Raw genomic sequence first — 53,922 nt, forward strand, 5'->3', positions numbered from 1 at the left:
CCCTGCGCAAGGTCGAGGACATTGTCGATCTGCCGACCGAGTACGCCGACCGAATCCATGATCGCATCGACATAGGATCGAGCCGACGGCGGCAGTTCGCCGGCATAGCCGGCCTGCAACATCTCGCCAAAGCCGCCGATCGAGGTCAGCGGGGTGCGGAGTTCATAGCTCATCCGTGACAGGAAGGCGGTCTTGACCTTGTCGGCAGCCTCCAGCGCTTCGTTGCGTTCGCGCAGCGCGCCTTCCATTTTCCGGCTCGCCGTGATGTCGAGCATGATCAGCAGCGCGTTGCCGTCGGGCAGCGGAATCGATGCGAAATCGAAATGACGCCCGTCGGCAAAGCGCACTTCGCCGACGCGCTGCGTACGCTCCAGCGTCGCGGCGCGGATCACCTCCTGCACGATGCTGATCTGGTTCGGCTTGGCAAGCCGGTCGGCGAGCCCGCCCATCAGCACATCGACGCGCGGATGCGCCGCGAGCGTGTGCTCCTCGACGTTCCACAAACGACGGAAGCGCTGATTCCAAAGGTGCAGGCGCCCATCGGGCGCGAACACCGCGACCGCTTCGAACAGATTGTCGAAGGTCGCCGTGCGCACGCGCAGCAGCGTGTCGCGCGCACCTGCCAGTTGCACCTGTTCGGTGCGGTCTTCGGCGATCAACAGCAACCCGCCGTCGGGCGTCGGCTGGGCGACGACGTGCAGGTGGGTGCCGTCGCGGAGCAGCCAGTCCTCTTCGCTTGCCTCCGCACGGGCGAACCAGTCGACATGCGCCTGCCGCCATTCGGGATAGTCGCGCACCTCCGGCGTACGCCCGCCTTCGCGCCACAGGTCGAGGAGACGGGCAAACGTCCGGGCTTCGGTCACATCTTCGGCCGACAGCGCGAAGAGCCGCCGGAATGGTTGGTTTGCGAAGACAAGCGCCTGATCGGGGCCGAATTGCGCCACCGCCGCCGACAGGCGGTCGAGCAGTTCGCGCTGCGTACTGACGAAGCGGCGATGCGCACCGCGTTCGCTTTCCAGTTCCTGGATGTCGATCGCGTAGCCCGCAATCCCGATCGCCCGGCCGCCCTCGGGCGCCAGCGGCACATCGACGACGCGCATGATCCGTCGTTCGCCCTCGATCGTTACCGGCATCGTGCGCTGCTGCGCGGTTCCCGCGGTGCGGGCCGCTTCGGCAGCGTCGCTCGCGCTGACCCCGGCAATCGGCTCGCACAGCTCGACACCGGCGTCGATCACGGCCGATGCGCTCTTCGCCTCGACCGCCCGCACATAGGCGCCGTTGACAAGCGCCAGTCGCATGTCGGGCTCGCGAAACCACATCGGAAAGGGCGCCGCCTCGATCAGTCCCGACAACGCTTCGAACGCCGCCATCGCCTCGTCGCGCTCACGCCGCGCCTGCGCCAGCGATTGCTGCCCGTCGGTCGCATCGCTGAGCCACAGCAGGACGCTGCCCGGCCCGCCGACCGCCTGCGACGCGGCGGCGCCGTGCAGGACGATCGTCCGGCTGCTGCCCTGCGGCCTGAGGTTCAGCACGAAGGCCTTGGCGCCGCGCTGCGCCCCCAGGATCGCCTGCCGCAACTGTTCGTGCCCGGCGGCATCCAGTCCGGCATCGAGTCCGCGCAGCTCGTCAAAATTGCGCGGCCCTTGCGGCAACCCCAGCCAGCGCCCAAGCCGCTCGCTGGCCTCGATCCGCCAGTCGGCGCGCACAATGACGGGAAGCTGGGGCGACGCCTCGACCAGACTGGCAAGACGTTCGGTCTGCCCGGCGACAAACGCCGAGCGCCGCTGCATCGCAAGACCGCGTCCCGTCGCCCACAGCGCAGCCAGCAGCCACAGCGCGACGAACAGCCCGATGGCAAAGAGAAGGGTCGGGGAAAGCGCGGCGCTCATCCCGTCCTGTGTCCCCGCATGTCCGGCTGTCCCGCGCGCATGATCGCCTGCCCTAAAGACGATGGAGCCATGTTTCAATCGATGTCACGGCGGAACGGCGCGTCCCATCCTCCGATGGGCGCGCCGTCCACAGTTTTCATATGCCTCCGCGACGCGAAAGCGGCGGGTGCCGCCTTCGCCGTCAGGCGAAGATGTCAGTACCGGTAATGATCGGGCTTGAACGGGCCTGCAACCGGCACGCCGATATAGTCCGCCTGCTTCTGTGTGAGTTGGCTGAGTTTCACGCCCAGCTTATCAAGGTGCAGCGCCGCGACCTTTTCGTCGAGGTGCTTGGGCAGGACATAGACGTCGTTCTTGTACTGCTCGCTGCGGGTCCACAGTTCGATCTGAGCCAGCGTCTGGTTGGTGAAGCTCGCCGACATGACGAAGCTCGGGTGGCCGGTCGCGTTGCCGAGGTTCACGAGACGGCCCTTCGACAGGATGATGATCTGCTTGCCGTCCGGGAATTCAACGAGGTCGACCTGCGGCTTCACTTCGGTCCATTTGTAGTTCGCGAGCGCCGCGATCTGGATCTCGCTGTCGAAGTGGCCGATGTTGCAGACGATCGCCATATTCTTCATCGCCGCCATATGTTCGGCGGTGATCACGTCGGCGTTGCCCGTCGCGGTGACGAAGATGTCCGAACGCTGGACCGCCTCATCCATCGTCACGACCTCAAAGCCCTCCATTGCCGCCTGCAGCGCGCAGATCGGGTCGATTTCGGTGACGAGCACGCGCGCGCCGCCGTTGCGCAAGCTCTGCGCCGACCCCTTGCCGACGTCGCCGAAGCCGGCAACGGTCGCGACCTTGCCCGCCAGCATCACGTCGGTGCCGCGGCGGATCGCGTCGACCAGCGATTCCTTGCAGCCATAAAGATTGTCGAACTTCGACTTGGTGACGCTGTCGTTGACGTTGATCGCGGGGAAGGGCAGCTCGCCCTTCTTCGCGATATGGTACAGGCGGTGGACGCCGGTCGTCGTTTCTTCCGACACACCCTTGATCGCCTTGACCGTCTTGGTCAGGTAGCCCGGGTTGGCGGCAACGAACGCCTTCAGCGCGCGCTGCATCTCGACCTCTTCCTCATTCTCGGGCGCCGGCATCGTCTGCCCGGCTTCGAGCTTGGCGCCCCACAGCGCGAACATGGTGGCGTCGCCGCCATCGTCGAGGATCAGGTTGCAGGTCGTGCCATCCTCGACACCCCAGTCGAAGATGCGGCCGACATAATCCCAATAATCGGCAAGGCTTTCGCCCTTGATCGCGAACACCGGCACCCCCGACGCGGCGATCGCGGCGGCGGCGTGGTCCTGCGTCGAAAAGATGTTGCAGGTCGCCCAGCGCACTTCGGCGCCCAGCGCAGTCAGCGTCTCGATCAGCACGGCGGTCTGGATCGTCATGTGCAGCGAGCCCGTGATGCGCGCGCCCTTCAGCGGCTGCGCCGCGCCATATTCGGCGCGAAGGGCCATCAGGCCGGGCATTTCGGTTTCGGCGATGTTGATTTCCTTGCGACCGAAGTCGGCAAGACCGATGTCGGCAATCACATAATCACGGGTGTCGGCGGCAAGAGTGGCCACGGCTATTTTCTCCAGTTGGCGAGATCGACCGCAGGCGAGCGGTCCCGAAAGCTATGAGCAATTATGTTGCGCGCCCTAGCCGAAAGCGCGACGTCGATCAAATATAAAGTTTTCTTTATATCATCGTGATCAGGCGGGCGATCGACGGTGCTTCGGGCACGACTCATGCCGCCGAAAACCGCCGGCATCGCAAAATAAATTTTCCGCGCACGCAATTGTGACAGCGCGCGGCGGCGCATTGTGACAACGACTCCGCAACGCCAAGATTATGAAAATCATGACTTATAATGCGACTTGGCGACAAGTCTAATCCAGATTTGTGACACCAGTGTTACAAATCCCTCGAAATATTGACTTTTCTTGGGGTGCACGAGAAAATCGGGCCAAGTTTTCGGGGAGATAATGGCCATGAAAAAAATCCTGCCACTGTTCGTCGCTCTGGCTTTCGCGACGCCGGCGACGGCGCAATCCATCGTCGTCAACGGGGCCGAAGAGAGTGATTCGACGCCGCTGTCGGTCGCTTTCGAAGAGCTGAAAGCCGGACAGAACCGGTTGGCCGTCGACAAGCTGGTCCACAGCCGCATCGAACGCGACGATCCGTCGCGATTGATCAACCTCGGAACCGCTTATGCGCGCCTTGGGCAAAAGGCCGATGCACAGACCGCATACCGCGCCGCGATCACCAGCCCGATCCGCTACGACGTCGAACTCGCGAACGGCTCTTACATGGATTCGCGCTGGGCGGCGCGTACCGCGCTCGCCAATCTCGATCAGGGCAAGCCGCTGCTCGCGCTCGCGCGCTGACCGGTCAGGCCTCACCGCCTTCGGTCGTGAGCAGGCGGGAGTCCACGCCCGCTTCGGCAAACGCCGCTCGCCAGCGACTGGTGGGCGGCGTTTCGAACACTATGGCGTCACTCCCCGGCGTCACATGCCAGCCGTGGCGCACCATCTCGTCCTCCAGTTGCCCCGGCGACCAGCCCGCATAGCCAAGCGCCACCATCCACCGCGACGGCCCGCGCCCTTCGCCGATCGCCCGCAATATGTCGTGCGAGCTGGACACCATCCAGCGGTCGGCCACCTGCACCGCTTCCGCCCCGCTCCAGTCGCGGCTGTGAATGACGAAACCGCGCGAGGTTTCGACCGGCCCGCCGAGAAAAACCGGCTGGGCCAGCGGATCGTCGTGACCGATGTCGAGTTGGTCGAGCACCGCACCGACGGTCATGCCGTCGATCGGGTCGGCAATGCCGATCCCCATCGCCCCCTCTTCGTCATGGCTGATCATCGCAATCACGGCATGCTCGAACCGGGGATCGCCGATGCCCGGCAGCGCGAGCAGCAGCTGGCCGGTGAACCAGGTCGGCACGGTATCCCTATTCGCATTCATATCGGCACGCTTTCATGCCGACACAATGCCGCGCCCGGCCCGAAGGGTCCAGCGCCATTCGGCGCGCGGTCCGACGATCCCCGCCTTGACACCGGCCCTTCGCGGGCCAATGTCGCGTCCGACGAAATCCCCTCAACGAAAGGATGCCTTCCATGACGATCCAGACCGGCGACAAGCTGCCCGACGCAACCTTTGTGAAAGTGACCGAAAACGGTCCGGAGCAGGTGACGACCGCCGACTATTTCAAGGGCCGCAAGGTCGCGCTCTTCTCGGTTCCCGGCGCCTTCACCCCGACCTGTTCGGCCAAGCATCTGCCGGGCTTCGTCGACAAGGCGGCAGAGCTCAAGGCCAAGGGCGTCGACGAAATCGTCTGCACCGCCGTCAATGACGCCTTCGTGATGGGCGCCTGGGGCAAGAGCGCGAGCGCCGGCGAAACCGTCACGATGCTTGCTGACGGCAATGGCGCCTTTGCCGACGCGGTCGGCCTGACGATGGACGGCACCGCGTTCGGCATGGGCAAGCGCGGCCAGCGTTTCTCGATGATCGTCAACGACGGCGTCGTCGAACAGCTCAACGTCGAAGCTCCCGGCGAATTCAAGGTGTCGAGCGCCGATCACATGCTCGAACAGCTCTAAGCTGTTCGATCCTCCCTGTGCCGAAGGCATGGGGAGGTGGCAGCCCGCAGGGCTGACGGAGGGGCAAATGGCGCGACGTCGCTGCCCCTCCACCATCCTGCAGATGGTCCCCCTCCCCACCGCTTCGCAGCAGGGAGGATCTTCCGCCCCTCTTCCCTTTTGTCACATTTTCGTGCAACAGCGCCCTGATGACATCAGACGCATCGAACAATCAGAACATCGCCGATCCCACCGCCCTTGTCGAAGGGATCATCACCGAACTGCAGGACCGGTTCCGCACCTCGGTTGGAAATCTCAAATCCGCCATCGCCGCCTATGTGCATGACGGCACCCTGCCCCCGGCGGATGCGGCCGCGACGGGCCTTTTCGATTATCCCGCGATCCGCCTCACCACCACGGGCGAGCAGCGCGAAGGGCAGAAGGGGCACAACCTCGCCTTCGGCCGATTCGAACATGCGGGCATCTTCCAGACGACGGTGACGCGCCCCGACCTGTTCGCCGACTATCTGCGCGACCAGCTTACCCTGCTCGCCCGCCACTATGACATCACTCTCGAAGTCACGCGCACCGGCCAGCAAATTCCATTCCCCTACGTCCTCGACGCCAGCGACGGATCGGACATGGGCGGCGTCACTCCGCTCGAACTCGCACGGCATTTTCCGACCACCGAACTCGCCGACATCGGCGACGAGCTCGCCGACGGCCTGTTCGGCTCCGATCCCGCCGCGCCGCAGCCGCTGGCGCTGTTCGACGCGCTGCGCACCGACTTCAGCCTCGCGCGCCTTCGCCACTACACCGGCACCGCGCCCGAACATTTCCAGCGCTACATCCTGTTCACCAACTACCATCGCTACGTCGATGAATTCGTCGCCTGGGCGGGCGCGCAGGTCGGTCAGGGCCGCTACACCGCGCTCGCCGGCGCCGCGGGCCTCTACGTCGACCAGCCCGGCGTCAACGCCAGCGCCCTCGTCGCCGACAGCGCATGGCGGCGGCACCAGATGCCCGCCTATCATTTGATCGCGCCCGACGGCGGCGGCATCACCCTCGTCAACATCGGCGTCGGCCCGTCGAACGCGAAGACGATCTGCGATCATCTCGCGGTGCTGCGTCCCGAAGCCTGGCTGATGATCGGCCACTGCGGCGGCCTTCGTCCCAGCCAGCGGATCGGCGACTATGTCCTCGCCCACGCATACCTCCGCGACGATCACATCCTCGACGCGGTCCTTCCGGTCGAAATCCCGATCCCGCCCATCGCCGAAGTGCAGGTCGCGCTCGCGAGCGCCGCCGAAGCGGTGTCGGGCGCCACCGGCGCCGACCTCAAGAAGCGCATGCGCACCGGCACCGTCGTCACCACCGACGATCGCAACTGGGAGCTGCGCTATACCGACAGCGCGCTGCGCTTCTCGCAGTCGCGCGCGATCGGCATCGACATGGAGTCCGCCACCATCGCCGCGCAGGGCTACCGTTTCCGCGTCCCCTACGGCACCCTGCTCTGCGTCAGCGACAAGCCGCTCCACGGCGAACTCAAGCTGCCCGGGCAGGCGAACCGCTTCTACGAGGAAGCGATCGCCGCGCACCTCCAGATCGGTATTCGCGCGTGCGAGACGATGCGCGACGAGGGCGCCAAGCTCCACAGCCGCAAGCTGCGCGCCTTCAACGAACCGCCCTTCCGTTGAGCGGGACGCCGGACCGTTCGCGTTCCATCGCCGGCCGCGTCGCCATCGTCACCGGCGCCGCGAGCGGCATGGGCCGCGCGACCGCGCTGCTTCTCGCGAGCGAAGGCGCGAAGGTCGCGGTCACCGACCTTGATCTCGCCGCCTGCGAAGCCGTCGCCGCCGAAGCGGGCCCGAATGCCAAAGCCTTCGCACTCGACGTCGCGGACGGCGAGGCGATCAAGACCACCGTCGCCGCCATTGCCGATCATTTCGGCGGCCTCGACATCCTCATCAACAATGCCGGCGTCTCCAGCTTCGCCCCGCTCGACGCCGGGGACGAATATGAGGCGATCTGGCACCGCGCGCTCGCGGTGATGCTGACCGCGCACCAGCGTATGGTCCGCGCCGCGCTGCCATGGCTCCGCAAGAGCGACGCCGCACGCATCGTCAACATCGCCTCGACCGAGGGCCTCGGCGCGACCCCCGGCGATACGCCGTATGTGGCCGCCAAGACCGGCGTCACCGGGCTGACGCGGGGCCTCGCGGTCGACCTCGGCAAGGAAGGCATCACGGTCAACTGCATCTGCCCCGGCCCGATCCGCACCGGCATGACCGACAAGGTGCCCGAGGACGACAAGGCGGTCTTCGCGCGGCGCCGCACCGCGCTCCGCCGCTATGGCGAACCCGAAGAGGTCGCGCATGTGACGCTCAGCCTCGTGCTGCCGGCGGCGAGTTATATCACCGGCGCGGTGATACCGGTCGACGGCGGGCTGATGGCTCGGAATGCCTGAGGGACAGCTTAGGGGTGGGAGGTGGACATTCGACAATGCGCTAGACTCCCCTCCCGCAGGCGGGAGGGGCAGCGAGACTTGCGAACTTGTTCGGTAGTCGCAGCGGGGTGGGCGCCTGAGACGGTGCTGCCCCACCCCCAACCCCTCCCGTCTGCGGGAGGGGAGAAGAACGTCGGCAATCGGTCGCTTCCCGACCTTCGTCATCCCGGACTTGATCCGGGATCCGCCTTCCCTCTTCCGAGCACCAACGGTTCGAACCCGAAATCCTCGGCCAGATCGCGCCACGTCGGATTCATCGCGCCCACCAGCTCATATTTCCACGCCCGCAGCCATCGCTTGATACGCTTCTCGCGCAGGATCGCCGCATCCATCGTATCATGCCGCTCGAACCAGACGAGGCGCTTGATCGCATAATCCTTGGTAAAGCCGTCGAACGTCCCTTCGCGGTGCTGATAGATGCGCTGGACGAGGTTCGACGTGACCCCTGTGTAGAGCGTCCCGTGCGACGAGCGCGCGAGGATATAGACGCAGGGCTGGCGTTCCATGCGGCCATGGAAAGACAGGGCGGGCCCCGGGTCAAGCCCGGGGTGACGATGATTGGTTCAAAATGGTTGCACGGCAGCTACCTCTCCAACCCCATCAGCCCCGCACAATCCTCCCACAGCTTCGCGCACGCGGCATCGTCGCGCGCCAGCGCCGAGGGTTCGATCCGCACCAGCGCCGGATTGCGCACCGACCAGTAATCGCCATGCGCCCCGGCATAGGCGGGGTCCGACGCCAGCGCCGCGAGATATTCGCCCGACAGCGCGATCGTGCTCTTGCGGTCGCGCTTCATCGTCAGCGGCAGGATCAGGCTGACCAGCGACGAGACGATCTTCCCGCTCGACCGCGCCAGCCCGGTCCATGGCACATAGCCGGGGTCGAAGCTCATCGCGGCCAGATCGGGACGCCGGTGCGCCAGCTCGCGCGCGGTCATGATATTGGCGAGCTTCGACGAACTATAGGCGCGAAACGCCTGTGCCTGATCCTTCTTCGGCAACGTCGGGTCGCGATCGGGGTACGCCAGCCATTCGGCCTTGGCGTGTGCGGGCGGCGTGACCATCGTCTTTTCCTCGGGATCGTGCGTCCCGCTGCCCGTCAGGATCACCCGCGCACCGGGCGCGAGGTACGGCAACAGGCGAAGGAGCAGCCGGAAATGCGCAAGCTGGTTGACCGCAAAGGTTCGCTCGAACCCTTCGGCGCCCGTCTCCAGCTTCGATGTCTGAAGCCCCGCATTCAGCACCAGCGCATCAATCGCCGGTCCTTTCGCCACCGCCCCGGCGAAGCGATCGACCGATGCAAAATCGTCGAGGTCGAGCGCCAGCGCCTCGGCCCCCCACCCCGCATCGACCGCCTCGGGCCGCCGCGCCCCAATCGTCAGCCTGTGCCCGGCGGCCGCCAGCCGCCCCGCCGCATCAGCTCCGAAACCCGACGTCGCGCCCGTCATCACGATATGCATGGCTTGCCACCTCACTATTTGGTTAGTTGACCAACCAAATAGTGAGGTGCGATGGCTCGTGCAAGAGTTTCGCGCACCAAAAAGGGTTTCAGTCGCTTTCGTCCAGCCCCGCACGCATCCCCGCCGCCCATTCGCCAAGCGCCGCACGCATCGGAAAATCGGGCTGCGTCAGCCACGACAGCATCATCCCCTCGAACGCCGCCTTGGTCATCCGCGCGCGCAGCCGGTCGCGGTCCTCGACCTCGTCCCGCCCGGCGCCCGCGGCGAAGACCGTCGCCAGCCGCCGGCGGATCGCCTCGTTCGCCACCTCCAGCCGCGCCGCCAACCGCGCATCGTTCATCGCCCGCACGCCCAGCGACAGGCGGACGCGGAACAGGTCGCGATTGGCGTCCAGCGTGTCGGCGGCGAAGTGGACATAGGCGTCGAACAACTCCGAGCGCGGGGTTGCCGCGATCAGCGCGTCGATCTCTGCCATATAGCGCGCGGTGACGCTGTCGACCGCAGCCTCGAGCAGCGCATCCTTGCTCGCGAAATGATAATGAAGCAGCCCGGGATTGACTCCCGCCTCGGCGGCGATCGACTTGACGTTGGTGTCGGCCAGCCCGTCACGCGCGACCGCACGGAACGCCGCGTCGATCAGCTTGTCGCGCGTTCCCTGTCCGCCACTGGTCTTCTTGATCGCCATCGCAGCGCGATAGGGCATCAGCCCCGTCGTCGGCAAGGCGCGCTTATTTATACATGTCGGCGCGCAGGTTGATGCCATGTTCGATCCAGACCTTGAGCGCACAGAGCATCTGCGACCACCCCTGGCAGTTGCCATAGCTGGCGCCCAGCGCGCCCTGATTTTCGCGCCAGCCTTCCTCGGCGATCTCGACCAGGGTGCGGCCGTCGTCGAGACCCTTGAAGCTCATCGTGACGCGGGTGCGGTAGTCGGCGTCCCTCAGTTCACCGCCCTCCACATTCGGCGCCTCGCCTTCATTGGCCTGCCATTCAAGGACGATCTTTTCGTCGGCCACGACCTCGATCACGTAAACCGGAAAGGCGCCCGGAAAGTCGTGGAAGTCCCACGCCACCGTCGAACCGGCCTCGAGCCGGCCCTGCGCACCGCCGGTGGTGAAATAGCGCGACAGCTTCGCGGGGTCGGCGACTGCCTCGAACACTTCGTGCACCGGCTTCGCGATCCGCGCCGCGACCCTGAACTTCAGTTCCATGCCCATTCTCCGCTTGAGTCGCAGTCTTTTATGTTATATTTATATAACATGTCAATTCACGACCCGTTCGACGCGACCTTCAAGGCGCTCGCCTCACCGATCCGGCGGCAGATATTGGACGATCTGAAAGATCAGCCACTTACCACCGGAACGCTGTGCGGCCATTTCGCCGACATCGACCGCTGTACGGTGATGCAACATCTGAAAGTGCTGGAGGATGCCGGGCTGGTCATCGCCGAACGCCGCGGCCGCGAACGCTGGAACCATCTCAACGCGCTGCCGATTCAGGATATCCACGACCGCTGGATCGGCCCCCACGCCGCGGCGGCGGCAGCACGGCTCACCCGATTCAGGCAAGCGGTCGAAACAGCATAGCGACGGCGCGTTACGACCGGTAGCGGTCAGGCCCGATCGCCGCTAACTAGGGTCGCATGACCATATTGCACATCGCTATGGCAACTGCAGCGGCGTTGACGGCTGGCGCCCCGGACCAGCACCCCCTCTTCTATTGCAGGACGCCTCAGAAAATCGAACAGGCCAACGTGCCGGATGTCTACGGCGCTTATGGATCGCGTTCGGTTAGCATCATTAAGCAGGCTTTAGCAGGAGATAGGGAAAGCCTATCCCAGACGGTAGACAGCGACGCCAAGTTCATCATATTTGCGGGCGACGTTGGAATCGGTCCGCGTTCCAAAGGAATCGATGCTGTTGTAGAATTCGCGCGGCAGCTTGAGCCCCGGAGCTACCAGTTCTCTACAGCGTCGGCCGGCCCCCTTTCGATGAGCCCGTGCGGCAGTGTCGAGATAGATTTGACCTTCGCCCGCGACGCACATAGCGATGCCGTTATCGCAACCTTTCAATATCAGGACGGCGTGCTGATAGGGGTGACAGGCAGCCACATTAAGCTTGTGACTGGCGAGTTTCCTTAACGTTTCGGCGAACGATCGCTTCCCACCCCAAAACAGACGGCACCTTAAGATAGGTCGTTCCTACAATATCCCGCCACGTCGGCGTCCATCCCGGCTCTTTCGCTCGGTGGATAAGGAAGGTCGCGGCCCGGCATGCGGATAGCGCCACGACCGCGCGCGCCCACACATTGCGCGGTCCAAAAAATATCGCCGGCCAAATCGGGGGCGCACAGGGGTGAACTTTCCTGAACTTTTGAAACCAGGCAACGGCGGCTTTCCACGTCCAGGCCGACATTCGCTCCGGCCCTCGAACAAGAAGGGCCGGGAATTACTCCCCGGCCCCGCTGTTCATGGCCTCTTTTCCTACCAGCCCGACGGATGCCCCTTGTTCTGCTCGTCGAGCCACTTCTTCAGAGGCGCGAAATAGTCGGCCATCGCCTTACCCGACATCTCGCGGCTGCCGGTGAAGGCCTGCAGCGCGTCGGGCCAGGGCTTCGACGCCCCCATTTTCAGCATCGCGTCCAGCTTCGCACCGACGTCCTTGTTGCCATAGAAGGAGCAGCGGTGAAGCGGCCCCTTCCAGCCCGCCTGCTTGCAGGCCGCCTGATAGAATTGGAACTGCAACACGCGGGCGAGGAAATAGCGGGTATAGGGCGTGTTGCCCGGAATGTGGAACTTCGCGCCCGCATCGAACGCATTTGCCGGCCGTTCGCCGGGCGGAACGATGCCCTGATACTGGGTGCGCAATTGCGTCCAGGCCTTGTTATAGTCGGCGGGCTTGATCGACCCGTCGAACACGCCCCAACGCCAGCGGTCGACGAGCAGGCCAAAGGGCAGGAACGCCACCTTGTCCATCGCCTGACGCAGCAGCAGCCCGATGTCCTTGTCGGCGCTCGGGACCTTCGCCTTGTCGAGCAGGCCGATATCGACCAGATATTGCGGGGTGATCGACAGCGCGACGAAATCCCCGATCGCCTCGTGGAAACCGTCGTTCGCGCCGTTCAGATACAGGAACGGCTGCTGGTTATAGGCGCGCTGATAATAGTTGTGGCCCAGTTCGTGGTGAATCGTGACGAAGTCGTCGGCGTTCACCTTGATGCACATCTTGATGCGGATATCGTCCTTGTTGTCGATGTCCCATGCCGAGGCATGACAGACGACTTCGCGGTCGGCGGGTTTCAGGAACTGACTGCGCTTCCAGAAGGTGTCGGGCAGCGCGGCAAAGCCCAGCGAGGAATAGAAATTCTCGCCTGCCTTGACCATGTCCAGTGGGCCCTTGCCCTTTTCCTTCAGCAGGTCGCCGATGTCATAGCCAAGATCGCCGGTGCCGGGCGGGGCGACGAGCGGGTAGATGTTGCCCCATTCCTGCGCCCACATATTGCCGAGGAGGTCGGCGCGGATCGGGCCGGTCTTGGGCTGCACCGCGTCGCCATATTTCTCGTTCAGCTTCCAGCGCACATAGGTATGGAGCGCCACGTAAAGCGGCTTCATGTCCTGCCAGATCTTTTCCGTCACCTTCGCGAATTCCTCGGGCGGCATGTCATAGCCCGACCGCCACATCGCGCCGGTATCGGCAAAGCCCAATTCTTTCGCACCCTCGTTCGCGATTCCGACCATCTTTACATAGTCGTCCTTCATTGGCGCGCCGACCTTGTCGTGCCAGCTTGTCCACATTTCGGCGAATTGCGCGGGCGTATGGTCCAGATTGCCCATCTCCGCCTCGATGTCGGAGCCGGAGATTTCCTTGCCGTCGAGGGTGCCGCGGCCCTTGCCATATTGCGACTGCAGGTCGGTCGCGATCTGGTTGAGTTCGGTCGCCGCGCCGGGCTTCGTCGGCGCCGGCAGGACGATGCCGGTGCGCAGGATGTCGAGCTTGCGCTTCGTGTCGGCGCTCAGCCCCGCGACATTCGCGTATTTCGCGGCTTCGAGGGCATATTTGACCGACTTTTCGGTACCGATTGCGTTGATCCGCGCCGCCATCGCGTCGGTATCCTCGGTGATATAGGTCGCGTTGACCCAGTTCACCTGGCTACCCTCGACCGTATAGTCGAACAGGTCCTTTTCGACCCCGGCGATGAAGGCATCGGCATCGGCGGCAGTCGGCGCGGTCTGGGCAAGGACGGGGGAAGCCACCGCTAGCGACAGCGCAAGCGACAGCGTTGAAATCATGGCTTTCATGGGGTCGATCCTCTTGGACGTGGGTGCGCTCTCGGGGGCGCGATGGCCGGCAATCTGAACGCCGCCGCCGGCCCGGTCAAGCGGTGAGGAAGGCCGCGATCGCTTCACCCATTTCCGGCTGCGTCACGCTCGACATGTGCGTGCCGGGAATCGTCACCAGTTCGGCGTCGACAAGTACCCCGGCAAGGTCGGCGGCCGACCCGTTGTCCTGATCCTGCTCGCCGCACACGAGCAGGGTCGGCATCGTCAGTGCGGCGAGCATGTCGGGCGTCGTGTCGGTAAAACTGTCCAGAAGCAGGCTCGCCGCCACGCGGTCGATCTTCATGGTCTTCATGAACTGGATCGACAGCCAGGTGTCGTCACCGCGTTTCGCGGTTTCATAATCGGCGATCACGCGCTGGAAGAATCGCCCGCGCTTCGCCCAGCCGGCGAGGCCGGCCAGTCCCATGCCGCCAAGGATCAACCGGCGCGGCCGCATCCCGGCGACCACCGCGCGTGCGCTGGTGCGCGCGCCCAGCGAAAAGCCGCCAAGGTCGAAATCGGCGATCCCCAGATGCGCGATCAGGTCCTCGAGATCGCGGACGAGGATATCGGGCGGGTAATGGTACGGCTCGTGCGGCGCCTCGCTCGACCCGTGGACGCGCAGGTCGGGCATGACGACCCGAAACCCCGCCGCCGCGATCCGCTCGGCCGTCCCGAACTTGATCCAGTTGACCTCGGCGTTCGAAAACAGGCCGTGGAGCAGGACGAGCGGGCGGCCGTCTCCCATCTCGCGCCAGGCCAGCCGCACACCGTCGCGCGCGTCGAAAAATTGCGGTTCGATCATCATGCCCGGCGCTATGCGCTCTCAACCGGCAAGTCTGCAAGAACCCATCAACGCGGCTGAAGGCCCTTCTGCTCCATCCGCCACCTCGCCATGTCGATGCGGTCCTGTCCGAAGAAAGGCTCGCCGTCGAAAACCAGCGTCGGGACGCCCCAATGCCCCGCGATTTCGAGCGCAACCTGATTCGCCGCGATCTCGTTATCGAGGGCTTCGGCATCGGCCGCCGCTTCGGCATCGAGTTCGGCGAGGCTGAGTCCCGCCCGCCGCGCCGCGCCGGCAAGATGGTCGCCAAGATGCCAGTCCTGCGCCCCACCCCAGATGAGTTGCGCAACCTCGTGACAAAAACCGAGACTCCGGCCGCGCCGCGACGCCGCCTGCCCCATCCGCGTGAGGCGGTGGATATAGGGTTGTTCGGCCGCGATCTCGCGCGTCATGATATTCTGTACGATCGGGTCGGGTCGCGGCGGTCCGAAGGGAATGCCGTGAAATTGCGCCACCCGGATCATGTCGCGCATCGTGTAGCTCAACCAGTTGGGATGATTGCGCTCAAAAAAATCGGGTTGGCGGATGGCGAGCGGATAGACCGGACGCAAGTTGATCGCGAGATCGTGGCTGGCCGCAAGCGCCCGATAGCGGCCGATGGCGAGATAGCTGTAGGGCGAGCGAAAGGACCAGAAGAGGTCGGCGGTCAGGGTCATGGCCCCTATCCTGCAAAAAAAGACGCCTCACGCAAGCGCCCGTAAAAAATTTTGCACCAAATCAGATATTTCACGGATCGCGCAAAGCAGATTGAATTTAATAGCATCTGCTATTATATCTGCTGCCATGAGTGAGACGATCGGCTTCCTCCTGAACGACAGTGCGCGTCTTTTTCGGCGCGCCTTCAACGCGCGCACGCGCGACAGTGGCATTACGGCGCTGCAATGGCGACTGATCACCTATCTGAAACGCCACGAGGGTATCCGTCAGGGGCCGCTTGCCGAGCTGATCGAAGTCGAACCGATCACGCTTTCGCGCATGGTCGACCGGCTGGCGGAGGGAGGGCTGGTCGAACGCCGCGCCGACCCGACCGACCGCCGCGCCTGGCGGCTCTATCTGACTCCGCGCGCAGCCGTCCTCCTGAACGGCATCCGCGATATCGCGCAGGGACTGACCGATGACGCGACCGAAGGGCTTAGCGCCGCCGAACGCGATCAGCTTGCCGCGCTTGTGGAGCGTGTGCGCGCGAACCTGTCCCGCCGCGAATGCCAAAAAGAGACTCAATGATGGACCAGCTCTCCCCCTCCCCCGTCAAGGCCGAGGATGCCGCACCGGCGCGCGCGCCGAAGGCCGACCCGGTTCCGCCGGCCGCGAAGCCGATGGTGGAAACCGAAACAACGGCCAGCCCGGGCTGGCGTACCCGACTCCTGATGTTTGGCCTTCCAGCCATCCTGATCGCGGCAGGCGGTTGGTACTGGCTGACGAGCGGCGGATCGGTGTCGACCGACAATGCCTATGTCCAGATGGACAAGGTTTCGATCGCTGCCGAAGTCGGCGGACGCATCACCGACGTTGCCGTCAAGGACGGTCAGATGGTCGCGGCGGGACAATTGCTGTTCCGCATCGACGGCGAACCCTATGCCCTGAGCGTGGCGCAGGCCAATGCCGCGATCGACGCGGCGAAAGTCGATGTCGGAAATCTGTCCGCGAGCTTCGCCGCGACGGGCGTCGATATCAAATCGGCCGAGGAAGGGCTGGCTTTCGCCCAATCCAACTTCGCCCGGCAAGCCGCGTTGATGGACAAGGGATTCACGACCAAGGCCGCCTATGACGCATCGAAACATTCGGTCGAACTCGCGCGGGCGCAACTTGCCGCAGCAAAGGCCGACGCCACCGAAGCGCGCGCCAAGCTCGCCACCGGCGGAACCGGCATCAATCCCCAGGTCGAGGCCGCAAAAGTCCAACGCGCCCAGGCCGAGGTCAACCTTGGCCGTACCGAAGTACGGGCCCCGAGCGCGGGCCGCATTGCCCAATCGGACCGGCTGCTGATTGGCCAGATGATGGTCGCGGGCCTGCCGGCCGTCACCATCGTCGATACCGGCCACCCATGGGTGGAGGCGAACTTCAAGGAAACCGATCTGGCCAACATGCGCGTCGGCCAGCGAGCCGAAATCAGCTTCGACGCCTATCCGGGGCTGAAGGTACGGGGCCATGTGCTGACGATCGGTGCCGGGACCGGCAGCGAATTCTCCGTGCTGCCCGCGCAGAACGCCACGGGCAACTGGGTCAAGGTGACACAGCGCGTGCCGGTCCGCATCGCTTTCGACGAAACACCGTCGCGCGACATGATCGCCGGCCTGTCGGCCGACGTCCGGGTCTTCACCGCGGCCCGATAGGCGATGGCGAGCCGCGCCCTTCCCCGCCGCTCGCCCGCAGCGGCGCGGCCGATCGACAATGCGATCCCGCTGCACGAGCAGATCCGGTATCGCGGCCTGCTGACCGTCGCGGTGATGGGCGCGTCGATCATGCAGATACTCGACACGACGATCGCCAACGTCGCCATCCCGCATATGCAGTCGGCGCTCGGCGCAACGAGCGAGACCGTGAACTGGGTCCTCACCAGCTATATCATCGCCTCCGCCGTCGCGATGCCGATCACCGGCTGGCTCGCCGACCGCATCGGGCGGCGGCGGCTGTTCCTGACTGCCGTCACGGGGTTCATCATCGCTTCGATGGCGTGCGGTGCCGCACAGAATCTGGAAGAGATGGTGGTGTTCCGTTTTCTCCAGGGGATCAGCGCCGCCTTCATCGGGCCGCTGTCCCAGTCGGTCATGCTCGACATCAACCCGCCGGAAAAACAGGGGCGCGCGATGTCGATCTGGGGGATGGGAATCATGATCGGGCCGATTCTGGGCCCGATCCTTGGCGGGTGGCTGACCGAATCGGTCAATTGGCGCTGGGTATTTTACGTCAATCTGCCTGTCGGGCTCGCCACGCTGGCGCTTATGTGGGCTCTGCTTCCCGCGACGGGAACCCGCGAGCGCAAGTTCGACCTGTTCGGATTCTCGATGCTCGCCCTCGGGTTGGCTGCGCTGCAGTTGATGCTCGACCGCGGCGCCCAGCAGGACTGGTTCGACAGCGTCGAAATCTGGATCGAAATGGGGGTCGCGGCGGCCTGTCTGTGGATGTTCGTGATTCATCTGCTCACCGCCCGCAACCCGCTGTTCAACCGCCCGATGCTTGCCGACCGCAACCTTGCCACAGCGATGGGTTTCATGATTGTCATCGGCGTGGTGATGTTCGCTTCGATGGCGCTGCTGCCGCCAATGCTCCAGCGGCTGTTCGGCTGGCCGGTGATCGACACCGGCTGGGTGCTCGCGGTTCGCGGGGTCGGCATTTTGGCGAGCATGTGGGTCGCGGGACAGCTTCTCGGCAAGATAGACGCACGCTGGATGGTCGGGACCGGCCTGATCATCGCCGCGCTGTCGCTGTGGCAGATGAGCCACTGGTCGCTGGAAATGGGAATGCGGCCCGTCATCGTCAGCGGGCTGGTGCAGGGCCTCGGCATGGGGCTGATCTTCATCCCGCTCAACACCATGGCCTTCGCCACCATCCCGCCCCTATACCGAACCGACGGATCGAGCCTCCTCAATCTTTTCCGCAGCGTCGGTGCGTCGGTGGGCATTTCGATCGTGACAACGCTGCTCGGTGCGAACACGCAGACAAGCCACGAGGATCTGGTTTCGCATATCACCAGTAGCTCGACGAGCCTGCTCGACCCCTCGACCGCAGACCGGTTCGGCATCATCGGTGACACCGCGATGGCCATGGTCAACGCCGAGATCAACCGACAAGCGGCGATGGTCGCCTATATCGACGATTTCTGGCTGATGATGTGGGTGACGCTGGCGGCGGTCCCGCTCGTCCTGCTGCTGCGTCCCGCGCAACCCGGTGCGCCGAAGGCGTCGGCTGCCGACATGGGTCACTGACGCATCAGCGTTGCCGATGCGCCACCGCAAGACGCATGAATTCCGCAGCGTCGGGCGTCTCTTCAAATACCGGCAAATGGTCGGGCAGGACGATCCACCGCCGTTTGCGCTTCACCCACATGTGGGTGAACGGCTCCGCCAGCATCGGATCGTCGAGCGACCCGCCACGCACGATCGCCATGCCCGGCCGCTCGCTGTTGATGCTGTGAACGCGGCTGAAACAGTCGGGGCAGAAATGCGCGGTCGTCAATCCGCCCGAAGGGCGGGGTAGCGACGAGGTCACGCTGCGCCCTTCGACGCGCAGCACGTCGATCATCACCACGACCTGATCGGCAAAGGCGCTGCCCGTCGATTTCTGGCAATCGAGACAATGGCAGCAATAGTTGAGCAGCGGCCCGTCCTGCTCGAAGCGATAGCGGAGTTGCCCGCAGCGGCAACCGCCGGTGATCTCGCTGGCCATCGTCAACGAAAGAAGCAGTTCGTGCCCGCGAACAAGGCGTCGATCTTCGCGGCCTCACCGGGTTCGGCGAACATGCCGCCAACAACCTTGTCGCCGCTGCCGATACCGAACTCCTCGCCCAGCGTGCTGTCCTCGACATCGACGATCGACACCGACTCCTTGGCCTTCGCCCGGGTCGTTCCGATACCGATCCCGCTGGGGGTCGAATATTCCAACGCACCATTCTCGTTGCCGAGAAACCAGCCGACGAACTTTCCGCCCTGAAAGTTGAGCGTCATCGCGTCGAATCGGGTGAACGCCATCGGCCCCGCCCCGCATTCCTCGTTGGTGCTGCGATCGTCGAGTTGTCCCGCTACGCGCGCCAGCACATCCTCCGCCTGCGCGCGCGGAATGCCGAACGCCAGCAGGCTGGACTTGCCGCTGGCCTTGTCGATGAAGCGAAGCCCCTCGCCGTCGAGGCTGATCGCCGTGGTCGCGGCGTCGGGACCGTCGGCCTTCGCCTCGGGCATCGGCGGCGCATCGACGGTATCTTCGCCCGCCGCCGCCTTGTCCGCGGCCGGCTTGCACGCCGCGAGCATGGCCATCAACGCGAGGACTGCCAGTTTCCGCATCGTCTATCTCCTGCCTCTGCCTGCGAACGGTACGATCAATATCGCACCCACGGTCGCAAGCGCCATATCCTTTTGGGCGTCCCAGATGTCACCCTGCTGACCATTGTACCGATCGGCGGTCTCGCCCGCCGCAACGATTGTAAGCAGCCATTCGAAAATCTCGTAGAGGCACGAGATGGCCAGAACCCAGCCGAGCGCCGACAGTGCCGCACCGCGCGCGCCCAGCCCGCCCCAGCGGCGCGCGAATTCCGCAACTGGCACCACCGACAACGCGCCGAAGGCGAAATGGACCAGCCGATCATAATGATTGCGGCCCCATCCGAAGGTTTCGGACAGCGTCGATCCGGTCATCGCGCGCACCCAGTCGTCATAGGGGACGTTGCTGTACGCATAACGGCCGCCGAGCGTGTGCAGCGCCACGAAGACGACGATGCACGCCAGCGCAGGCGTCGACAGCGGCCAGCGGCGCAGCAAGGCGGGCGAGGCGACGAGCAGCAGCATGGTCGGAAGGTGCTGAAGCAGCGCGACGTCGGGATAGGGCTGGTCGATCTGCGCCACCAACAGCGACGCGAGCAACAGGCCGATCAGGAGTCGTTGCGTCTCGGGACGCGCCGGCGCGTCGGTCACCGTCCGAAATCCTTCCCGACGAAAATGGCCGAAAACTGCGCAACTTCACTCGGAAACGCACAAATCGCACGGACGGACGGAACTCGCATCATACCGGTCAGGCTAAGGCAGCAACAGAGTGCAGGACAGCGATTTTCGATGCGTCACCAGCGCAGCGACATGCAGCTCAGACCGGCGTCGATGCGCGCGATATGATCGGTCGCCATCGCGCGAAAGGGCACGCCCCGCGCCGCAAGCAGCGCCTGCGTCGCCAGCCAGCGCTCGCCGATCAGCACCGTGTCGCGCACGCGCAGGATATTCGCAGCCCCCTCCTCGCCCGGCGGGGTCAACACGACCTCAAGTCCGGCGAACTCCGGGCAGTCGCGCATCGCCGGAACGGCCAGAACGGTGCCCGCGTCGATCAGACTGCATCCCGTCTTGAAATGCAGCACGCCCGCGGGCGTCTCCGCGATCTCGGCGCGATAGCCCAGCTGTTCGAGCAAACCCGAAAGCTCGGTCGCGCCCGCGCGGTCGGTGCGGTCGGACAGGCCGATGATCACGCGGTCCGCAAGGCGCAGCACGTCGCCCCCCTCGACATGGCCGACGGTCATGTCGAGCAGAACCGGATGGCGCGCAGCGAGCGCCTCGCGAACATGCGCAACTTCGCCGGCGCGGCTCGCCGCACCGGGACGCAGCAGGATCGCGCCTTCGGGAAAGGTCAGCGCAACATCCTCGGTGAAGAGCGCGTCGGGATAATCGTCGAGCGCGGAAAGAACCTCGACCGACAGCCCCAGCTCGCGCAGCATGGCGACATAGGCCCGATGCTCGGCGGCGAGCGTTTCGAAATCGGGGTCGGGTCCGCCGCCGGCACGGATGCCGTTGACGGCCGAGGGTGCAGGGGCGCGGCAGAGCGCGTGCGAAAAGGCGAAGGGGCTATCCATCCCCCCTCTTATCCGTTCGCATCGAGCGAAGTCGAGATGCTCTTGGGGAGCGCACCCGCGATGGGGGCCTCGACTTCATCCCCGAAGGGCTCGACACGAACGGGATTGCGAGGCCGATCAGCCCTTTTTCAGGTGCCGGCGGCCGAGCAGTTCGGCGATCTGCACCGCATTCAGCGCCGCGCCTTTGCGGAGATTGTCGCTGACGCACCAGAGGTTCAGGCCGTTGTCGACGGTCGGATCGTCGCGGACGCGGCTGACGAAGGTCGCGAAATCGCCAACCGCTTCGACCGGGGTGATGTATCCGCCGTCTTCCCGCTTGTCGTGAAGCACGACGCCCGGCGCCTCGCGCAGGATGCGCTGCGCGTCTTCGGCAGACAGTTCGTCTTCCAGCTCGATATTGATCGCCTCGCTATGCCCGACGAAGACGGGAACGCGCACGCAGGTTGCGGTGACCTTGATCTTGGGATCGAGGATCTTCTTGGTCTCGACGACCATCTTCCACTCTTCCTTCGTCGAACCGTCGTCGAGGAACTTGTCGATATGCGGGATGACGTTGAAGGCGATCTGCTTGGTGAATTTCTGCACGTCCTTCTCGTCGCCGACAAAGATCTGGCGCGTCTGGTTCCACAGCTCGTCCATGCCCGCCTTGCCCGCGCCCGACACCGACTGATAGGTCGAGACGACGACGCGCTTGATCGTCGCGGCGTCGTGAAGCGGCTTCAGCGCAACGACCATCTGTGCGGTCGAGCAGTTCGGGTTCGCGATGATGTTCTTCGCCGTGTAACCGTCGATTGCATCGGGGTTCACCTCGGGCACGATCAACGGCACATCGGGGTCCATGCGATAGAGCGACGAATTGTCGATCACGACGCAGCCCGCCGCGGCGGCCTTCGGCGCGTGGATCGCGGTCGCGTCGCTGCCGATCGCGAAAATCGCCATATCCCAGCCGGACCAGTCGAAATTCTCGATATTCTGGCATTTGACGGTTTTGCCGCTGTCGCCAATCTCGATCTCGTCGCCCTGGCTGCGCGACGAAGCGACCGCCGCCAGTTCGTCATAGGGAAATTCGCGCTCGGCGAGGATGGCGAGCACTTCGCGCCCGACATTGCCCGTCGCGCCGGCGACAACGATACGATAACCCATTCACTCACTCCTCGAACGTAAGAACTCGGTTGGAAACGTAGGTCAGTCAGATTTTCCAGCGGAAATGGCCGGTCAGCGGATGGTCGAACAGCGCATCCTCCTCACGGGTACCACCGCCGATATTGTGGATCACCAGCGGCGTGCCCACGGTATTCCTGCGATCGGACACGATCCCCGTGTGCGGCAGCCGTCCGTTCACCATCTGGGTGAAGATGTCGCCCGCCCGCCAATCGGCCGGTTTGTCGGTCACGGGCACCGAGGCGCCCTGCCGCCGCCAGAAGGTCGCCAGATTGGGCACGCGCCGATGGTCGATGTTCCGGTCGGGACGCGCCAGACCCCAATTCTTCGGATAGACTCCGAAATTGGCCCGCATGTCGGCGTTTACAAGCCCCTGCAAGTCAAGCGCCAGCGCGTCGCGAAACGCGCGGATCACCACATCGGTGCACACGCCCTTCGCCCGGTCGACGTCGCCGTTCGGGAAGGCGAGAACCGTATAGGCAGGGTCATAACGCAGCGTGACACCGACCTGCCCGCGCGCCGCGGCGACAAGGCGCTGCGCATTGGTCGCCGCCATTGCCCCGCCCGACACGCCGAACGCCCCAACGGCGATCGCCGCGCCGATGAAGGCGCGCCGTGTCGGCTGCATGGAAAGGGACGGCTGCATCAATTTCGCTATGCCCAAATGAAAAACGACCGGCTCTGCCTGTTGGCGGAACCGGTCGTTTTTGAAAGCTGTTTCGGCTTTGTGGAGGAGAAGCTCTCCTTAGCCTTCGCCGGCTTCCGACCGGTATTCGCGGCGTTCCGCAATACGCGCCGATTTACCGGTTCGGCCACGAAGATAGTAAAGCTTCGCACGACGAACGGCGCCCTTGCGGACGACGGTAATGCTGTCGATGTTGGGCGAATAGAGCGGGAACACGCGCTCGACACCTTCGCCGAACGACATTTTGCGCACGGTGAAGTTGGAGCCCATGCCCTTGTTCGAGCGTGCGATGCACACGCCTTCGAAATTCTGGACGCGGGTGCGTTCGCCTTCGACCACCTTCACGCCGACTTTCAGCGTGTCGCCGGGACGGAAGGTCGGAATGGTCTTCGCCGCTTTGGCGATTTCTTCGGCTTCGATCGTCTGGATGAGGTTCATGTCCTCTAGTCCTTCTCTTTTCGCCGCGCGCCAGAGGCAGGTCGGGCCCGAGCGCCCTCATGACGCTCCCAAAGGTCCGGCCTGCGTAACCGTGTATGATCTTCCGCCTGTTGTTTCCGCCAGGCCGCGATCTTCGCATGATCCCCCGATCGCAGCACTTCGGGGATCGTGCGCCCTTCCCACATAGCAGGCCGGGTATAGTGCGGATATTCGAGCAAACCGTTTTCGAACGATTCGTCGTCACCGCTGGATGGCGCGCCCATTACGCCGGGAAGCAGCCGAATGCAAGCGTCGAGCAGCAACAGCGCCCCCATCTCCCCGCCGGACAATATGATGTCGCCCATCGACACTTGTTCGATGGCGCGCGCATCGAAGATGCGTTCGTCGAATCCCTCGAACCGGCCGCAGAGAATGATCGCGCCCGGACCGGCGGCAAGCTGGCGGACGCGCGCCTGCGTGACGGGCGCCCCGCGCGGCGTCATCGCCAGCACCGGCAGCCCCGGATGGGCCGCCACCGCATGGTCGATCGCGGCCGCCAGAACATCGGGCTTCAGCACCATTCCGGCCCCGCCACCAGCCGGCGTGTCGTCGACGGTGCGATGCCTGTCGGTCGCGAAATCGCGGATCTGCACCGGATCGCACGCCCAGACCCCAGCCTCGAGCGCGCGCCCCGCCATGCTGTGCCCCAGCGGACCGGGGAACATGTCGGGGTAAAGCGTCAGGGGAACGGCGGTGAACGTCATGGCAGCGGCTCCCATAGCCGCTCGGGCATCATCTGGCGATCCATCCGCAGTTCCTCATGCAGCCATTCGCGGAACCGCTCGATCTTGCGCACCCCGACGCGGCCCTCGCGGTGGACGAGATAGTTGCCGGTGCCCGTCTCATAGATCGGCTCGAACGGCCGCACCAGTCGCCCGGCCTCCAGTTCCCCCCGCCAGTAGAGCGGGGTCATCAGCGCGACGCCAAAGCCGCCCTGCACAGCGACCGCTTCCTGTAGCTGGCTGTCGAGTTCGATACCCTGCCGTCGCGGCGGGGGCGTGCCGATACCTGCCTGGGCCAGCCAGCCCGCCCACCAGGGATCGTTGGGGGCGAGGCGTTCGACGCGCAGCAGGTCCGCGGGCGCGGCTATCGCATGCGCATCGCGAAAGGCCGGCGAACAGATCGGCGTGACATGGCTTCGGAACAGGAAGTCCGTGCGCAGCCCCGGCCAGTTGCCGTCGCCCGTACGCAGCGCGACATCGACATTGGTCGCGTCGAAATCGACGAGATCGTTCGACATCAGCAGGCGCACGGCGAGGTCGGGGTGGCGCAGCTGGAACCGCCCGATCCGCGCGCTGAGCCAGGTTCCGCCGAGCGTCATCGCCGCGCTGATCGTCAATATGTCGGCGTCGTCGCTCCGCAGCGCGCCAAAGGCATCGCTCATTGCGGCAAAAGCACCGCTTATTGCCGGAAGCAGCCGCCGACCGGTTTCCGACAATCGCACGCGCCCTTTCTCGCGGACGAACAAGGCGCGGCCAAGCCGCTCCTCCAGTTGGCGAATTTGGTAACTGACTGCGGCCTGAGTCATACCAAGCTCTTCAGCAGCGCGCGAGAAATTCTGCAGCCGCGCTGCGGCTTCGAAGACCCGGACGGCGGCAAGCGGCGGCAGTTTCGACATGTTCGATATATAAGCCTGCCTTATGATATATGCCAGAGCCTTTGTTGGCTTTCCGGCGCGCGGAGGCGCATTTGAAGGGCACACGCCAGAAAGGAGAAAAGCGATGTTGGACGAACATTTCATGCGAGGCTGGACCCACAGCCATGAACGGCTGAGCGCGGATCTCGATCGCGGGATCGTGGGATTGAAGGGCATGTTTCGCCGCTTCGTCGAACTCGTCACCCCGCCCCACGCACCCGGCGAAGACATCGTTTTCGGCGACATGATCCGCGGACGCCGCCGCGCCGGACAGCCTGTCCGCGCGCGCATCCGGAAAGGCCGCTGAGCGGCACAGGTCTGCCGCTCCGGTCCCTTGACGGGGCGGCAGGCCGACAGGACGGGGTTCGCTCTACAGCGACCCTGGACTGCTCTCGGGATGACGGACGACCGGGGCGTCGTCGTTAGTCAACGAAGGCCGCGTCGATGGTCACGCCCTCGTTGCTCCACGCCGGAACCGCGCGGGCATTCATCGGCACCATGAAACGCTTGCCATCGGGGCGGCGGATTTCGAGGATGTCGCCCGCGCCGAAATTCTCGACCGCGACGACGTCGCCCACCCCACTGCCGTCGGTCGATACGCACGGCAGACCGATCAGATCGTGGTGATAATATTCGCCGTCGGCCAACGCCGGCAGCGCCGAGCGCGGGACCGTCAGGACCGTGCCGCGCAGCGCCTCGGCCGCGCTGCGGTCGGTCACTTCGACAAAGGTCGCGACCGCGCCCTGATTGGCAGGCCGCACCGATTTCAGCGTCAGCCTGCTTGTCCCCGCATCGAAAACGGAAAAGGCGCGGAGAGCCTCCGCGCCTTCACCAAACAGCTTCAAGCGGACCTCGCCCCGTACCCCGTGCGCGCCGGCGATGGCGGCAAGGGTGACGGGGCGGTCGGCGCGGGCCAAGGCTTAGCCTTCGGCCTTTTCTTCGCCGGCGGCCTCTTCTGCCGGGGCTTCTTCGGCAACCGGGCCGCCTTCGGCGACTTCTTCGGCGATCGCGGTCGCGTCTTCGGCGGTCGCATCGGCCGGGACTTCGTCGGCGACGGCTTCGGCAACCGCCTCAGCGGTTTCTTCGCTCTTCACCGAACCGGTCGCGTCCGATTCAGCCGCTTCGGGGGCGGCGGCCTCTTCGGCGGCCACTTCCGGAGCGGCGTCTTCGACGGCTTCAGGCTCGGGCGCCGGAGCGGCTGCAGCTGCGGCGGCGGCCTCTTCGGCGTCAGCCAGCTTCTGCGCCTTTTCCTCGGCGCGTTCCTTGGCCTTTTCGCCCGGGAGGCCCTTGCTCGGGTTGTTACGGGCAGCGCGCTCCTTGACGCCGGCAGCGTCGAGGAAGCGGGCGACGCGATCCGACGGCTGCGCGCCGACGCTCAGCCAATGCTTCGCACGGTCGGCATCGAGCTTCACGCGCTCCGGATTATCCTTGGCGAGCAGCGGGTTGTAGCTGCCGATACGCTCGATGAAGCGGCCATCGCGCGGGCTGCGCGAGTCAGCGACGACGATCTTGTAGTAAGGGCGCTTTTTCGAACCGCCGCGCGAAAGGCGAATGGAGGTAGCCATGATATTTTCCTTCAGAGTTTAATGTTCAGAGTTTCGTCGAGTTATTTCTTTTTATTCATAAGATTGGCGAGTTCGGGCGGGATCGCTCCGCCGCCGAGACCGGGCAATCCGCCAAGGCCGCCGCCACCCATGCCGCCGCCGCCCAAACCGCCCATTCCGCCACCGCCCTTGCCGAACAGCGCGCCGAGCCCCTTGAGCCCGCCCATCTTGCGGATTTTCTTCATCGCGGTGGACATTTCCTGGTGCATCTTCAGCACCTTGTTCACCTGCTGCACCGTCGTGCCCGATCCGTTGGCGATACGGATCTTGCGCTTTGCGGTCAGGATTTCAGGCTTCGCGCGTTCCTTGGGGGTCATCGATCCCATGATCGCGTCGAAATGGATCAGCATCTTGTCGTCGGCGCCGCTCTGCGCCATCGCCGTCTGCGCCTTCTTGAGGCCGGGGATCATCCCCGCCAGCGCACCAAGACCGCCCATGCGGCGCATCTGGTTCAATTGCGTGCGCAGGTCGTTGAGGTCGAAGATGCCCTTGGCCATCTTCGCGGCCATCGCCTCGGCCTCTTCGGCCTGGATCGTTTCGGCCGCGCGCTCGACCAGGCTGACGACGTCGCCCATGCCAAGGATACGCCCCGCGATGCGCGAGGGCTGGAAAAGCTCCAGCCCGTCGAGCTTTTCGCCCGTGCCCGCGAACTTGATCGGCTTGCCGGTGACGGCGCGCATCGACAGCGCGGCGCCGCCGCGCGCGTCGCCGTCCATGCGGGTCAGCACGACGCCGGTCAGCGGCACCTGATCGGTAAAGCGCTGCGCGACCTGCACCGCGTCCTGACCGGTCAGGCTGTCGACGACGAGCAGGGTTTCGGCCGGGTTGGCGGCACGCGACACCGCCTGCATCTCGTCCATCAGTTGCTGGTCGACGTGGAGCCGGCCCGCGGTGTCGAGCATCAGGACATCATAGCCCTGCAGCTTGGCGGCCTGCATCGCGCGGCTCGCGATCTCGACCGGCTGCTGCCCCGCAACGATCGGCAACGTCGCAACGTCGATCTGGCTGCCGAGTACCGCGAGCTGTTCCTGCGCGGCGGGGCGATTGACGTCGAGCGACGCCATCAGCACCTTCTTGCGCTCTTTCTCCTTGAGCCGCTTGGCAATTTTCGCGGTCGTGGTGGTCTTACCCGAACCCTGCAGGCCGACCATCATGATGACGGCGGGCGGCGTGACCGCGAGCTCGAGCTCGGCGGTTTCGGAGCCGAGCATTTCGGTCAGCGCGTCGCTGACGATCTTGACCACCTGCTGGCCCGGGGTGACCGAGCGCAGGACATTCTGGCCGATCGCCAGTTCGGTGACCTGATCGACGAAGCTGCGCACGACGGGCAGCGCGACGTCGGCCTCCAGCAGGGCGATTCGCACTTCGCGCATCGCCGCGCGCACGTCGGCCTCGGTCAGCGCTCCGCGACCGCGCAGCTTTCCGAAAACATCGCCAAGCCGATTGCTCAGACTGTCGAACATGCGCCTAAAAAGTCCCTTCTGACGGCCCGCAACGCAAAACACGCCGGTGAGCGAAACCTCGCCAACCAGCGGTATCCGTGGACAGGTTTTCCGTCGCGGATGTCGTGTGCGTCCGTCCGCAAGATGCGGCCGGACGCGGGCCCTTTACGCAAAACCGTACCGAAACGCAAGCGGCAGCGGCGGCACCCTCCGGATCCGCGCGGCGGGCGAAATCCCATCCACCGATCCGGTCGGCATCACCGTCACGGCGCGCGGGACAGGTCCGAAATGGCCAGAAAACGGGGAGAACTTAACGCAAATTTCACGGCTTACCGGCCATAAGCGCCGCGATGGTGGGGAATGATTATATGATAGCCGAGCCGAAGCCTCGCAACCGAAGCGAGGATGCCAAACGGGATATACTGGCAGGGGGTATCGTCGTTGCGGCGATCGTCCTGTTCGTCGGGACCGGCGGGACGGTGATGCAGGCGGTGGTGCAAACGCTGATCGGCATCGGCGGCGGCCCCGACAAGGCCTTGTCGGCGGCGCTGATCCTGAACATCGCGCTGATCCTGTTCGGCTGGCGCCGCTATGAGGATCTGAACCGCGAGATTCGCGAACGGACCGACGCCGAACATCGCGCCCGCTATCTGGCGGACACCGATCCGCTGACCGGCTTCCTCAATCGTCGCGCGCTGATTGCACGCGGGCAGCAGGCGATCGCCGAGGCGACGGCCGCGAAACGCCACGTGGCGCTGTTCCTGCTCGACCTCGATCATTTCAAGACCGTCAACGACATTCATGGGCACGCCGCGGGCGACCGCGTCCTGCAGGTCGCAGCCGAACGCATCAGCGCCGTCCTGCCTCCCAATGCCACCAAGGCGCGGCTTGGCGGCGACGAGTTCGTCGCGATGCTGCAGTTCGAACCCGGCGTGCGCGGCAACATCGACGCGCTCGCGGCCGAGCTTGTCACCGCCCTCGAGGCAACGGTCGCGCACGACGCGCAGCAAATCCGCATCGGCGCATCGCTCGGCATCGCGCTGGCGACCGAGGCGAGCATGACGATGGAAACCATGGTCCGCCAGGCCGATATCGCCATGTATCACTGCAAGGACGAAGGTCGGAATCGCCATGTCTGGTTCGAACAGGGCATGGAAATGGCCGTGCAGGTCCGCAACCAGATCGAAACCGGCATCCGCGACGGTATGCCGCGGGGCGAATTCGTCGCCCACTTCGAACCGCAGGTCGACATCGCCAGCGGCCGCCTGATGGGCTTCGAAATGCTGATGCGATGGGAATCGCCCGAATATGGCCTGATCCCGCCCGAACGCTTCATCCCCGTCGCCGAGGAAAGCGGACTGATCGGCGAATTGTCGCTTCAGGTCATTCGCCAGGCGATGGAAGCAGCCAAGAGCTGGGACCCGGCGATCATGCTTGCGGTCAACATCTCGCCGCAACAGCTCAAGGATCCCTGGTTCAGCCAGAAGCTGACCAAGCTGCTCGTCGAAACCGGATTCCCGGCAAATCAGCTCGAGGTCGAAATCACCGAAAGCTCGCTGTTCGAAAATCTGCCGCTCGTCCGCTCGATCGTGACCAGCCTCAAGAATCAGGGCGTCTCGCTGAGCCTCGACGATTTCGGCACCGGCTACAGCTCGCTCTCGCACCTCCGCGCCTTGCCGTTCGACCGGATCAAGATCGACCGCAGCTTCATCGCCGCGATGCGCGGCAGCGCCGACGCGCAGGCGATCGTCGTCGCGATCGTGCGGCTGGGCGAAAGCCTTTCGATGCCGATCACGGCCGAAGGGGTCGAAGACGAAGCAACCGCGATCGAACTCACCCGGCTTGGCTGTTCGAAGGGGCAGGGCTGGTATTACGGCCGCGCCTTGTCGGCCGACGATACCGCGCGCCTGCTCGCCGAACGCGGCCTGCTCCGCGCGCCGCTTTCCCCGCAAGGCAGTTCGCCCTCGTCCGAGGGCGAAGATCTGCGCAAGACGGCGTAACCCGGCTTTCGTCGTCCAGCGCCGGCGATCCCCGGCCACATCGCTAGACTTCACCGGCTGGCGCCCCTACATGCGCGAGCTATGGCGGACCGTTTCACCAAGATGCATGGGCTCGGCAACGACTTCGTCGTGATCGACGCGCGGGTGCGCGCCGTCGAGATGACGCCGGCGCGCGCGCACGCGATCGCCGATCGACGCCACGGCATCGGCTGCGACCAGCTCATCCTCCTGGAGCCTTCGGCGAAGGCCGATGTAAGGATGCGCATCTTCAACGCCGACGGCAGCGAGGTCGAGGCGTGTGGCAATGCGACGCGCTGCGTCGCGACCCTGCTCGGCGAACCTGCGGTGATCGAGACGCTGGGCGGCATGCTGCGCGTGACGCCCGCCGACGGCGGCGCGGAAGTGGTCCTCGGCGAACCTGTCTTCGACTGGGAGCATATTCCGCTCGCGATGCCGATGGACACCCGCGACATGCCCGTCGCGTGGGACGAGCTGGAACATGGCGCCGCGGTCAACGTCGGCAATCCGCACATCGTCTTCTTCGTGCCCGAAGCCGACGCGGTCGCACTCGACGAGATCGGCCCGCGGATCGAAACCGACCCGCTGTTTCCCGAGCGCGTCAACGTCAATGTCGCCAGCCTCGATGGCGAGAATCAGTTGCAATTGCGGGTCTGGGAACGCGGCGTCGGGCTGACCCAGGCTTGCGGCACCGGCGCGTGCGCGACCGCGGTCGCGGCGATCCGCGCCGGCAAGGTGGCATCGCCCGTGACAGTCTCGCTGCCGGGTGGCGACCTGATCATCCGCTGGGCGCCGGGCGAACCAATCGTGATGAGCGGCGCTGCGACCCGCGTCTATGACGGCGAAACCGATTGGGCGCAGTTCGGATGAGTGCTGCCCTCGCCGACCGGCAAGAGGTCGTCAACTTCGGATGCCGGCTCAACATTGCCGAAGGGGAAGCGATCCGCACCGCCGCGATGCAGGCGCCCCGACGCGACCGGATTGTCTTCAATAGCTGCGCAGTGACCGACGAAGCCGTGCGACAGGCGAAGCAGGCGGTGCGCCGTGCGCTGCGCGAACGGCCCGGCGCCGATGTCGTCGTCACCGGCTGCGCCGCGGAACTCGAAGGCGACACCTTTGCCGCGATGGGCGCGCGGGTGGTTGCGAATGACGCGAAGGGGTTGGCCCAAAGCTATGGCGCCGCCGCCGCGCCTGCCGCAGCTTCCTACACTCCGGCGCTGTCCGGAGCCGATCACGCGCGCGCGTTCCTCGGGGTCCAGACCGGCTGTTCGCATAGCTGCACCTTCTGCGCGACGGTGATCGCGCGCGGCACGGCGCGTTCGGCGACGGTCGATGCCGTCGTGGGGGCCGCGCAAATCGCGCTCGATCGCGGCCAGCGCGAGATCGTCCTGACCGGGGTCGACCTGGCGAGTTATGGCGACGACAGCGGAACCAGCCTCGCGGCGCTGGTCGACGCGCTGCTTCGCCTGCCGATCGAGCGGCTCCGCCTCTCTTCGCTCGACCCGAACCGCATCGACGATGCGCTGTTCGCGCTGCTGACTGGCGAGGCGCGCATCATGCCGCATGTTCACCTGTCGTTGCAGGCCGGCGACGATATGGTGCTGACCCGGATGAAGCGCCGCCATCGCCGCGCCGATGCCGTGCGGCTGACCGAACGGCTCAAGGCCGCCCGCCCCGAAATCACCATCGGCGCCGACCTGATCGCGGGATTTCCGACCGAGGATGACAGGATGTTCGCCAACAGCATGGCCCTGATCGACGATTGCGACATCGTCTTCGGCCATATCTTTCCTTACAGCCCGCGCGCCGGCACGCCCGCTGCGCGGATGCCGCAGGTCGGCCGCGCCATTGCGCGCGGTCGCGCCGCGCGGCTCCGCGAGGCCAATGCGAACCGCCGCGCCGCATGGCTCGATGCACAGATCGGGCGCGCGGCATCGATGCTCGTCGAACGCGATGGACTGACCGGCCATGCCGAAAATTTTGCCGCGCTGACCCTGATGGCGCCGGCCGAGCCCGGTAGCATCGTGCCCGTCCGACTGGCCGTGCGCAACGGCGACAGGATGATGGCCGCATGAGCGGGCTTAGCTGGAGCGAACGGCTACTCGGCGGCCTGAAGCGCACGTCGGAGCGGCTGGGTGAAAACCTGTCGGGCCTCACCGGCAAGTCGCGCCTCGACGATGACGATCTCGACCGGATCGAGGATGCGCTGATCACCGCCGACCTTGGCCCCACGATGGCGAGCCGCATCCGCGACCGCCTGTCGGAGCGCCGCGACGTCGCGGCGAACGGCATCGACGGGCTGCGCACGATCGTGGCGGAGGAGATCGCCGCCGTGCTCCGCCCCGTTGCCGAGCCGCTGGAAATCGACGCCTTCCCGCGCCCGCAAGTCATATTGGTGATCGGCGTCAACGGATCGGGCAAGACGACAACCATCGCCAAGCTTGCGCACCTGTTCCAGGAACAGGATTATGGCGTGATGCTCGTCGCCGGCGACACGTTCCGCGCCGCGGCGATCGGTCAGCTCAAGGTCTGGGCCGAACGGCTCAGCGTGCCCATCATGGCGGGTCCGGAAGGTGGCGACAGCGCCGGCATCGTGTTCGACGCCGTCAAGCAGGCGACCGCGACCGGCATCGACGTGCTGATCGTCGACACCGCCGGGCGCCTCCAGAACAAGCGCGAGCTGATGGATGAACTGGCGAAGATAAAGCGGGTTCTCGGCCGGCTGAACCCAGCTGCGCCGCACGACGTAGTCCTGGTGCTCGATGCAACGACGGGGCAGAATGCGCTGGCCCAGATCGACGTTTTCCGCGAAGTGGCAGGCGTGACCGGGCTCGTGATGACCAAGCTCGACGGCACCGCCCGGGGCGGGGTCCTGGTTGCCGCGGCCGAACGCCACGGCCTTCCCATCCACGCGATCGGCATCGGTGAGACGATCGACGATCTTCGACCCTTCGACGCCGACGAAATTGCAGGCATCATTGCCGGAAACATCCGATGACCGATCAAAGCGACCAACTTCCGGGCGGCCCCGAGCCGATCCCGGCCGCACCGCCCGCCAAGCATGGCTGGCTCAATTTCGCGATCGATTTCGGGCCGCTGCTCGTCTTCTTCCTGACCTATAAATTCGCCTCGGGCGGCGAAGGCGCCTTCGCCGCGACCACCGCGGCCATCAAGGGCACGCTCGCCTTCATGGCCGCAATCATTGTTGCGATGGCCGTATCGAAGTGGAAGCTCGGCAAGATTTCGCCGATGCTGTGGATGTCCGGCGTGCTGGTCATCGGGTTCGGCGCTCTGACGATCTGGTTCCACGACGAACGCTTCATCGTGATGAAGCCGACGATCATCTATGCGGCCTTTGCCGCGCTGCTGCTTGGCGGCTGGTGGTTCAAGCGGCCGATGCTCAAATATCTGCTCCAGTCGGCGCTCGACGGCGTGACCGAAAGGGGCTGGTTGTTGCTATCGCGCAACTGGGGCCTGTTCTTCGCCGCGCTCGGTATCGCCAATCATGTGATGTACGAGCTGATCCAGGCAAAGCAGATGAGCTTTGACCTGTGGCTGACGATCAAGGTTTGGGGCGTGACCGCGCTTTCGTTCCTGTTTACGCTGAGCCAGCTTCCGGTCATGCTCAAGAACGGCCTCGCGATCCCGGAAGAAGCGTCGGAGCCGGCCGGCATCGGCAAAAGTTGAGTCCGCTCCCCGTCGCTGGCATATCGCTGTCATCGGCGCCGCATCGAACGGCGCCGGCAACAAGCGAGGGGGACTGCACATGGACAAGTTTTTCGGAAATCTGCACGCCGTTTTGATCGCCGGGCTGCTGCTGGCGATCGCGCTGATGTTCGGCCTCAACGGCCAGTATTTCTCTGACGGGATCACGGCGGGCAACGCGATCCTGCGCTGGCTGCACACCTTCTTCGGCATCCTGTGGATCGGGCTGCTTTACTACTTCAACTTCGTTCAGATGCCGACCATGCCCAAGATTCCGGCAGAACTGAAACCTGGCGTATCGAAGCATATCGCGCCTGCGGCGCTCTTCTGGTTTCGCTGGGCGGCGCTGGTTACCGTGCTGCTGGGCCTCGGCATCGCGTTCCACAACAAATATGCTGTCCCGGCGCTGACCTTCTCCGACCCCAATTTCAAGCTGATCGGCGCCGGCATGTGGCTAGGCCTGATCATGGCATTCAACGTGTGGTTCCTGATCTGGCCGAACCAGAAAAAGGCACTCGGCATCGTCGAAGCGGATGACGCGACCAAGGCGAAGGCAGCCAAGACGGCCATGATCTTTTCGCGAACCAATACCTTGCTGTCGATCCCGATGCTCTATGCGATGGTGAACGCCAACAACGGCTGAGTCCCCGATCCTCCCTGTCGCGCGGCGATGGGGAGGAACCGGTCAGCCCTGTTCCATCGCAGCCTTGTGGGTGCGGCCGTTCATGACATAATGCGCGACGCCCATCTGCATCCCTGAAGCCTGCGCCTCGTCGATTTCGCGCACCCGGCGCGCGGGCGAGCCGGCCCATAGTTCGCGGGCGGGGATTTCCTTGTTCTCCGTCAGCAGGGCTCCCGCAGCAAGCATCGCGTCGCTGCCGATCCGGCACCCGTTCATCACCGTCGCCTTCAAGCCGACGAACGCCCGGTCGGCTAGCGTGCAGCCATGAACCATCGCGAGATGGCCGATCAGCACATCCTCACCGATGATCGTCGGAAAGCCTTCGGGCCGATGCGGCATGGGCCCATCGCAATGCAAGACACTGCCGTCCTGGATATTCGATCGCGCGCCGACGACGATGCGGCTGACGTCAGCGCGCAGCACGCAATTATACCAGATGCTGACGTCGGGACCGATCACGACATCGCCGATGATCCGGCAACCAGGTGCGATGAAGGCGCTGGGGTCGATTTGGGGCGTCTTGCCGTTGACGCTGATGATGCTGACGTCGGTATAGGTCATTCGCTCTTCCCGATCAGATGGCCCCAGAGCAGGACGGGCAAGGTCGATGCATAATCGTCGGTCCAGCGCGTGAAACCGGGGCGTGCCGCGAGCGGAACCCATACCCCGTCCTCGCTGGCCTTGTCACGCGGCTTCAGACCGCCGGTCAGTTGGGTGAGGCGATCCGGCGTTGCGGTCATCGCGACCCAGCTCGATGCCGTCAGATTGCCGAAATCACGATTCATCGGATCGCTGTCGGTGATCGACGGGTCGAGCCGGATGGCCGCGCTCCATCCCCGCGCCTGTGCCTCCGCCGCAAGCACGGGCTGAAGATCGAAGAAACGGTTGGAGATGTGAATCAGAAGTATCCCACCAGGCTTCAGCGCCCGCGCATAGATGCCGATCGCTTCCTTGGTCAGCAGGTGGAGCGGGATGGCGTCGGACGAGAAGGCGTCGATCACCAGAATGTCGAACTGCGCTGGCGGCAGCTTGGCGACCTGCAACCGTGCATCGCCGATAACGATCGGAACATGCGGCGCGCATTTGCTGATGAAGGTGAATTTCGACGGGTCGCGCGCGATCGCGGCCATCGCCGGATCGATCTCGAATATCGTCCATGCCTGTCCCGGCTTGCGGTAACAGGACAGTGTCCCGGCACCGAGCCCGACTATCCCGACGGCTGCGCTCGGTCCGGCGAGCTGGTTCGCCTTGTCGAGCGTCAAACCGACCCCCGATTTGTGGCCATAATAGGTCGTGGGGTCCAGTTCCCGACGCTTGTCCGTGTGTTGTAACCCATGCAGCGTCGTACCGTGCGCGAGACGGCGCTGCTGGCGATAGACATCATCGGTGACCGTATAGACGCCGAAATAGCTGCGAACGCGCGACCCGTCGGTGCTGCTCTTCAGCGTTTCGACGCCCCCGACGCCTAGCATCAACATGGCCAGTGACAGCACATAGGCCCAGCGCCAGCCAATCACGAGCAGGCCGACCGCCAGCGTCAGCCCGGCCCAAAGCCCGTTCATCCCGTTGAAGGTGCCGTCCCAGTTGCTGGCCAGATTCCAGCTCGTGAAGGCCGCCAGCAACAACAGCAGGATGACGATCCGGCGGGGATTGGCAATCTTCAGCCATTGGTCCCACGGCAGAAGCGCCGGCAGCGGCAACAGCATCGCCGCGGCGAGAATGAGGATCGGATGCTCGTAGACCCAGTCGAACAACAGCGGAGCGATCAGCGCCGCGAACAGGCCGCCCAGCACACCGCCCGCCGACATGATGAGATAGAAAAGCGTAAGATGCCGCGGCGACGGGCGCAAATGATGCAGATAATCGTGGAGCGTGGTCGCGACGATGAACAGCATGACCAGGCTCATAAACGCGATCAGCATCGTCCCGCCACTGGTGCTCAGCAGCGCTTGCCCGCCCGCGATCAGCAGCACCGCCGGTGCAAGGACGCGAAAAGTTCCCTTGATCGATTCGGCGTTGGAAAAGGCAATCGAAAAGCTGAGGAGATACAAACCCAGCGGCAACACCCAGAGCAGAGGCATCGCGACGATATCGGTCGTGAGGTGCGTCGTCGTCGACAGCATCAGCCCCGACGGGACGGCCGCGATCAACAACCAGTGCAGTTGGCGACGCAGGGTCGGGCGCGGCTCGTCGGCGCTGTCCGCCGCCTCGTCATGCGCTCCCTTTCCAGTCCAGCGCGCAGCCGCGCTTGCCGCGACAAGCAGCGCAAGAAGGCCATAACCTGCGGTCCACCCCCAGCTTTGTGTCGCGAGCGGCATATTCGGCTCGACGAGCGCCGGATAGCTGATCAGTCCGGCGAAGCTGCCGAGGTTCGAGGCCGCATAGAGATAATAGGGGTCACCGGCGCGTGTATCCGCGGCGAACCAGCGCTGCATCAGGGGCGCCTGCGCCGACACGACAAAGAACACCGGGCCGATCGAGGCGATCAGCAGCAGCGGTACCCACAGTGCCTCCTGTCCCGGCGCGGGCGGCGCGATCTGCGCGATGCCGAGCGGCAACCACAGCGCGGCGAGAACGAAAAGCGCGATATGGATCATCGCCTGCCGGCGAACCGCAAACCGACCCAGCCAATGCGCATAGGCATAACCGCCAAGGAGCAGCGCCTGATAGACGAGCATTGCGCTGTTCCAGACCGCAGGCGCCCCCCCCAGCTTGGGAAGAACCATGCGCGCAACCATCGGCTGCACCTGAAAAAGAAGGAAGCTGCCAACCAATATGGTCAGCACGAAAAGCCAGCGCCGCGGTCCCTGCGTCATTTATCCCCCAAAATCATCCGCCCAGAAGCCGCGCCGCGTGGAGCGCATGATAGGTCAGCACGCCTGACGCACCGGCCCGGCGAAAGGCGAGCAACGTTTCGAGCACCAGCGCATCGCGATCGCCCGCCCCAGCGGCGGCGGCCGCTTCGATCATCGCATATTCGCCCGACACCTGGTAAACATAGACGGGGACCGCGAAATGATCCTTAACGGCGCGCACGACGTCGAGATAGGGCAGCCCCGGCTTCACCATCACGCTGTCGGCGCCTTCGCCCAGATCCATCTCGACCTCACGCAGCGCCTCTTCGACGTTGGCGGAATCCATTTGGTAGGTCTTCTTGTCGCCTTTCAGCAGGCCACGCGATCCGACGGCATCGCGAAACGGGCCGTAAAAGGCCGACGCATATTTGGCGGCGTAGCTCATGATCTGGACATGGCTGAAACCTTCAGCCTCCAGCGCCTCGCGGATCGCGCCGATGCGTCCGTCCATCATGTCGCTGGGCGCGATGATGTCGGCCCCCGCACGCGCCTGATTCAGCGCCTGGCCGACCAGCACCTCGACCGTTTCGTCGTTGAGAACATAGCCCGTATCGTCGATCAGGCCGTCCTGCCCGTGGCTGGTATAGGGATCGAGCGCAACGTCGGTGAGAACCCCGATCGCGTCACCGAGCGCATCCTTGATCGCCGCAACCGCCTTGCACATCAGATTGTCGGGGTTGAGTGCCTCCGCACCGTCGGGACTGCGCCGGTCGGGCTCGGTATAGGGAAAGAGCGCAAGGCACGGAATGCCCGCCGCGACCGCCTCTTTCGCGCGGTCGACGATCCGATCGACCGACCAGCGCGAAACGCCCGGCAGGCTGACCACCGGTTCTTCGGTTTCCATGCCAGGACAGACGAACAGCGGCCAGATCAGGTTGGATGGCGTGAGGTGGGTTTCGCGGACCATCGCCCGGCTCCAGCCGGTGCGGCGCGTACGGCGCAGGCGCCGGTCGGGATAGGCGGCATATGTCATGCGGCGTGCATAGCGGCGCGGCGCGAGAGGGCAACTGGATATTCGGGAGAAATCGTCGCGCCCACGGGCGGAAAAGCCGATTCCGCTATTGCCCGCCGCCCGCGCGCTTGGTCGCGACATCGGCAAGCGAACCGAGCTTTGGCCCCTGGGCGGGCTTCGCCGGGGCCGCGCTCATCGCCCCGCCCGGAGCGACCGAGGTAAGCTGGCGGATCCGGGCCCGGAAGTCGGCAAGGGCCTTGCCTTCAAGCTGCGCACGACTGATGAACGTTACCGACAACGGATTCACCGCAACGCCGTTGCGATAGACTTCATAATGAAGATGCGGACCGGTCGAGAGGCCGGTCGAGCCAATATAGCCGATCACCTGCCCTCGCGACACATGCTGGCCCGGCCGCACCGCAATGCGGCTCATATGGCCATAGCCAGTGCCAAGTCCGGCGCCGTGGCTGAGCTTCACATAGTTGCCGAACCCTCCAGTGCGGCCGGCGATCGTTACAAGCCCGTCGCTGACCGCATAGATCGGCGCACCGTACCCACCGCCGAAATCGACGCCGCTGTGCATCCGCTTATATCCCAGGATCGGGTGGCGGCGCATGCCGAAGGTCGAGGTAATGCGGCCGTTGGTCGGACGCCCGACCCCGCCGCTCTGCTGACCGACGCCGGAGGCTTCGAACCACTGGGTGCGTCCATCGACGGTCCATTCGATCATCGACAGCCTGGGTTTGCCGCCCCGGACAAGGCCAGCATAGAGCAGCTTGCCGGTCTCGCTCTCTCCGGTTTCGGCGCGGCGATGTTCGACGATGATGTCATATTCGTCGCTGGCGCGAATATCGCTGCCGACCGAAATCTGGCGACCGATGATGCGCAGATAGGCCTGGATAGACTCGGGCGACGCCCCCGCGGCGCGTGCCGAACGGTAGAGGCTGTCCCCGACCCGGCCGCGGATACGCAAGGGTGTGCTGTCGACCGCGATCGGGATGCGGCGCATCACCAGCCTGCCATCGATCCGCTCCATCTCGATCCGGAGGTCGAACCGCGCGCGCATCGCCAGCGCCTCGACCGGGCGCGGCATCGTGCGCGCCGCGCGGCGCCCGAGGATCAGGTCGATGCGCGTACCCGGCGCGATATCGGCGAGGGGCACTGCGGAGGAGACCTGGCTGGCCAACGCCTGCGCATCGCCGCTGCCGACGCCCGAGCGTTCGAGCAGGCGCGCGAAACTGTCGCCCGCACCCAGCGTCGCGGTCAGTTCGATCTGCGGGCGTTCGGGTGTCTGGGCCAGCGGGCGGACAGCATCGGTCGCGGCCATGTGGCGGCCGGTGTCGCCGCCATAGGCGAGCGGCACGATCATCTGCGCGCGCGCTTCGTTGAAATCGGCGGCGCCGAGCGCAGGAGCGCCTCCAACCTCAAGCGGCCGAACGCCAGGAAAAGTGGAAATCGCAGCCCCGCAGAGCAGGGTCAATGTCGCAAGGCCGCGCCACCATTCGCGCGATCCGATCGCGTCGCCAAGGTCGGGAACGAGGTCGATCAGCGCAAGGCGGTCACGCCAAGACAGCCGGGGTTCCGCATCCGCGCGCGCCGTCTGCAGGGGCAACGCCTGCGCCATCGAAAGTGCAGCCGCGTTGCCGGACATTCCCGCAATGGGTTCGTGGCGCTGGAACAAAAAGTGCAACCCCCGTTCGACGGGCCTCCCTGGACCCGGCCGTCGAATGATTTTTTCGACCGGATGTCTGTAAAGAAAGGTCGTTAAAGTCAATTTAATGCCCGCCCCCCGCCGCTGGCTTGCGGCGGGCCGTGGCGGCGTTGCGCCATGATGTGTGCCCGGGTTGAAAATGCTACCTTTCCCACACCGTTCGACGATCGCCTGTTGCACGCGGAACGCGCCCATGCCAGCAGGGAGGACAAGACAATGACGTCATCCTCTTCCCAACCGGTCAAGGCCGTCCTTGGCCCCACCAACACCGGCAAAACCCATTTGGCGGTCGAGCGCCTGACCGCCCATTCCAGCGGGATGATCGGTTTTCCGCTGCGCCTGCTCGCGCGCGAGGTCTATGACCGCGTCGTGGCGATTAAGGGTACCGCCGAGGTTGCGCTGATCACCGGCGAAGAGCGGATCATGCCGCCGGACGCCCGCTATCTGCTGGGCACGATGGAGGCGCTGCCGATCGCCCGCGACGTGGCGTTCGTCGGGATCGACGAAGCCCAGCTCGGCGCCGATCCCGAGCGCGGGCACGTCTTTACCGATCGCATATTGCGCGCAAGGGGCCGCGAGGAAACGATGATACTCGGCTCGGCGACCATCAGGGGGCTGGTACGAAGCCTGGTGCCCGAAGCCGACATCGTGACCCGCCCGCGCTTCTCGACCTTGAGCTATGCGGGCGCCTCGAAGCTGTCGCGGTTGCCCAAACGCTCGGCGATCGTGGCCTTTTCGGCCGAGGAAGTCTATGCGATCGCCGAAATGCTCCGCCGTTTCGCGGGCGGAGCCGCGGTCGTGATGGGCGCGCTCAGCCCAAAGACACGCAACGCGCAGGTCGCGATGTTCGAAGCGGGCGAGGTCGATTATCTCGTCGCGACCGACGCCATCGGCATGGGGCTCAATCTCGACGTCCAGCATGTCGCCTTTGCGAGCCTGCAGAAGTTCGACGGGCGCCGCCTCCGCCGCCTGACCGTTTCGGAAATGGCGCAAATCGCAGGGCGCGCCGGACGGCACCAGCAGGACGGCAGCTTCGGCACCATCGGCACGCCGCAAGGCGGCTTCACGCCCGAAGAAATCCTGGCAATCGAGGGACATCATTTTCCACCGTTGGCCAGCCTCTTCTGGCGCAACCCGACCCCGCGTTACGACAGCCTGGAACGGTTGCTGGCCGACCTGGCGGAGCCGCCGACGCAGCAGGGCCTGCGCGCTGCGCCCGAAGCGGTCGACCTTTCCGTCCTCAAGCATCTGGCGGGCGACATGGAGGTGCGGATGCGCGCCGCCGAGCCGCAAGCCGTCGAGCGCCTTTGGGATGTCTGCGGCCTCCCCGATTTCGAGCAGCTCGGCGCCGAACATCACAGCCGCACCGTCCTCAAGCTCTGGCAATGGCGGACGACCGGCGACGGGATGATCGATCCCGACTGGTTTGCCAGACGCCTCGCCCGGCTCGACGACACAGACGGTGACATCGACCAGCTCGCGAGCCGGATCGCGGCGGTGCGCACGCTTTGCTTCATCGCGCAGCGGGGCGACTGGATCGCGGGCGGCGCGGGCTGGACCGAGCAGACGCAAGCGCTTGAATCGCGGTTGTCGGACGCCCTGCACGCCGCGCTGGCCCAGCGCTTTGTCGATCGCCGTCTCGCGCTGCTGCTCCGCGATGCCGGACAGCGGCACGCCGCCCTCCCCGTCGCGGTCGGACCCGACGGCACCGTCGCGGTCGATGGCGAACCGATCGGGACGCTGAAAGGCTTTTCGTTCAAGGTCGATGCCCGCGCACGGGCAAGCGACCACCGCATGTTGCTGGCAGCGGCGGAAAAGCATCTGCGCGGCGAACTGTCCCGCCGGGCCGCCGCGCTGGCCGCCGGCGAAGACAATGGCCTTGTGCTGGTCAGCGAGCCGGGCGGCGCTGCGCGCCTTGCCTGGCATGGCGACATCGTCGCGACGCTGGCGCGCGGGCCGACGCTGGTCCAGCCGTCGGTGCAGATCGACCCGTCGCTGCGCCGCCTCGAACCACAACAGGTGCAGGCCATTTCGGAACGTCTCCAGGCATTTGTCGGCCATCAGCTTGCCCGCCACGCCGGCCCGCTCGCCGCGATGGGCGAGGCAGCCGGCGACCTGTTCACCCCGCCGCGCGTCCGCGCCCTGCTCGCCGCGCTGGTCGATGGCGGCGGCACGGCAACCCGCGCTTCGATCGAGCAACAGCTCGCCGCGATCACCGCCGACGAGCGACCGCAGCTTCGCAAGCTCGGCCTCACCATCGGGTCGCTCGATATCTTCCATCCCGCCTTGCTGAAACCCGAAGCGGTGCGGTGGCGCGCCGCGCTGATGGCGGCACAGCAGGGAACGGCAATTCCGGCGCTGCCGCCGCAAGGCGCGGTCATCCAGAAGACCGGCAGTCACGCCGCGCTGACCATCGCGGGCTTTCGGCGCTGCGCGAATGGATGGCTGCGCATCGACATGGCCGAAAAACTGGCGCGTCAGGCACATGCCGCGCGCCTGCAGGCCGCGGCCCCGCCGACCGCGCCACTGACCGGCAAGGACCCGCATCACCACGATGACGGCGGTGAAGAAGCGCACGGCGCGCCCTTGCCCGGCTTCGCGATCGACCCGGCGCTGGCGACGTCGCTCGGCCTCGACGAGGAAACGCGCCGTGCGCTGCTCGGCAGCTTCGGTTTCCGCAGCGTCGGCGATCCCGCACAAGGGCGCTGGCGCTGGTCGGGGCTCAAGGCGATCGACAAGCGTCCGCGCCGCAAGCATGGCAAGAAGGCGGCTGGTGCGCCGCCGCCGGGCGGCGAACGCCCCCGCCCGACCGCCAAGCAGGGTCAGGCCCGGCGCGGCAAACCGGGCAAGGGTGCGAAGCCCGCTGACGCCGGCGCCCGTCCGCCGCGCGCCGATCGTCCGGCGCGCCGCAGCCCTTCGCCCAATAGCCCCTTCGCCGGGCTGGCCGCCCTGCTCGCGGGCGGGCGCGAGGACTGATGTCCAGCCCCGGCGCGGCTGGAAGCATCCGGCTCGACAAGCTGCTGTGGTACCTGCGCTTTGCGCGCTCGCGCAGCATCGCACAGGCCATGGTCGCAGCGGGCCATATCCGCCTCGACGGGCGCCGCGTCACGCGCGCATCGGCCGCAGTTCATTCAGGCGCGACGCTGGTACTGCCCGTCGGCGAACGCATCGAGGTGATCCGCCTGCTCTCGCTGCCGCTCCGCCGCGGCCCCGCGCCGGAAGCCGAAAGCTGCTACCTTCGGCTCGGCGCCGAAACGCCCACCGGATCGAGCTGAGCTATTGCCGGCAGAGGAAAAGCTGCCTCCGGAAAGCGCGCCGATCCGCCTAGGGAATGAGAGTGATTCGCAACTGTCGCTTTGCGTTGACGCGCCGCGTTCGCGAGGCTTAGAGGCGAGCCGGTCAATTGTCCGGACGGCAAGGGTGCCGCCGACCAAGGGAGCATATAATCCATGACCTATGTTGTCACCGACGCCTGCATCCGGTGCAAATATATGGACTGCGTCGAGGTCTGCCCCGTCGACTGTTTCTATGAGGGCGAGAATATGCTCGTCATCAATCCGAACGAGTGCATCGACTGTGGCGTGTGCGAACCCGAATGCCCGGCCGAGGCCATCCTTCCCGACACCGAGAGCGGCCTCGAGAAATGGCTGGAACTGAACGGCAAGTATAGCGCCGAATGGCCGAATATCACGGTCAAGAAGGACAGCCCCGCCGACGCCGACGAATTCAAGGGTGTCGAAGGAAAGTTCGAAACGCACTTTTCCGCCGAACCCGGCGAAGGCGACTGACCGCCGACGCGAACAGGATGATCGGGGCGGGACATCCCGCCCCTTTTTTTGCCCCCTTGAAACCGCCCGGCTTGGCGCCGATGTAGGATGGCGGAGGGGCAGCCCGCCGGTTCGCGGCGGGGCATCCCGAAAACGTAAGGACGAAATTCGCATGATCGACCCGCTCGCCGCCCTTGTTCCCGTCGTCGTCGAGCAGACGAGTCGCGGCGAACGCAGCTTCGACATTTTCTCCCGCCTGCTGCGCGAACGGATCATCTTCGTCACCGGCGAAGTCGAAGACAACATGGCCTCGCTGATCACCGCCCAATTGCTGTTCCTCGAATCGGAGAATCCGAAGAAGGACATCTTCATGTACATCAACTCGCCGGGCGGCGTCGTGACGGCGGGCATGGCGATTCACGACACGATGCAATATATCCGCCCGCGCGTCGGGACCTTCTGCATCGGCCAGGCAGCCTCGATGGGCAGCTTCCTGCTCGCGGCGGGCGAGCCAGGCATGCGCGTCGCGCTGCCCAACGCCCGCGTGATGATCCATCAGCCGTCAGGCGGCGCCCGCGGCATGGCGTCGGACATCGAAATCCAGGCGCGCGAAATTCTGCGTATCCGCAAGCGGATGAACGACCTCTATGTGAAATACACCGGCAAGTCGCTGAAAGAGATCGAAAAGGCGATGGATCGCGACACCTTCCTCGAGGCCGAGGAAGCCAGGGATTTCGGCCTTGTCGATCACGTCTTCGGTTCGCGTCCGGCGGCCGATGGCGAGACTGGCGCCGCGACCCAGAGCGAGGGACCCACGCCCTGATGACGGGGCGGCGGCATATGCGGCAAAGGGCCGGTAACCGCGTTTCTTGACACCCGCTTTGCCGCACGGCGCTATTCGACACATTGCGACGACGTCACCCAATTGCCATATTGTAATTGGGTGGCCGCGGGCTAGGATAATGACGGCAGCACCTCCATTGGACCTGCCAGAGGACTGAATATGACCAAATTGAGCGGCTCGGACAGCAAGAGCACCCTTTATTGCTCCTTCTGCGGCAAGTCGCAGCACGAAGTCCGCAAGTTGATTGCCGGACCGACGGTGTTCATCTGCGACGAGTGCGTCGAGCTTTGCAACGACATCATCCGCGAAGAGATCAAGGGCGGCGTTGCCGCGCGCAAGGACGGCGCGGTACCGACGCCGCTGGAAATCTGCCAGCATCTCGACGCCTATGTGATCGGCCAGAACAAGGCCAAGCGCGTGCTGTCGGTTGCGGTGCACAACCATTACAAGCGCCTTGCCAATTCGGGTCGCGGCGAAGACGTCGAACTGGCCAAGTCGAATATCCTGCTCGTCGGCCCGACCGGCAGCGGCAAGACCCTGCTCGCGCAGACGCTCGCACGCTTCCTCGACGTGCCCTTCACGATGGCCGACGCAACGACGCTGACCGAGGCGGGCTATGTCGGTGAGGATGTCGAGAACATCATCCTGAAGCTGCTCCAGGCCAGCGACTATAATGTCGAAAAGGCCCAGCGCGGCATCGTCTACATCGACGAAATCGACAAGATCAGCCGCAAGGCGGAAAACCCGTCGATCACCCGCGACGTATCGGGCGAAGGCGTGCAACAGGCGCTGCTCAAGCTGATGGAAGGCACGACCGCAAGCGTTCCGCCACAGGGCGGGCGCAAGCATCCGCAGCAGGAATTCCTGCAGGTCGATACCACGAACATCCTGTTCATCGCGGGCGGCGCTTTCGCTGGCCTCGAAAAGATCATCGGCGACCGCCTGCAGGGCAAGTCGATCGGTTTTGGCGCACATGTCGCGGGACCCGACGAGCGCCGCGCGGGCGAGACGCTCAAGCAGATCGAACCGGAAGATCTGCTGAAGTTCGGCCTGATCCCTGAATTCGTCGGCCGCTTGCCCGTCATCGCGACGCTCGAGGATCTCGATGTCGACGCGCTGGTCAAGATCCTCGGCGAGCCGAAGAACGCGCTGGTCAAGCAGTACAAGAAGCTGTTCGATCTGGAAGAGGTCGCGCTGACCTTCACCGACGACGCGCTGATCGCGGTGGCGAAGAAGGCGATCGATCGCAAGACCGGCGCACGCGGCCTCCGCTCGATCGTCGAGGCGATCCTGCTCGACACGATGTTCGACCTGCCCGACCTCACCGACGTCGTCGAGATTGTCGTCGACAAGGACGTCGTCGAGGGTCGCAAGGACCCGGTTCGGGTCTATGCAGACAAGGCGAAGGAAGCCGGCGACGCGGCTTGAGTCGCGGCTCGCTGCATAAATGCCGCAGCGCGTCATGTTGCATCGCAGCAACAGTTGCGGGAAAAAACGCATGTCGACCTGTGGATAATTCCCCGGGCGAGACGGAAATACGTCGTTTTTCGACCTTTTCCTGATCGCCGGACCCTTCGCGGCTTGCACTGTCACAATTGCTGTCACAATCGTGCCACATGCGGGCGTCAGGGGCGCTCGCAGGTCAGGTGCGTCCCATTGTCGCGTGCCTGCCGCACGCTACCAATAGGGGACATCCTGACATGAAACTTCGTTATTCGATCGCCGCTAGCCTGATGGCTATCAGCGTCGCCACCGTCGTTGCCGCGCCTGCCCAGGCGCAGCAGATCACGACCGGTATCCAGGGCCAGGTCAGCGATGACAGCGGCGCCGCGGTCGGCAACGCGACCGTCGTGATCACCGACACCCGCACCGGCTCGGCGCGCTCGATCACCACCGGCGCCGATGGTCGCTTCGTCGCCACCGGCCTTGTCACCGGTGGCCCTTACACCATTGCGGTGACCGCCGACGGCTTCGAAGGCCAGACCATTCAGGACGTCAACACCTCGCTGCAGGGCAACACCGATCTGCGCTTCCAGCTCGCTTCGGGCGGCGGCGAGATCGTCGTCACCGGCTCGCGCGTCAAGGTCACGCAGCTTGCCGTCGGACCGGGCACCAGCTTCACCACCGAAGTGCTGCAGAGCGCGCCTTCGTTCAACCGTGACGTTCGCGACATCATCCGCCTCGACCCGCGCGTCAGCCTCGACCGCGATGATGGCGGTTCGGGCCAGGATCGCATTTCGTGCCTCGGCGGCAACGACCGCGGCAACGCCTTCACCGTCGATGGCATCAGCCAGGGCGACGTCTATGGCCTGAATGACACGGGTTTCTCGTCGCGCAGCTCGACCCCGATCCCCTATGACGCGGTTCGCGAAACGCAGGTGCAGTTCGCGCCGTTCGACGTCGATTATGGCGCCTTTACCGGCTGTGCGATCAACGTCGTCACCAAGTCGGGTACCAACGACTATCATTTTGGCGGTTTCTTCGAATATTCGGACAATGGCCTGCGCGGCAACAGCGTCCGCGGGCTACCCGTGGCCGGTATCGAGCCCGAAAAGCGCTGGGGTGTCTGGGCCGGTGGTCCGATCATCAAGGATCGCCTGTTCATTTTCGGTGCTTATGAACATCAGGAAGCCGGCCAGTCGCAGGATGACGGTCCGACGGGTGCCGGCTATGCCAACCCGCAGACGGGCATCTCGGTCGAGCAGTTCAATGAGATTTCGCAGGTCCTGAAGGACGTGTACGGTGTCGATACCGGCCCGCTGGTAACCAGCCGTCCGTTCAAGAACGACCGCTATTTTGGTCGCCTCGACTGGCAGATCACCGACAACCATCGTTTCGAGGCTACCTATCAGCGCCTCGAAGAAGCATCGACCCGTCCGGACGACCTGTTCACGGGATCGTCGCCGCAAGCCATCGGTCTCAACACCTTCTATCTCAGCGGCACCAAGTCCGATTATTATTCGGGTCGCCTCTATTCGCAGTGGTCGGATAATTTCTCGACCGAACTGCGCTATTCGCACTCGAAGGTTATCGATCGTCAGGATCCGATCGGCGGCGGCGAAGCGCAGTCGGGCAATCCAATCCCGCGCATCATCGTCGGCATCGACAACGCGACCGGCATCGACGGCGCCGTGCTCGCCGGTCCGGGCAACTCACGCTCGGCCAACGACCTGCAGACGCGCATCGATCAGTATCGCGCCGTCGCCAAGCTGGTCGCGGGCGCCCACACGCTCAAAGTCGGCGCCGAACTGAACCGCGCGGACCTGTTCAACCTGTTCGTGCAGAACGCGACCGGAACGCTGGTGTTCCGCAATATCAACGACCTGCGCGCCGGCCTGCTGTCGCCGGGTTTAGGTAGCAACCAGACCTCGACGACCCCTGCAAACGTCATCGCGGGGAACACCGAGGGCGCCTTCGGCAACTTCTCGGCCACCGGCGACGTCAATGACGCGGCCGCAGCCTTCAAGCGCAGCATCTATACGATCTTCGCGCAGGACGAGTGGGAGATCAGCAGCCAGCTCAACGCGGTCATCGGCGTCCGTGCCGACTGGTATGATGGCGGCCGACCCAAGCTGAACTCGGTGTTCCTCCGCCGCTACGGCTTCCCGAACACGACCGGCTTCAGCAGCCTTGCACCGGTCATCATGCCGCGCGTCGCGCTGACCTATGACATGAACGACTTTGCAGTCTTCGGCCGGCCCAAGATCAGCGCCGGTGTCGGCATCTTCTCGGGCGGCGATCCGGTCGTCTGGTTCGGCAACGCCTTCCAGAACGACGGTCGCGGCTTCGCCACGGGTACGACGCAGGACGCGGCTTGCGGCCTCGCCGCCGGACAGCAGCTCGACGTCGTCGTCAACGGCCAGTTCACCGGCGTTCCCACCTGCTTCCAGCAGTCGGCATCGGCCAGTGCGGCAGCGGGTCTGGGCGACACCCAGTCGGTCAGCCCGAACATCAAGATGCCGACGGTGCTGCGCGCCAACATCGGCTTCACGTCGGAGCTGAACTTTGCCTCCTCGGGCTTCTTCAGCGGCTGGAACCTGAACCTCGACTATATCTACAGCAAGTATCGCGACCCGCTGACAATCGTCGATCTGTCACAGACCGTCGATGCCCGCCTTGGTCTCAACGGCTACACCATCGACGGTCGCCCGATCTATCGCGCGATCGACCCGAATGTTGCCGGCTGTACCGCTCGCCTTGTCGGCTTGAACCCCGGCCCGGTATACGAGAACGTCAACACGGCCTGCTTCAACACCAGCCGCGATGACGAACTGCAACTGACCAACGCGGGCAGCTATCGCAGCCACATCGCATCGTTCATCCTGTCGAAGACCTTCAACGGCGGACTGTTCACGGAAAATGGCAACGTCGATTTCAACATCGGCTACAGCTACACCGATGCGCAGGATCGTCGGAACATGTATAACTCGACGGCCGGGTCCAACTATGACCTGACCGCCGCGTTCGACCGCCAGAACCCGGCCGCATCGCGCGGCTTCTTCAGCAGCAAGCACAATATCTCGACCCGCCTGGCTTTCCGCGAAGAATTCTTCGAGGATCTGTCGACGCGCTTCGCGATCAGCTTCATCGCACGGTCGGGCCGTCCATACAGCCTGACCTTCTCGGGCGGCAGCGTGTTCAACGACAGTGTGTCGGGCACTGAAAACGCGCTCGCCTATCTGCCGACCGGGATCAGCGATCCAAACATCTCGCCCAGCTCGAACATGACGGCAGTCCAGAATCTGGCCGACTTCGTCAGCGGTCTGAGCTGTGCGAAGAAATATGTCGGTCAGACGATCGCGCGGAACACCTGTTCGAACGACTGGTACTTCGACATGGACCTGTCCTTCTCGCAGGAAATTCCGGGTCCGGGCCACCTGTTCGGGAAGAAGGACAAGCTGAAGCTGTACGCGACGATGGACAACTTCCTGAACTTCCTCGACGACAACTGGAACGTCCAGCGCCGCCGCAACTTCTCGGGTCTTCAGGACATTGCGTCGCTGTCGACCGCAGGCGTGGACGCGCAGGGCCGCTACATCATCACCGGCTTCAACGGCGCGGCCGACTATGCTGCCGACAACGGCATCAACGTCAGCTCGTCGGTGTGGCGTCTGAAGGTTGGCGTGTCGTACGAATTCTGATCGAACGACGCAGGCAAGGGATTGGGGCGCGGAAGGCAACTTTCGCGCCCTTTTTCTTGCCCGGATGAAATAGGGGGGACGCCCCTTGGGGCGCCGGTCGGTCAGCCCGCTGCGAGCCGGCGGGCGGTGTCCTGGACAAGCGCGATCATGTTGGGGACGCCCTGCGTGCGGTTCGACGAAAGCTGGCGGGTCAGGTCGAAGGGTGCGAGGCGCGCAGCGACGTCCATGTCCGCGACCTCGGCGGCGGCCTTGTCCTGCACGGCGGCCAGCACGAGCGCGACGATTCCCTTGGTGATCGCGGCATTGCTGTCGGCAAGAAAATGCAGGCGGTCGCCCGCCTGCGGCACCGGATAGACCCAGACGCTCGCCGAACAGCCGCGCACCAGCGTCGCGTCGGTCTTGAGCGCGTCGGGCATCGGCTCGAGCTCGCGGCCGAGCTCGATCAGCAGGCGATAGCGATCGTCGCCATCGAGAAAGTCATATTCTTCGAAAATATCATCGAGACTGCGCATCGCCGCGCCCTCGCATGTTTGGGACCGCGTTGGAAGTCCCGGCGGCCACGCCGCGATACGACCCGGATTACGGCTTTGTCACGGCGCGGCCACCCCCTCGTCGGACGGCAGCGCGTAACAAGGGATTGTTCGCGGAAGAGACATCCCCCTGCCCCGACCACCGAACCTAGTGATTTCATCTCTATGGAGTGAAGAATATGGCACGCTTTCGTACCCTTGTCGGTCTCGGCCTTGCCTCGACCATGCTGATCACCGCGCCCGTCTTTGCGGCCGCGACGACTGCCAAGCCCGCCGCCAAGCCGGTGGCGCACGCCCAGGCGAAGCCCGCGGCGACCAAGGTAGCCACCGCACCGGCGCGCACCGCCACCGCCAAGCCACGCGGCCGCATGGTCACGGCCCGCCTCGCGAACGGCAAGACGGTGACCTATGATTGCTCGCTAGCGGGTAACAAGACCAAGCAGGCCTGCAAGGGCTGACGGTCCACCGTCCGGGTTTTTTGCCCACCCTACTTTCGGGGCTGTATGGCCCGTCGGGACCGCATCGATATGTCGACGCGGTCCCGTTTCGTTTCTTGGGGTCAGGACCCTAAAGATCGACGCCCGCCGCGATGGCTTCAAGCTTGCGCAGCCTCTCCTTGAGGTCGGCGATCTCGATCCGCGATCCGGCGTGCGGCACCGTGGGGTCCTGCGCCAGACCATGACCGGCGGCGAGCTCCTCGCGCTTGAGCTGGATCCAGTCCCGCCAGCCGCGGAGTGCGACCAGGCTGACGATCATCAGTGCGCTCAGCGCCACGGCGGCGGGGATCAGGTTCGTCCAGAGATCGGAAGTGATGGCGGCCATGTCGCGGCTCCTTCTTCGTCACATGTCTTAAGGAAGGGAACGGTCGCGCAGATTCTCGATCTCCTGATCGAGCGTCACGGCGCGATTGTTGTCGGTGGCAATGCGTTCGAGCACCTGGATGCGATCCTTGAGCGCGCGAATCTCGGCCTGCAGCGTCTTGGTTTCGGCGTCGCTACCGGCATTGCCGACGAAAAATTCATTGCCATGTCGGTCGCGGCGAATGCCGTGCTTGGCGCGGATAATGCTGCCGATCGTCACTATGAGGACGATGCCGAGAACCATTTCAAACGGGCCCATAAGGGAGTTCCTTTCGTCTTTATTCAGTTCAGCGGCGCGTCGCGAAGCTTCTCGATCTCTTCGGCGACATCGACACCGCGATCGGTAGCGATGCGTTCGAGGACGCGGACGCGGGCTTCGAGCCGTTCGGTGTGCGCCGCATATTGGGCGGCCTTCTCGGCGGTCATTTCGGACTGCTTCTCGATCATCCGCTGTTGATGCTTCGTCCAGGCGACGAAACCGCCGAGGATGAAGGGAGCGAGCGGGATCAAAATCCAGATAGAGTCACCCATGATGGGATATCCTTCAGTTGGCGGGGCGCCGCAGCGCCTCGATCTCATGGCTCAGCCGGTGGCCCTCGTCGGTGACGATGCGTTCGATCACCGCGAGGCGGTCCTTCACCGAACCAAGCTCGGCGCGGAGCTGGGCATTTTCCTGGCTGATCAGCTTCACGCGCTCCATCGCCTCGTCGCTGGTCTTGGGATAGACGGCCTTGCCCCAGCTGTTTTCGAGCGGATAGCCATTCTTGACCCGCAGCCAGGTGGTGAAGACCCAACCGCCGACCCCGGCCAGGCCGACAATCGCGGCGACGGGGGCAATGGTGTTCAAAACATCGAGATTCATCGTCTTGTCCCTCTCAGCGCAGACGGTCGATCTGGTCGGCGAGCTGCGCCGCCTGGCCGTTGCTTTCGGTCACGATGCGTTCGAGCACCGAGATGCGTTCCTCCAGCCGGCCGATCTGGCCCGAGAGTTTGGCATTGTCGCCCTCCAGCAGCGCGATTTTTCGATCAGCGTCGACATCGGTTCGATGAACCGTTCCACCCCATTCATTTTCAACGGGATAGCCGTGCTTGGCGCGGACCCAGGTCGTGAACATCCATCCGCCGACCGACAGAGCGATGATCGCGAGGACGAAGGTGGGACCAGCGAAATTCATGTGTCTTCTCCCTGTTGCCCATTTCCTGCCGGGACGCCCGCTCAGCGGAGAGCGTCGATCTCGTCGGCAAGGCGGCGGTTATGGCTGGTGTAATATTGTTCGATGTCGGCGAGGCGGCGGTCGATGTCGCGGAAGCGCGACTTGATGTCGCGGGTCGAGGCGGTCGGGTTGCTGCGAACGCCCTGCCAGAATCTCGCTTCCTCATTCGAACCATAGAGCGCGAAGGGTTTCGGCGTTCCCATCCAGGCGATCAGGAAATAGGCGATGATGAGGACGCCCGATCCCATCAGGGTTCCGAGCACCGCGGCAACACGAACCCAGAGGACATCGATGCCGGTGTAGTCCGCGATCCCGGCGCACACGCCGCTCCATTTCGCGTTCTGTTTGTCGAGGTAGAATTTCGTACGGCTGGCAGACATCTCAGTTCCTCCGGCTCATGTTGTTTTCGAGTTGCGCCAGTTCTTCATCGCTCCGTACCGCAGGGCGGAAGTCGGGATGGTCGGCGCTGATGATGCGTTCGACGGTGTGCAGGCGGTTTTCGAGCCGGCGCGCCGTGTCGTACAGTTCGTCGAGCAGCTGCTCGTCCTCTCCGGTCAGCGTCTTGGCCTGCTTCCACTTGGTGACATAGTGGAGGATCAGCCAGGGCAGACCGAGGAAGATCGCAGGAACGACCACGATTGGGACGATTGCATCTTCCATCGGTCCAGCTCCTTATTTCTTGGCCTGCGCGGCTTTCAGCGCGGCGAGTTCGTCGGCGACCTTGTCGGCGGCCTGCAGTTCGGCGATTTCCTCGTCGAGCGACTTCTTGTAGCCGAGGCCCAGCGCATCGGCGCGGCCTTCGGCCTCGTCGACGCGGCGTTCGAGGATCTCGAAGCGCGAGAAGGCGTCTTCGACCCGGTCGCCGTTGGTCATTTCGCGAAGGCGATAACGATTCTCGGCGCTTTCGAGGCGGTTGACGACGCTCGACTGCCGGGCGCGGGCTTCGCTGAGCTTCTTCTGCAGCTTCGCGATATCGGCCTCATAACCCTTGAGCGCATCGTCGAGGACGGCGATCTCGGCCTTCAGCTTTTCCGCCATGTCGCCTGCCTTCTGCTTTTCGACGAGCGCAGCGGTAGCCAGATCTTCGCGGTCCTTCGACAGCGCGAGTTCGGCCTTTTCCTTCCAGCTATCCTGCAGGCTTTCCAGCTTGGCGATGTGGCGGCGCATTTCCTTCTGGTCCGCAATGGTGCGGGCAGCCGACGCGCGGACTTCGACAAGCGTTTCGTTCATCTCGAAAATGATCTGGCGGATCATCTTTTCGGGATCCTCCGCACGGTCGAGCAGGTCGGTGACATTGGCGGCGATGATGTCGCGGGTCCGTGAAAAAATACCCATTTGAAACTCCTGTCGAAAACTTGGGTCCTTGGAATGCTGGTGCCGGGGCGGGGCAAGGGGGAGAATGCCCCGGCACCAGTGTGTCGGTCAGGCCAGATGGCTGACCGCCGGGGTTGCTGCAGCGATGTCGTACAG

Annotated in this window: 58 protein-coding genes and 1 pseudogene (2 of these 59 only partly in view); 23 read left to right on the forward strand and 36 right to left on the reverse strand. The window is 64.7% G+C overall.

From position 1 onward, the window contains the following. Both JNM03_RS05695 and ahcY read right to left on the reverse strand, forming a co-directional pair. Positions 1 to 1,889, reverse strand: partial view of a PAS domain-containing sensor histidine kinase gene (locus JNM03_RS05695; protein ID WP_294035149.1) — the 5' portion only. The gene continues 475 nt to the left of window position 1, outside the view; 1,889 of the gene's 2,364 nt are visible here — the first part of the coding sequence; its start codon is at positions 1,887 to 1,889; the stop codon falls past the left edge of the window. Between the two features lie 194 nt (positions 1,890 to 2,083). Further along, complete coding sequence (ahcY, locus tag JNM03_RS05700) at positions 2,084 to 3,499, reverse strand: adenosylhomocysteinase (RefSeq protein ID WP_294035151.1); 1,416 nt, start codon at positions 3,497 to 3,499, stop codon at positions 2,084 to 2,086. A gap of 408 nt (positions 3,500 to 3,907) precedes the next feature. Here ahcY and JNM03_RS05705 point away from each other — a divergent pair, with 408 nt between their 5' ends. Next, positions 3,908 to 4,303: a hypothetical protein gene (locus JNM03_RS05705; RefSeq protein WP_294035153.1), complete on the forward strand. Its 396-nt coding sequence runs from the start codon at positions 3,908 to 3,910 to the stop codon at positions 4,301 to 4,303. A 4-nt stretch (positions 4,304 to 4,307) separates the two neighbouring features. Here the strand turns inward: JNM03_RS05705 and JNM03_RS05710 are convergent, their stop codons facing one another. After that, complete coding sequence (locus JNM03_RS05710; RefSeq protein ID WP_294035156.1) at positions 4,308 to 4,883, reverse strand: YqgE/AlgH family protein; 576 nt, start codon at positions 4,881 to 4,883, stop codon at positions 4,308 to 4,310. A gap of 152 nt (positions 4,884 to 5,035) precedes the next feature. Here JNM03_RS05710 and JNM03_RS05715 point away from each other — a divergent pair, with 152 nt between their 5' ends. The 3 genes from JNM03_RS05715 (at position 5,036) to JNM03_RS05725 (ending at position 7,964) form a co-directional block, all read left to right on the forward strand. Next, a complete protein-coding gene (locus tag JNM03_RS05715; RefSeq protein ID WP_294035158.1) occupies positions 5,036 to 5,518 on the forward strand; it encodes a peroxiredoxin in 483 nt (160 codons plus the stop codon). 188 nt (positions 5,519 to 5,706) lie between these two features. Next, a complete protein-coding gene (locus tag JNM03_RS05720; protein ID WP_294035160.1) occupies positions 5,707 to 7,194 on the forward strand; it encodes an AMP nucleosidase in 1,488 nt (495 codons plus the stop codon). Next, positions 7,191 to 7,964: an SDR family NAD(P)-dependent oxidoreductase gene (locus JNM03_RS05725; protein WP_294035162.1), complete on the forward strand. Its 774-nt coding sequence runs from the start codon at positions 7,191 to 7,193 to the stop codon at positions 7,962 to 7,964. The genes JNM03_RS05720 and JNM03_RS05725 overlap by 4 nt, the downstream gene beginning before the upstream one ends. A gap of 200 nt (positions 7,965 to 8,164) precedes the next feature. Here the strand turns inward: JNM03_RS05725 and JNM03_RS05730 are convergent, their stop codons facing one another. From JNM03_RS05730 to JNM03_RS05745, 4 genes are all read right to left on the reverse strand, one after another. Beyond that, entirely contained in the window at positions 8,165 to 8,509 is a 345-nt protein-coding gene (locus tag JNM03_RS05730) for a GIY-YIG nuclease family protein (RefSeq protein ID WP_294035164.1), read from the reverse strand. A 77-nt stretch (positions 8,510 to 8,586) separates the two neighbouring features. Further along, the gene (locus tag JNM03_RS05735; protein WP_294035165.1) at positions 8,587 to 9,462 is read right to left on the reverse strand and encodes an SDR family NAD(P)-dependent oxidoreductase; all 876 of its coding nucleotides are present in this window, start codon (positions 9,460 to 9,462) and stop codon (positions 8,587 to 8,589) included. 88 nt (positions 9,463 to 9,550) lie between these two features. Continuing rightward, positions 9,551 to 10,165, reverse strand: coding sequence for a TetR/AcrR family transcriptional regulator (locus JNM03_RS05740; RefSeq protein WP_294035167.1), 615 nt, complete (start codon positions 10,163 to 10,165; stop codon positions 9,551 to 9,553). Positions 10,166 to 10,190: 25 nt separating this feature from the next. Further along, positions 10,191 to 10,673 (reverse strand): SRPBCC family protein, encoded by a 483-nt coding sequence (locus tag JNM03_RS05745; RefSeq protein ID WP_294035168.1) that lies wholly within the window; start codon positions 10,671 to 10,673, stop codon positions 10,191 to 10,193. A gap of 48 nt (positions 10,674 to 10,721) precedes the next feature. On the opposite strand from JNM03_RS05745, the gene JNM03_RS05750 reads away from it, so the two are divergent. After that, complete coding sequence (locus JNM03_RS05750) at positions 10,722 to 11,048, forward strand: helix-turn-helix transcriptional regulator (RefSeq protein WP_294035170.1); 327 nt, start codon at positions 10,722 to 10,724, stop codon at positions 11,046 to 11,048. Between the two features lie 56 nt (positions 11,049 to 11,104). Further along, on the forward strand, positions 11,105 to 11,602 hold the full coding sequence (locus JNM03_RS05755) for a hypothetical protein (RefSeq protein ID WP_294035172.1): 498 nt from the start codon (positions 11,105 to 11,107) through the stop codon (positions 11,600 to 11,602). Between the two features lie 342 nt (positions 11,603 to 11,944). On the opposite strand, the gene JNM03_RS05760 is transcribed toward JNM03_RS05755, so the two are convergent. The 3 genes from JNM03_RS05760 to JNM03_RS05770 form a co-directional block, all read right to left on the reverse strand. Further along, positions 11,945 to 13,759 carry a M2 family metallopeptidase gene (locus tag JNM03_RS05760; RefSeq protein ID WP_294035174.1) on the reverse strand — a complete coding sequence of 605 codons (1,815 nt, stop codon included), beginning with the start codon at positions 13,757 to 13,759 and terminating at the stop codon, positions 11,945 to 11,947. A gap of 76 nt (positions 13,760 to 13,835) precedes the next feature. Next, entirely contained in the window at positions 13,836 to 14,588 is a 753-nt protein-coding gene (locus JNM03_RS05765; protein WP_294035176.1) for an alpha/beta fold hydrolase, read from the reverse strand. Between the two features lie 44 nt (positions 14,589 to 14,632). Next, positions 14,633 to 15,280 carry a 2-hydroxychromene-2-carboxylate isomerase gene (locus JNM03_RS05770; RefSeq protein ID WP_294035178.1) on the reverse strand — a complete coding sequence of 216 codons (648 nt, stop codon included), beginning with the start codon at positions 15,278 to 15,280 and terminating at the stop codon, positions 14,633 to 14,635. Positions 15,281 to 15,407: 127 nt separating this feature from the next. On the opposite strand from JNM03_RS05770, the gene JNM03_RS05775 reads away from it, so the two are divergent. From JNM03_RS05775 to JNM03_RS05785, 3 genes are read left to right on the forward strand one after another with little or no spacing between them, the layout of a single operon-like run. Next, positions 15,408 to 15,848: a MarR family winged helix-turn-helix transcriptional regulator gene (locus JNM03_RS05775; RefSeq protein ID WP_294035180.1), complete on the forward strand. Its 441-nt coding sequence runs from the start codon at positions 15,408 to 15,410 to the stop codon at positions 15,846 to 15,848. Then, on the forward strand, positions 15,845 to 16,957 hold the full coding sequence (locus JNM03_RS05780) for an HlyD family secretion protein (RefSeq protein WP_294035182.1): 1,113 nt from the start codon (positions 15,845 to 15,847) through the stop codon (positions 16,955 to 16,957). Before JNM03_RS05775 ends, JNM03_RS05780 begins: the two co-directional genes overlap by 4 nt. Before the next feature lie 3 nt (positions 16,958 to 16,960). Continuing rightward, positions 16,961 to 18,550: a DHA2 family efflux MFS transporter permease subunit gene (locus JNM03_RS05785; protein WP_294035184.1), complete on the forward strand. Its 1,590-nt coding sequence runs from the start codon at positions 16,961 to 16,963 to the stop codon at positions 18,548 to 18,550. A 4-nt stretch (positions 18,551 to 18,554) separates the two neighbouring features. Here the strand turns inward: JNM03_RS05785 and JNM03_RS05790 are convergent, their stop codons facing one another. From JNM03_RS05790 to JNM03_RS05830, 9 genes are all read right to left on the reverse strand, one after another. Next, complete coding sequence (locus JNM03_RS05790) at positions 18,555 to 19,010, reverse strand: GFA family protein (protein WP_294035186.1); 456 nt, start codon at positions 19,008 to 19,010, stop codon at positions 18,555 to 18,557. A 2-nt stretch (positions 19,011 to 19,012) separates the two neighbouring features. Then, a complete protein-coding gene (locus JNM03_RS05795) occupies positions 19,013 to 19,621 on the reverse strand; it encodes a hypothetical protein (RefSeq protein WP_294035187.1) in 609 nt (202 codons plus the stop codon). Between the two features lie 3 nt (positions 19,622 to 19,624). Further along, positions 19,625 to 20,248, reverse strand: a complete 624-nt coding sequence (locus JNM03_RS05800; RefSeq protein WP_294035188.1) for a DUF2238 domain-containing protein — start codon at positions 20,246 to 20,248, stop codon at positions 19,625 to 19,627. Between the two features lie 143 nt (positions 20,249 to 20,391). Beyond that, positions 20,392 to 21,168, reverse strand: coding sequence for an arginine deiminase family protein (locus JNM03_RS05805; protein ID WP_294035190.1), 777 nt, complete (start codon positions 21,166 to 21,168; stop codon positions 20,392 to 20,394). Positions 21,169 to 21,285: 117 nt separating this feature from the next. Then, the gene (locus JNM03_RS05810) at positions 21,286 to 22,311 is read right to left on the reverse strand and encodes an aspartate-semialdehyde dehydrogenase (protein ID WP_294035192.1); all 1,026 of its coding nucleotides are present in this window, start codon (positions 22,309 to 22,311) and stop codon (positions 21,286 to 21,288) included. A gap of 46 nt (positions 22,312 to 22,357) precedes the next feature. After that, positions 22,358 to 22,975, reverse strand: a complete 618-nt coding sequence (locus JNM03_RS05815) for a DUF1287 domain-containing protein (RefSeq protein WP_294035194.1) — start codon at positions 22,973 to 22,975, stop codon at positions 22,358 to 22,360. A gap of 99 nt (positions 22,976 to 23,074) precedes the next feature. Continuing rightward, complete coding sequence (gene rplS / locus JNM03_RS05820) at positions 23,075 to 23,452, reverse strand: 50S ribosomal protein L19 (RefSeq protein ID WP_062185076.1); 378 nt, start codon at positions 23,450 to 23,452, stop codon at positions 23,075 to 23,077. Positions 23,453 to 23,457: 5 nt separating this feature from the next. Continuing rightward, positions 23,458 to 24,195 carry a tRNA (guanosine(37)-N1)-methyltransferase TrmD gene (gene trmD, locus JNM03_RS05825; protein WP_294035198.1) on the reverse strand — a complete coding sequence of 246 codons (738 nt, stop codon included), beginning with the start codon at positions 24,193 to 24,195 and terminating at the stop codon, positions 23,458 to 23,460. After that, positions 24,192 to 25,109 carry a LysR substrate-binding domain-containing protein gene (locus JNM03_RS05830; protein ID WP_294035200.1) on the reverse strand — a complete coding sequence of 306 codons (918 nt, stop codon included), beginning with the start codon at positions 25,107 to 25,109 and terminating at the stop codon, positions 24,192 to 24,194. The genes trmD and JNM03_RS05830 overlap by 4 nt, the downstream gene beginning before the upstream one ends. A gap of 103 nt (positions 25,110 to 25,212) precedes the next feature. Between JNM03_RS05830 and JNM03_RS05835 the strand changes: the two genes are divergently transcribed. After that, entirely contained in the window at positions 25,213 to 25,434 is a 222-nt protein-coding gene (locus JNM03_RS05835) for a hypothetical protein (protein WP_294035201.1), read from the forward strand. Positions 25,435 to 25,549: 115 nt separating this feature from the next. Here JNM03_RS05835 and rimM read toward each other — a convergent pair whose 3' ends face one another. From rimM to ffh, 3 genes and pseudogenes are all read right to left on the reverse strand, one after another. Next, positions 25,550 to 26,044 carry a ribosome maturation factor RimM gene (gene rimM / locus JNM03_RS05840; protein WP_294035203.1) on the reverse strand — a complete coding sequence of 165 codons (495 nt, stop codon included), beginning with the start codon at positions 26,042 to 26,044 and terminating at the stop codon, positions 25,550 to 25,552. Positions 26,045 to 26,236: 192 nt separating this feature from the next. Next, positions 26,237 to 26,692: pseudogene (rpsP, locus tag JNM03_RS05845) on the reverse strand (30S ribosomal protein S16); the annotation flags it as partial. Between the two features lie 41 nt (positions 26,693 to 26,733). Then, entirely contained in the window at positions 26,734 to 28,194 is a 1,461-nt protein-coding gene (gene ffh / locus JNM03_RS05850) for a signal recognition particle protein (protein WP_294035205.1), read from the reverse strand. A 347-nt stretch (positions 28,195 to 28,541) separates the two neighbouring features. Between ffh and JNM03_RS05855 the strand changes: the two genes are divergently transcribed. The 6 genes from JNM03_RS05855 to JNM03_RS05880 all read left to right on the forward strand — a co-directional run bounded on the left by JNM03_RS05855 (position 28,542) and on the right by JNM03_RS05880 (position 34,539). Then, a complete protein-coding gene (locus JNM03_RS05855) occupies positions 28,542 to 30,173 on the forward strand; it encodes an EAL domain-containing protein (protein WP_294035207.1) in 1,632 nt (543 codons plus the stop codon). Positions 30,174 to 30,254: 81 nt separating this feature from the next. Continuing rightward, a complete protein-coding gene (gene dapF / locus JNM03_RS05860; RefSeq protein ID WP_294035208.1) occupies positions 30,255 to 31,061 on the forward strand; it encodes a diaminopimelate epimerase in 807 nt (268 codons plus the stop codon). Continuing rightward, positions 31,058 to 32,266, forward strand: a complete 1,209-nt coding sequence (locus JNM03_RS05865) for a MiaB/RimO family radical SAM methylthiotransferase (protein ID WP_294035210.1) — start codon at positions 31,058 to 31,060, stop codon at positions 32,264 to 32,266. The genes dapF and JNM03_RS05865 overlap by 4 nt, the downstream gene beginning before the upstream one ends. Then, the gene (gene ftsY / locus JNM03_RS05870; RefSeq protein ID WP_294035211.1) at positions 32,263 to 33,189 is read left to right on the forward strand and encodes a signal recognition particle-docking protein FtsY; all 927 of its coding nucleotides are present in this window, start codon (positions 32,263 to 32,265) and stop codon (positions 33,187 to 33,189) included. The genes JNM03_RS05865 and ftsY overlap by 4 nt, the downstream gene beginning before the upstream one ends. Then, positions 33,186 to 33,878, forward strand: coding sequence for an inner membrane-spanning protein YciB (locus JNM03_RS05875; RefSeq protein WP_294035213.1), 693 nt, complete (start codon positions 33,186 to 33,188; stop codon positions 33,876 to 33,878). The genes ftsY and JNM03_RS05875 overlap by 4 nt, the downstream gene beginning before the upstream one ends. Before the next feature lie 79 nt (positions 33,879 to 33,957). Further along, positions 33,958 to 34,539 carry a urate hydroxylase PuuD gene (locus JNM03_RS05880; protein ID WP_294035215.1) on the forward strand — a complete coding sequence of 194 codons (582 nt, stop codon included), beginning with the start codon at positions 33,958 to 33,960 and terminating at the stop codon, positions 34,537 to 34,539. 42 nt (positions 34,540 to 34,581) lie between these two features. Here JNM03_RS05880 and JNM03_RS05885 read toward each other — a convergent pair whose 3' ends face one another. The 4 genes from JNM03_RS05885 to JNM03_RS05900 form a co-directional block, all read right to left on the reverse strand. Then, positions 34,582 to 35,139 carry a gamma carbonic anhydrase family protein gene (locus JNM03_RS05885; protein WP_294035217.1) on the reverse strand — a complete coding sequence of 186 codons (558 nt, stop codon included), beginning with the start codon at positions 35,137 to 35,139 and terminating at the stop codon, positions 34,582 to 34,584. Beyond that, positions 35,136 to 37,394, reverse strand: coding sequence for a fused MFS/spermidine synthase (locus JNM03_RS05890; protein WP_294035218.1), 2,259 nt, complete (start codon positions 37,392 to 37,394; stop codon positions 35,136 to 35,138). Before JNM03_RS05890 ends, JNM03_RS05885 begins: the two co-directional genes overlap by 4 nt. 13 nt (positions 37,395 to 37,407) lie before the next feature. After that, positions 37,408 to 38,406 carry a porphobilinogen synthase gene (gene hemB / locus JNM03_RS05895; protein WP_294035220.1) on the reverse strand — a complete coding sequence of 333 codons (999 nt, stop codon included), beginning with the start codon at positions 38,404 to 38,406 and terminating at the stop codon, positions 37,408 to 37,410. 85 nt (positions 38,407 to 38,491) lie between these two features. Then, positions 38,492 to 40,009 (reverse strand): M23 family metallopeptidase, encoded by a 1,518-nt coding sequence (locus JNM03_RS05900; RefSeq protein ID WP_294035222.1) that lies wholly within the window; start codon positions 40,007 to 40,009, stop codon positions 38,492 to 38,494. Between the two features lie 303 nt (positions 40,010 to 40,312). Here JNM03_RS05900 and JNM03_RS05905 point away from each other — a divergent pair, with 303 nt between their 5' ends. The 6 genes from JNM03_RS05905 to JNM03_RS05930 all read left to right on the forward strand — a co-directional run bounded on the left by JNM03_RS05905 (position 40,313) and on the right by JNM03_RS05930 (position 49,848). After that, complete coding sequence (locus tag JNM03_RS05905; protein ID WP_294035224.1) at positions 40,313 to 43,072, forward strand: helicase-related protein; 2,760 nt, start codon at positions 40,313 to 40,315, stop codon at positions 43,070 to 43,072. After that, positions 43,072 to 43,371, forward strand: coding sequence for a S4 domain-containing protein (locus tag JNM03_RS05910; RefSeq protein ID WP_294035226.1), 300 nt, complete (start codon positions 43,072 to 43,074; stop codon positions 43,369 to 43,371). The genes JNM03_RS05905 and JNM03_RS05910 overlap by 1 nt, the downstream gene beginning before the upstream one ends. A gap of 174 nt (positions 43,372 to 43,545) precedes the next feature. Then, positions 43,546 to 43,884 carry a ferredoxin FdxA gene (fdxA, locus tag JNM03_RS05915; RefSeq protein WP_294035228.1) on the forward strand — a complete coding sequence of 113 codons (339 nt, stop codon included), beginning with the start codon at positions 43,546 to 43,548 and terminating at the stop codon, positions 43,882 to 43,884. A gap of 151 nt (positions 43,885 to 44,035) precedes the next feature. Then, entirely contained in the window at positions 44,036 to 44,686 is a 651-nt protein-coding gene (locus JNM03_RS05920; RefSeq protein ID WP_294035230.1) for an ATP-dependent Clp protease proteolytic subunit, read from the forward strand. 180 nt (positions 44,687 to 44,866) lie between these two features. Beyond that, positions 44,867 to 46,135, forward strand: coding sequence for an ATP-dependent Clp protease ATP-binding subunit ClpX (clpX, locus tag JNM03_RS05925; protein WP_294035232.1), 1,269 nt, complete (start codon positions 44,867 to 44,869; stop codon positions 46,133 to 46,135). A gap of 272 nt (positions 46,136 to 46,407) precedes the next feature. Then, positions 46,408 to 49,848, forward strand: coding sequence for a TonB-dependent receptor (locus JNM03_RS05930; protein WP_294035234.1), 3,441 nt, complete (start codon positions 46,408 to 46,410; stop codon positions 49,846 to 49,848). 101 nt (positions 49,849 to 49,949) lie between these two features. Here JNM03_RS05930 and JNM03_RS05935 read toward each other — a convergent pair whose 3' ends face one another. Further along, positions 49,950 to 50,360 carry a SufE family protein gene (locus JNM03_RS05935; protein WP_294035236.1) on the reverse strand — a complete coding sequence of 137 codons (411 nt, stop codon included), beginning with the start codon at positions 50,358 to 50,360 and terminating at the stop codon, positions 49,950 to 49,952. Positions 50,361 to 50,557: 197 nt separating this feature from the next. Between JNM03_RS05935 and JNM03_RS05940 the strand changes: the two genes are divergently transcribed. Further along, positions 50,558 to 50,836 carry a hypothetical protein gene (locus tag JNM03_RS05940; protein ID WP_294035238.1) on the forward strand — a complete coding sequence of 93 codons (279 nt, stop codon included), beginning with the start codon at positions 50,558 to 50,560 and terminating at the stop codon, positions 50,834 to 50,836. Between the two features lie 109 nt (positions 50,837 to 50,945). Here JNM03_RS05940 and JNM03_RS05945 read toward each other — a convergent pair whose 3' ends face one another. The 9 genes from JNM03_RS05945 to JNM03_RS05985 all read right to left on the reverse strand — a co-directional run. Beyond that, a complete protein-coding gene (locus JNM03_RS05945; RefSeq protein WP_294035240.1) occupies positions 50,946 to 51,200 on the reverse strand; it encodes a hypothetical protein in 255 nt (84 codons plus the stop codon). Positions 51,201 to 51,227: 27 nt separating this feature from the next. Beyond that, positions 51,228 to 51,497 carry a hypothetical protein gene (locus JNM03_RS05950; RefSeq protein WP_294035242.1) on the reverse strand — a complete coding sequence of 90 codons (270 nt, stop codon included), beginning with the start codon at positions 51,495 to 51,497 and terminating at the stop codon, positions 51,228 to 51,230. Between the two features lie 23 nt (positions 51,498 to 51,520). Continuing rightward, a complete protein-coding gene (locus JNM03_RS05955) occupies positions 51,521 to 51,769 on the reverse strand; it encodes a hypothetical protein (protein WP_294035244.1) in 249 nt (82 codons plus the stop codon). 13 nt (positions 51,770 to 51,782) lie between these two features. Then, entirely contained in the window at positions 51,783 to 52,100 is a 318-nt protein-coding gene (locus JNM03_RS05960; protein ID WP_294035246.1) for a hypothetical protein, read from the reverse strand. A 13-nt stretch (positions 52,101 to 52,113) separates the two neighbouring features. Next, the gene (locus JNM03_RS05965) at positions 52,114 to 52,413 is read right to left on the reverse strand and encodes a hypothetical protein (protein WP_294035248.1); all 300 of its coding nucleotides are present in this window, start codon (positions 52,411 to 52,413) and stop codon (positions 52,114 to 52,116) included. Between the two features lie 41 nt (positions 52,414 to 52,454). Next, a complete protein-coding gene (pspC, locus tag JNM03_RS05970) occupies positions 52,455 to 52,832 on the reverse strand; it encodes an envelope stress response membrane protein PspC (RefSeq protein ID WP_294035250.1) in 378 nt (125 codons plus the stop codon). A 1-nt stretch (position 52,833) separates the two neighbouring features. Then, positions 52,834 to 53,112, reverse strand: coding sequence for an envelope stress response membrane protein PspB (gene pspB, locus JNM03_RS05975; RefSeq protein ID WP_294035252.1), 279 nt, complete (start codon positions 53,110 to 53,112; stop codon positions 52,834 to 52,836). A 12-nt stretch (positions 53,113 to 53,124) separates the two neighbouring features. After that, positions 53,125 to 53,787, reverse strand: a complete 663-nt coding sequence (gene pspA / locus JNM03_RS05980) for a phage shock protein PspA (RefSeq protein ID WP_294035254.1) — start codon at positions 53,785 to 53,787, stop codon at positions 53,125 to 53,127. An 87-nt stretch (positions 53,788 to 53,874) separates the two neighbouring features. Next, positions 53,875 to 53,922 carry the final stretch of a hypothetical protein gene (locus JNM03_RS05985; protein WP_294035256.1) on the reverse strand. 291 nt of this gene lie beyond the right edge of the window, so only the last 48 of its 339 coding nucleotides appear in the window; the start codon falls outside the window, past its right edge; its stop codon occupies positions 53,875 to 53,877.

The sequence above is a fragment of the Sphingopyxis sp. genome (assembly GCF_016793825.1).
GTDB lineage: Bacteria > Pseudomonadota > Alphaproteobacteria > Sphingomonadales > Sphingomonadaceae > Sphingopyxis.

What these genes read in the sequence shown, in the direction of transcription:
- JNM03_RS05705 (WP_294035153.1), top strand. Translation starts at nt 3,908, where the DNA reads ATGAAAAAAATCCTGCCACTGTTCGTCGCTCTGGCTTTCGCGACGCCG.
- JNM03_RS05710 (WP_294035156.1), bottom strand. Translation starts at nt 4,883, where the DNA reads ATGAATGCGAATAGGGATACCGTGCCGACCTGGTTCACCGGCCAGCTG.
- JNM03_RS05715 (WP_294035158.1), top strand. Translation starts at nt 5,036, where the DNA reads ATGACGATCCAGACCGGCGACAAGCTGCCCGACGCAACCTTTGTGAAA.
- JNM03_RS05720 (WP_294035160.1), top strand. Translation starts at nt 5,707, where the DNA reads ATGACATCAGACGCATCGAACAATCAGAACATCGCCGATCCCACCGCC.
- JNM03_RS05730 (WP_294035164.1), bottom strand. Translation starts at nt 8,509, where the DNA reads ATGGAACGCCAGCCCTGCGTCTATATCCTCGCGCGCTCGTCGCACGGG.
- JNM03_RS05735 (WP_294035165.1), bottom strand. Translation starts at nt 9,462, where the DNA reads ATGCATATCGTGATGACGGGCGCGACGTCGGGTTTCGGAGCTGATGCG.
- JNM03_RS05740 (WP_294035167.1), bottom strand. Translation starts at nt 10,165, where the DNA reads ATGCCCTATCGCGCTGCGATGGCGATCAAGAAGACCAGTGGCGGACAG.
- JNM03_RS05745 (WP_294035168.1), bottom strand. Translation starts at nt 10,673, where the DNA reads ATGGAACTGAAGTTCAGGGTCGCGGCGCGGATCGCGAAGCCGGTGCAC.
- JNM03_RS05750 (WP_294035170.1), top strand. Translation starts at nt 10,722, where the DNA reads ATGTCAATTCACGACCCGTTCGACGCGACCTTCAAGGCGCTCGCCTCA.
- JNM03_RS05755 (WP_294035172.1), top strand. Translation starts at nt 11,105, where the DNA reads ATGACCATATTGCACATCGCTATGGCAACTGCAGCGGCGTTGACGGCT.
- JNM03_RS05760 (WP_294035174.1), bottom strand. Translation starts at nt 13,759, where the DNA reads ATGAAAGCCATGATTTCAACGCTGTCGCTTGCGCTGTCGCTAGCGGTG.
- JNM03_RS05765 (WP_294035176.1), bottom strand. Translation starts at nt 14,588, where the DNA reads ATGATGATCGAACCGCAATTTTTCGACGCGCGCGACGGTGTGCGGCTG.
- JNM03_RS05770 (WP_294035178.1), bottom strand. Translation starts at nt 15,280, where the DNA reads ATGACCCTGACCGCCGACCTCTTCTGGTCCTTTCGCTCGCCCTACAGC.
- JNM03_RS05775 (WP_294035180.1), top strand. Translation starts at nt 15,408, where the DNA reads ATGAGTGAGACGATCGGCTTCCTCCTGAACGACAGTGCGCGTCTTTTT.
- JNM03_RS05780 (WP_294035182.1), top strand. Translation starts at nt 15,845, where the DNA reads ATGATGGACCAGCTCTCCCCCTCCCCCGTCAAGGCCGAGGATGCCGCA.
- JNM03_RS05785 (WP_294035184.1), top strand. Translation starts at nt 16,961, where the DNA reads ATGGCGAGCCGCGCCCTTCCCCGCCGCTCGCCCGCAGCGGCGCGGCCG.
- JNM03_RS05790 (WP_294035186.1), bottom strand. Translation starts at nt 19,010, where the DNA reads ATGGCCAGCGAGATCACCGGCGGTTGCCGCTGCGGGCAACTCCGCTAT.
- JNM03_RS05795 (WP_294035187.1), bottom strand. Translation starts at nt 19,621, where the DNA reads ATGCGGAAACTGGCAGTCCTCGCGTTGATGGCCATGCTCGCGGCGTGC.
- JNM03_RS05805 (WP_294035190.1), bottom strand. Translation starts at nt 21,168, where the DNA reads ATGGATAGCCCCTTCGCCTTTTCGCACGCGCTCTGCCGCGCCCCTGCA.
- JNM03_RS05810 (WP_294035192.1), bottom strand. Translation starts at nt 22,311, where the DNA reads ATGGGTTATCGTATCGTTGTCGCCGGCGCGACGGGCAATGTCGGGCGC.
- JNM03_RS05815 (WP_294035194.1), bottom strand. Translation starts at nt 22,975, where the DNA reads ATGCAGCCGTCCCTTTCCATGCAGCCGACACGGCGCGCCTTCATCGGC.
- rplS (WP_062185076.1), bottom strand. Translation starts at nt 23,452, where the DNA reads ATGAACCTCATCCAGACGATCGAAGCCGAAGAAATCGCCAAAGCGGCG.
- trmD (WP_294035198.1), bottom strand. Translation starts at nt 24,195, where the DNA reads ATGACGTTCACCGCCGTTCCCCTGACGCTTTACCCCGACATGTTCCCC.
- JNM03_RS05830 (WP_294035200.1), bottom strand. Translation starts at nt 25,109, where the DNA reads ATGTCGAAACTGCCGCCGCTTGCCGCCGTCCGGGTCTTCGAAGCCGCA.
- JNM03_RS05835 (WP_294035201.1), top strand. Translation starts at nt 25,213, where the DNA reads ATGTTGGACGAACATTTCATGCGAGGCTGGACCCACAGCCATGAACGG.
- ffh (WP_294035205.1), bottom strand. Translation starts at nt 28,194, where the DNA reads ATGTTCGACAGTCTGAGCAATCGGCTTGGCGATGTTTTCGGAAAGCTG.
- JNM03_RS05855 (WP_294035207.1), top strand. Translation starts at nt 28,542, where the DNA reads ATGATAGCCGAGCCGAAGCCTCGCAACCGAAGCGAGGATGCCAAACGG.
- dapF (WP_294035208.1), top strand. Translation starts at nt 30,255, where the DNA reads ATGGCGGACCGTTTCACCAAGATGCATGGGCTCGGCAACGACTTCGTC.
- JNM03_RS05865 (WP_294035210.1), top strand. Translation starts at nt 31,058, where the DNA reads ATGAGTGCTGCCCTCGCCGACCGGCAAGAGGTCGTCAACTTCGGATGC.
- ftsY (WP_294035211.1), top strand. Translation starts at nt 32,263, where the DNA reads ATGAGCGGGCTTAGCTGGAGCGAACGGCTACTCGGCGGCCTGAAGCGC.
- JNM03_RS05875 (WP_294035213.1), top strand. Translation starts at nt 33,186, where the DNA reads ATGACCGATCAAAGCGACCAACTTCCGGGCGGCCCCGAGCCGATCCCG.
- JNM03_RS05880 (WP_294035215.1), top strand. Translation starts at nt 33,958, where the DNA reads ATGGACAAGTTTTTCGGAAATCTGCACGCCGTTTTGATCGCCGGGCTG.
- JNM03_RS05885 (WP_294035217.1), bottom strand. Translation starts at nt 35,139, where the DNA reads ATGACCTATACCGACGTCAGCATCATCAGCGTCAACGGCAAGACGCCC.
- JNM03_RS05890 (WP_294035218.1), bottom strand. Translation starts at nt 37,394, where the DNA reads ATGACGCAGGGACCGCGGCGCTGGCTTTTCGTGCTGACCATATTGGTT.
- hemB (WP_294035220.1), bottom strand. Translation starts at nt 38,406, where the DNA reads ATGACATATGCCGCCTATCCCGACCGGCGCCTGCGCCGTACGCGCCGC.
- JNM03_RS05900 (WP_294035222.1), bottom strand. Translation starts at nt 40,009, where the DNA reads ATGGCGCAGGCGTTGCCCCTGCAGACGGCGCGCGCGGATGCGGAACCC.
- JNM03_RS05905 (WP_294035224.1), top strand. Translation starts at nt 40,313, where the DNA reads ATGACGTCATCCTCTTCCCAACCGGTCAAGGCCGTCCTTGGCCCCACC.
- JNM03_RS05910 (WP_294035226.1), top strand. Translation starts at nt 43,072, where the DNA reads ATGTCCAGCCCCGGCGCGGCTGGAAGCATCCGGCTCGACAAGCTGCTG.
- fdxA (WP_294035228.1), top strand. Translation starts at nt 43,546, where the DNA reads ATGACCTATGTTGTCACCGACGCCTGCATCCGGTGCAAATATATGGAC.
- JNM03_RS05920 (WP_294035230.1), top strand. Translation starts at nt 44,036, where the DNA reads ATGATCGACCCGCTCGCCGCCCTTGTTCCCGTCGTCGTCGAGCAGACG.
- clpX (WP_294035232.1), top strand. Translation starts at nt 44,867, where the DNA reads ATGACCAAATTGAGCGGCTCGGACAGCAAGAGCACCCTTTATTGCTCC.
- JNM03_RS05930 (WP_294035234.1), top strand. Translation starts at nt 46,408, where the DNA reads ATGAAACTTCGTTATTCGATCGCCGCTAGCCTGATGGCTATCAGCGTC.
- JNM03_RS05935 (WP_294035236.1), bottom strand. Translation starts at nt 50,360, where the DNA reads ATGCGCAGTCTCGATGATATTTTCGAAGAATATGACTTTCTCGATGGC.
- JNM03_RS05940 (WP_294035238.1), top strand. Translation starts at nt 50,558, where the DNA reads ATGGCACGCTTTCGTACCCTTGTCGGTCTCGGCCTTGCCTCGACCATG.
- JNM03_RS05945 (WP_294035240.1), bottom strand. Translation starts at nt 51,200, where the DNA reads ATGGCCGCCATCACTTCCGATCTCTGGACGAACCTGATCCCCGCCGCC.
- JNM03_RS05950 (WP_294035242.1), bottom strand. Translation starts at nt 51,497, where the DNA reads ATGGGCCCGTTTGAAATGGTTCTCGGCATCGTCCTCATAGTGACGATC.
- JNM03_RS05955 (WP_294035244.1), bottom strand. Translation starts at nt 51,769, where the DNA reads ATGGGTGACTCTATCTGGATTTTGATCCCGCTCGCTCCCTTCATCCTC.
- JNM03_RS05960 (WP_294035246.1), bottom strand. Translation starts at nt 52,100, where the DNA reads ATGAATCTCGATGTTTTGAACACCATTGCCCCCGTCGCCGCGATTGTC.
- JNM03_RS05965 (WP_294035248.1), bottom strand. Translation starts at nt 52,413, where the DNA reads ATGAATTTCGCTGGTCCCACCTTCGTCCTCGCGATCATCGCTCTGTCG.
- pspC (WP_294035250.1), bottom strand. Translation starts at nt 52,832, where the DNA reads ATGTCTGCCAGCCGTACGAAATTCTACCTCGACAAACAGAACGCGAAA.
- pspB (WP_294035252.1), bottom strand. Translation starts at nt 53,112, where the DNA reads ATGGAAGATGCAATCGTCCCAATCGTGGTCGTTCCTGCGATCTTCCTC.
- pspA (WP_294035254.1), bottom strand. Translation starts at nt 53,787, where the DNA reads ATGGGTATTTTTTCACGGACCCGCGACATCATCGCCGCCAATGTCACC.